The 57671-nt window shown below is 67.7% G+C and carries 52 protein-coding genes (2 of these 52 cut by a window edge); 30 read left to right on the forward strand and 22 right to left on the reverse strand.

Annotation, left to right across the window (positions count from 1 at the left end):
• The 3 genes in view from BST42_RS16470 to BST42_RS16480 are tightly spaced (at most 40 nt apart) and all read right to left on the reverse strand, a layout consistent with a single transcriptional unit that may run on beyond the window.
• On the reverse strand, positions 1-529 hold the 5' portion of the coding sequence (locus BST42_RS16470; RefSeq protein ID WP_083120387.1) for a glycosyltransferase. It extends 749 nt beyond the left edge of the window; only the first 529 of its 1278 coding nucleotides appear in the window; it begins with the start codon at positions 527-529; its stop codon lies off the left edge, out of view.
• Between the two features lie 39 nt (positions 530-568).
• Positions 569-1303, reverse strand: a complete 735-nt coding sequence (locus BST42_RS16475) for a hypothetical protein (protein ID WP_083120388.1) — start codon at positions 1301-1303, stop codon at positions 569-571.
• A 40-nt stretch (positions 1304-1343) separates the two neighbouring features.
• Positions 1344-1700 carry a transcriptional regulator gene (locus BST42_RS16480; protein WP_083120389.1) on the reverse strand — a complete coding sequence of 119 codons (357 nt, stop codon included), beginning with the start codon at positions 1698-1700 and terminating at the stop codon, positions 1344-1346.
• A gap of 224 nt (positions 1701-1924) precedes the next feature.
• On the opposite strand from BST42_RS16480, the gene BST42_RS16485 reads away from it, so the two are divergent.
• The 3 genes from BST42_RS16485 to BST42_RS16495 all read left to right on the forward strand — a co-directional run bounded on the left by BST42_RS16485 (position 1925) and on the right by BST42_RS16495 (position 7220).
• Positions 1925-2428 (forward strand): hypothetical protein, encoded by a 504-nt coding sequence (locus BST42_RS16485; RefSeq protein ID WP_133057471.1) that lies wholly within the window; start codon positions 1925-1927, stop codon positions 2426-2428.
• A 234-nt stretch (positions 2429-2662) separates the two neighbouring features.
• Positions 2663-5806, forward strand: coding sequence for an isoleucine--tRNA ligase (gene ileS / locus BST42_RS16490; RefSeq protein ID WP_083120522.1), 3144 nt, complete (start codon positions 2663-2665; stop codon positions 5804-5806).
• 52 nt (positions 5807-5858) lie between these two features.
• Positions 5859-7220, forward strand: coding sequence for a DNA polymerase IV (locus BST42_RS16495; RefSeq protein WP_237159476.1), 1362 nt, complete (start codon positions 5859-5861; stop codon positions 7218-7220).
• On the opposite strand, the gene BST42_RS16500 is transcribed toward BST42_RS16495, so the two are convergent.
• On the reverse strand, positions 7185-8102 hold the full coding sequence (locus BST42_RS16500; protein ID WP_083120392.1) for an asparaginase: 918 nt from the start codon (positions 8100-8102) through the stop codon (positions 7185-7187). The genes BST42_RS16495 and BST42_RS16500 overlap by 36 nt on opposite strands.
• On the opposite strand from BST42_RS16500, the gene lspA reads away from it, so the two are divergent.
• Genes lspA through rarD form a run of 3 tightly spaced genes read left to right on the forward strand, consistent with a single transcriptional unit; the run spans position 8101 to position 10513 of the window.
• Complete coding sequence (gene lspA / locus BST42_RS16505) at positions 8101-8688, forward strand: signal peptidase II (RefSeq protein ID WP_083120393.1); 588 nt, start codon at positions 8101-8103, stop codon at positions 8686-8688. The two genes, BST42_RS16500 and lspA, sit on opposite strands and share 2 nt — an antisense overlap.
• On the forward strand, positions 8688-9614 hold the full coding sequence (locus BST42_RS16510) for an RluA family pseudouridine synthase (RefSeq protein WP_083120394.1): 927 nt from the start codon (positions 8688-8690) through the stop codon (positions 9612-9614). The genes lspA and BST42_RS16510 overlap by 1 nt, the downstream gene beginning before the upstream one ends.
• Positions 9611-10513 (forward strand): EamA family transporter RarD, encoded by a 903-nt coding sequence (gene rarD / locus BST42_RS16515; RefSeq protein WP_083120395.1) that lies wholly within the window; start codon positions 9611-9613, stop codon positions 10511-10513. The genes BST42_RS16510 and rarD overlap by 4 nt, the downstream gene beginning before the upstream one ends.
• Here rarD and BST42_RS16520 read toward each other — a convergent pair.
• Positions 10489-11523, reverse strand: a complete 1035-nt coding sequence (locus BST42_RS16520) for a polysaccharide pyruvyl transferase family protein (protein ID WP_110918643.1) — start codon at positions 11521-11523, stop codon at positions 10489-10491. The genes rarD and BST42_RS16520 overlap by 25 nt on opposite strands.
• Before the next feature lie 24 nt (positions 11524-11547).
• Between BST42_RS16520 and BST42_RS16525 the strand changes: the two genes are divergently transcribed.
• Together BST42_RS16525 and BST42_RS16530 are read left to right on the forward strand one after the other, a co-directional pair.
• A complete protein-coding gene (locus tag BST42_RS16525; RefSeq protein ID WP_083120397.1) occupies positions 11548-12783 on the forward strand; it encodes an Rv1490 family membrane protein in 1236 nt (411 codons plus the stop codon).
• Between the two features lie 27 nt (positions 12784-12810).
• On the forward strand, positions 12811-13407 hold the full coding sequence (locus tag BST42_RS16530; RefSeq protein WP_083120398.1) for a SecDF P1 head subdomain-containing protein: 597 nt from the start codon (positions 12811-12813) through the stop codon (positions 13405-13407).
• On the opposite strand, the gene BST42_RS16535 is transcribed toward BST42_RS16530, so the two are convergent.
• Together BST42_RS16535 and BST42_RS16540 are read right to left on the reverse strand one after the other, a co-directional pair.
• On the reverse strand, positions 13404-13733 hold the full coding sequence (locus BST42_RS16535; protein WP_083120399.1) for a DUF202 domain-containing protein: 330 nt from the start codon (positions 13731-13733) through the stop codon (positions 13404-13406). The two genes, BST42_RS16530 and BST42_RS16535, sit on opposite strands and share 4 nt — an antisense overlap.
• Positions 13730-14101, reverse strand: a complete 372-nt coding sequence (locus BST42_RS16540; RefSeq protein ID WP_083120400.1) for a YidH family protein — start codon at positions 14099-14101, stop codon at positions 13730-13732. The genes BST42_RS16535 and BST42_RS16540 overlap by 4 nt, the downstream gene beginning before the upstream one ends.
• Positions 14102-14215: 114 nt before the next feature.
• On the opposite strand from BST42_RS16540, the gene dnaE reads away from it, so the two are divergent.
• Entirely contained in the window at positions 14216-17773 is a 3558-nt protein-coding gene (gene dnaE, locus BST42_RS16545; protein ID WP_083120401.1) for a DNA polymerase III subunit alpha, read from the forward strand.
• 6 nt (positions 17774-17779) lie between these two features.
• Here the strand turns inward: dnaE and BST42_RS16550 are convergent, their stop codons facing one another.
• Together BST42_RS16550 and BST42_RS16555 are read right to left on the reverse strand one after the other, a co-directional pair.
• Positions 17780-18586 carry a transglutaminase-like domain-containing protein gene (locus tag BST42_RS16550; RefSeq protein WP_083120402.1) on the reverse strand — a complete coding sequence of 269 codons (807 nt, stop codon included), beginning with the start codon at positions 18584-18586 and terminating at the stop codon, positions 17780-17782.
• A 73-nt stretch (positions 18587-18659) separates the two neighbouring features.
• Entirely contained in the window at positions 18660-19103 is a 444-nt protein-coding gene (locus tag BST42_RS16555) for a PPOX class F420-dependent oxidoreductase (RefSeq protein ID WP_435406042.1), read from the reverse strand.
• A 61-nt stretch (positions 19104-19164) separates the two neighbouring features.
• On the opposite strand from BST42_RS16555, the gene BST42_RS16560 reads away from it, so the two are divergent.
• Together BST42_RS16560 and BST42_RS16565 are read left to right on the forward strand one after the other, a co-directional pair.
• Positions 19165-19557: a MerR family transcriptional regulator gene (locus BST42_RS16560; protein WP_083120404.1), complete on the forward strand. Its 393-nt coding sequence runs from the start codon at positions 19165-19167 to the stop codon at positions 19555-19557.
• A complete protein-coding gene (locus BST42_RS16565; RefSeq protein WP_083120405.1) occupies positions 19554-19967 on the forward strand; it encodes an SRPBCC family protein in 414 nt (137 codons plus the stop codon). Before BST42_RS16560 ends, BST42_RS16565 begins: the two co-directional genes overlap by 4 nt.
• Here the strand turns inward: BST42_RS16565 and BST42_RS16570 are convergent.
• From BST42_RS16570 to BST42_RS16580, 3 genes are all read right to left on the reverse strand, one after another.
• Entirely contained in the window at positions 19964-20155 is a 192-nt protein-coding gene (locus BST42_RS16570) for a hypothetical protein (RefSeq protein ID WP_083120406.1), read from the reverse strand. The genes BST42_RS16565 and BST42_RS16570 overlap by 4 nt on opposite strands.
• 35 nt (positions 20156-20190) lie before the next feature.
• Entirely contained in the window at positions 20191-21753 is a 1563-nt protein-coding gene (locus BST42_RS16575; protein WP_083120407.1) for an MFS transporter, read from the reverse strand.
• A gap of 85 nt (positions 21754-21838) precedes the next feature.
• Positions 21839-22450 carry a TetR/AcrR family transcriptional regulator gene (locus BST42_RS16580; protein ID WP_083120408.1) on the reverse strand — a complete coding sequence of 204 codons (612 nt, stop codon included), beginning with the start codon at positions 22448-22450 and terminating at the stop codon, positions 21839-21841.
• 100 nt (positions 22451-22550) lie between these two features.
• Between BST42_RS16580 and BST42_RS16585 the strand changes: the two genes are divergently transcribed.
• From BST42_RS16585 to ilvA, 7 genes are all read left to right on the forward strand, one after another.
• Positions 22551-26351 carry a bifunctional nitrate reductase/sulfite reductase flavoprotein subunit alpha gene (locus BST42_RS16585; protein WP_083120409.1) on the forward strand — a complete coding sequence of 1267 codons (3801 nt, stop codon included), beginning with the start codon at positions 22551-22553 and terminating at the stop codon, positions 26349-26351.
• Positions 26352-26446: 95 nt separating this feature from the next.
• Complete coding sequence (locus tag BST42_RS16590; protein ID WP_083120410.1) at positions 26447-27901, forward strand: MFS transporter; 1455 nt, start codon at positions 26447-26449, stop codon at positions 27899-27901.
• Positions 27898-30420: a nitrite reductase large subunit NirB gene (nirB, locus tag BST42_RS16595; protein ID WP_083120411.1), complete on the forward strand. Its 2523-nt coding sequence runs from the start codon at positions 27898-27900 to the stop codon at positions 30418-30420. The genes BST42_RS16590 and nirB overlap by 4 nt, the downstream gene beginning before the upstream one ends.
• Positions 30421-30469: 49 nt before the next feature.
• Positions 30470-30835: a nitrite reductase small subunit NirD gene (nirD, locus tag BST42_RS16600; RefSeq protein ID WP_083120412.1), complete on the forward strand. Its 366-nt coding sequence runs from the start codon at positions 30470-30472 to the stop codon at positions 30833-30835.
• The gene (locus BST42_RS16605; RefSeq protein ID WP_083120413.1) at positions 30807-31952 is read left to right on the forward strand and encodes a uroporphyrinogen-III synthase; all 1146 of its coding nucleotides are present in this window, start codon (positions 30807-30809) and stop codon (positions 31950-31952) included. The genes nirD and BST42_RS16605 overlap by 29 nt, the downstream gene beginning before the upstream one ends.
• On the forward strand, positions 31949-32662 hold the full coding sequence (locus BST42_RS16610; RefSeq protein WP_083120414.1) for a sirohydrochlorin chelatase: 714 nt from the start codon (positions 31949-31951) through the stop codon (positions 32660-32662). Before BST42_RS16605 ends, BST42_RS16610 begins: the two co-directional genes overlap by 4 nt.
• On the forward strand, positions 32647-33927 hold the full coding sequence (ilvA, locus tag BST42_RS16615; RefSeq protein WP_083120415.1) for a threonine ammonia-lyase IlvA: 1281 nt from the start codon (positions 32647-32649) through the stop codon (positions 33925-33927). The genes BST42_RS16610 and ilvA overlap by 16 nt, the downstream gene beginning before the upstream one ends.
• Here the strand turns inward: ilvA and treZ are convergent.
• The 4 genes from treZ to sucT are packed head-to-tail and all read right to left on the reverse strand — an operon-like array spanning position 33924 to position 42322.
• Positions 33924-35648, reverse strand: coding sequence for a malto-oligosyltrehalose trehalohydrolase (gene treZ, locus BST42_RS16620; RefSeq protein WP_083120416.1), 1725 nt, complete (start codon positions 35646-35648; stop codon positions 33924-33926). The genes ilvA and treZ overlap by 4 nt on opposite strands.
• Positions 35641-37944, reverse strand: coding sequence for a malto-oligosyltrehalose synthase (gene treY / locus BST42_RS16625; protein WP_083120417.1), 2304 nt, complete (start codon positions 37942-37944; stop codon positions 35641-35643). The genes treZ and treY overlap by 8 nt, the downstream gene beginning before the upstream one ends.
• A 17-nt stretch (positions 37945-37961) precedes the next feature.
• On the reverse strand, positions 37962-40106 hold the full coding sequence (glgX, locus tag BST42_RS16630; protein ID WP_083120418.1) for a glycogen debranching protein GlgX: 2145 nt from the start codon (positions 40104-40106) through the stop codon (positions 37962-37964).
• A gap of 41 nt (positions 40107-40147) precedes the next feature.
• Positions 40148-42322 carry an acetyltransferase SucT gene (gene sucT, locus BST42_RS16635; RefSeq protein WP_083120419.1) on the reverse strand — a complete coding sequence of 725 codons (2175 nt, stop codon included), beginning with the start codon at positions 42320-42322 and terminating at the stop codon, positions 40148-40150.
• Positions 42323-42449: 127 nt separating this feature from the next.
• On the opposite strand from sucT, the gene BST42_RS16640 reads away from it, so the two are divergent.
• Genes BST42_RS16640 through BST42_RS16655 form a run of 4 tightly spaced genes read left to right on the forward strand, consistent with a single transcriptional unit; the run spans position 42450 to position 46122 of the window.
• Positions 42450-43742 (forward strand): adenosylmethionine--8-amino-7-oxononanoate transaminase, encoded by a 1293-nt coding sequence (locus BST42_RS16640; protein ID WP_083120420.1) that lies wholly within the window; start codon positions 42450-42452, stop codon positions 43740-43742.
• A 31-nt stretch (positions 43743-43773) separates the two neighbouring features.
• Entirely contained in the window at positions 43774-44922 is a 1149-nt protein-coding gene (locus BST42_RS16645; protein ID WP_083120523.1) for an 8-amino-7-oxononanoate synthase, read from the forward strand.
• Positions 44919-45596, forward strand: coding sequence for a dethiobiotin synthase (bioD, locus tag BST42_RS16650; RefSeq protein ID WP_083120421.1), 678 nt, complete (start codon positions 44919-44921; stop codon positions 45594-45596). The genes BST42_RS16645 and bioD overlap by 4 nt, the downstream gene beginning before the upstream one ends.
• A gap of 1 nt (position 45597) precedes the next feature.
• On the forward strand, positions 45598-46122 hold the full coding sequence (locus BST42_RS16655) for a 2'-5' RNA ligase family protein (protein ID WP_083120422.1): 525 nt from the start codon (positions 45598-45600) through the stop codon (positions 46120-46122).
• Here BST42_RS16655 and BST42_RS16660 read toward each other — a convergent pair.
• Both BST42_RS16660 and BST42_RS16665 read right to left on the reverse strand, forming a co-directional pair.
• Entirely contained in the window at positions 46115-46450 is a 336-nt protein-coding gene (locus BST42_RS16660) for an MmcQ/YjbR family DNA-binding protein (RefSeq protein ID WP_083120423.1), read from the reverse strand. The two genes, BST42_RS16655 and BST42_RS16660, sit on opposite strands and share 8 nt — an antisense overlap.
• Positions 46447-47025, reverse strand: coding sequence for a TetR family transcriptional regulator (locus tag BST42_RS16665; protein ID WP_083120424.1), 579 nt, complete (start codon positions 47023-47025; stop codon positions 46447-46449). The genes BST42_RS16660 and BST42_RS16665 overlap by 4 nt, the downstream gene beginning before the upstream one ends.
• 44 nt (positions 47026-47069) lie before the next feature.
• Between BST42_RS16665 and bioB the strand changes: the two genes are divergently transcribed.
• From bioB to BST42_RS16680, 3 genes are read left to right on the forward strand one after another with little or no spacing between them, the layout of a single operon-like run.
• A complete protein-coding gene (gene bioB, locus BST42_RS16670; protein ID WP_083120425.1) occupies positions 47070-48089 on the forward strand; it encodes a biotin synthase BioB in 1020 nt (339 codons plus the stop codon).
• 5 nt (positions 48090-48094) lie between these two features.
• Complete coding sequence (gene bsaP / locus BST42_RS16675) at positions 48095-48322, forward strand: biotin synthase auxiliary protein BsaP (protein WP_083120524.1); 228 nt, start codon at positions 48095-48097, stop codon at positions 48320-48322.
• Entirely contained in the window at positions 48319-48909 is a 591-nt protein-coding gene (locus BST42_RS16680; RefSeq protein ID WP_237159471.1) for a DUF2567 domain-containing protein, read from the forward strand. Before bsaP ends, BST42_RS16680 begins: the two co-directional genes overlap by 4 nt.
• Before the next feature lie 10 nt (positions 48910-48919).
• Here BST42_RS16680 and BST42_RS16685 read toward each other — a convergent pair whose 3' ends face one another.
• Together BST42_RS16685 and BST42_RS16690 are read right to left on the reverse strand one after the other, a co-directional pair.
• Positions 48920-50254, reverse strand: coding sequence for a lipase family protein (locus tag BST42_RS16685; RefSeq protein ID WP_083120427.1), 1335 nt, complete (start codon positions 50252-50254; stop codon positions 48920-48922).
• A 43-nt stretch (positions 50255-50297) separates the two neighbouring features.
• A complete protein-coding gene (locus tag BST42_RS16690) occupies positions 50298-50990 on the reverse strand; it encodes an NUDIX hydrolase (protein WP_083120428.1) in 693 nt (230 codons plus the stop codon).
• A gap of 48 nt (positions 50991-51038) precedes the next feature.
• On the opposite strand from BST42_RS16690, the gene nadA reads away from it, so the two are divergent.
• From nadA to nadC, 3 genes are read left to right on the forward strand one after another with little or no spacing between them, the layout of a single operon-like run.
• Entirely contained in the window at positions 51039-52088 is a 1050-nt protein-coding gene (gene nadA, locus BST42_RS16695) for a quinolinate synthase NadA (RefSeq protein WP_083120429.1), read from the forward strand.
• Positions 52085-53647 (forward strand): L-aspartate oxidase, encoded by a 1563-nt coding sequence (locus tag BST42_RS16700; RefSeq protein ID WP_083120430.1) that lies wholly within the window; start codon positions 52085-52087, stop codon positions 53645-53647. Before nadA ends, BST42_RS16700 begins: the two co-directional genes overlap by 4 nt.
• Positions 53644-54501 (forward strand): carboxylating nicotinate-nucleotide diphosphorylase, encoded by an 858-nt coding sequence (gene nadC, locus BST42_RS16705; protein ID WP_083120431.1) that lies wholly within the window; start codon positions 53644-53646, stop codon positions 54499-54501. The genes BST42_RS16700 and nadC overlap by 4 nt, the downstream gene beginning before the upstream one ends.
• Positions 54502-54513: 12 nt before the next feature.
• Here nadC and BST42_RS16710 read toward each other — a convergent pair whose 3' ends face one another.
• Entirely contained in the window at positions 54514-54927 is a 414-nt protein-coding gene (locus BST42_RS16710; protein WP_083120525.1) for a nitroreductase family deazaflavin-dependent oxidoreductase, read from the reverse strand.
• A gap of 10 nt (positions 54928-54937) precedes the next feature.
• Positions 54938-55573, reverse strand: coding sequence for a homoserine/homoserine lactone efflux protein (rhtB, locus tag BST42_RS16715; RefSeq protein ID WP_083120432.1), 636 nt, complete (start codon positions 55571-55573; stop codon positions 54938-54940).
• A 78-nt stretch (positions 55574-55651) separates the two neighbouring features.
• On the opposite strand from rhtB, the gene hisD reads away from it, so the two are divergent.
• Together hisD and BST42_RS16725 are read left to right on the forward strand one after the other, a co-directional pair.
• Positions 55652-56986, forward strand: coding sequence for a histidinol dehydrogenase (hisD, locus tag BST42_RS16720; protein ID WP_083120433.1), 1335 nt, complete (start codon positions 55652-55654; stop codon positions 56984-56986).
• A gap of 5 nt (positions 56987-56991) precedes the next feature.
• Positions 56992-57671 carry the 5' portion of a histidinol-phosphate transaminase gene (locus tag BST42_RS16725; protein WP_083120526.1) on the forward strand. Its footprint extends 448 nt past the window's final position, so 680 of the gene's 1128 nt are visible here — the first part of the coding sequence; the start codon lies at positions 56992-56994; its stop codon lies beyond the right edge, outside the window.

Raw genomic sequence — 57671 nt, forward strand, 5'->3', positions numbered from 1 at the left:
GCTGCCAGTGCATCCATTCGCCGGCCGCGTACGCGGTCCGGGTCATCGGCGCAGGCAGCCGCACCGGCAGGACCTGGGTGTTGGCCCGGACCGGGAAGTAGTGCACCTCGGCCAGCGGAAGGCCGCGGAACTCGGCGACGTTGGCGGCGATCTCCTGATAGGCCGTCCCGCTGACGATCAGATCGGCGCCCGCGGTCATGCCGAGCAGCGTGTCGTTCATCTCGTCCCAGCCGCGGGTGGCCGCGGCTCTGGCCTTGCGCAGCGCGTTCAGCGGATTGCCCAGCCGCACCCAGTCCGCCGGCGCCGCCGCGGTCAGGGCATCGGGTCGCTCGAAGACGTCGCCCTGCAGCTGTTGTTGCGAGTCGGGTCCGTAGGCGGTGGCCGGCAGGCCCGCAGAACGGGTGAACGCGACGAGGTTGGGTGGGACAGCCAGATGTACGTCGTGGCCGCGGCGCTGTAACTCGAGTCCTACCGCCGCACAGGGTTCGACATCACCACGGGTTCCGTGGATAGTCACCGCGATTTTCATCGATCACCATTATCGGGCCCGCGCAGGGCGGGCGTGCCATCAGCTGGGCGTGTGGGTGAACCATCGGGTCTTGATGCGCCACGAATGCGCCGATGTCAGCGCGAAGCCGGCGCCGCAGAAGCAGGCGAAGAACCACACCAGTCTGCCGCCTTCGATCTCTTGGAGCGGGGGGACGTAGGCGGTGACGATGCGGATCGTGCAGGCCAGGATGCCGCTGGCCGACGACACCAGATAGATGTTGGCGATGCGCCGCGACCGCGGATCCTGGCGCAGGACGAACAGGGCCCGCGCGCCGTAGCCGAGCAGGTAGATCAGCGTCCCGCACAGCACCAGCCAGTAGGCCGACAGCCAGAAGTCGGTGGGCACGGTGAAGAAGTCGGAGCGATATATTTTCGCGCCGTTGCCCATCGAAAAGGTTGCCAAAAGCAAGGGAATGCACAACGTCGCCGGACGCTCGACATATTGCTTGAATGCCGCCTGCGTCGCATTGTCGTCCTGCAGTCGGCCGAGCGCGTTGTAGACGATCGCGGAGGCCGCCACGACGTAGCAGTCGTGGCCGATGTAGTCCTCGAGGTTCCACACCCCGGTCAGCGAGTGCAGCAGCCGGCCGATGGTGTCGGAGGCGAACGGCGACATCAGGAACACGGCCGCACCCTGCAGCGCAATGTTCAATGTGGCCGCCACTTCCCAGCGGCAGGACCAGGTGAGTCGCCTGATCCACAGGCTCCACGCCACGCAGGCAAGCGTGATCGTGATTAGTGCCCCAAGACCCATGCCTTCGTCGCCTTACGCCCCCGAATAACTTCAGCAAATACTACAGCGGAGGAGCGTCGAGTCGAGGCTTCAATTCTGAGAATTTGACGGGATTACGAGTCGCAGTTGCCGTTCTAATTGTCGCCAACGTAAATGGAGATGATTCGAAATATTGCTGAAGTTCTTCGCGACTCATAAGTCCAAATCGCACTTGTAAATCGGGATAGCTGAGTCCGAATCGGGAGGCCACCAGACGCAACTCCTCGGCGTTCGGGTAGTCATGCTCCTTCACCCGCCGGTAATAAGTGCTGCTGGAGGTGCCTAGTGCGTCGTAGATGTCTCGGGCTTCGATGTCCCCGTCGAGAAGGTAGTCGAGCAGGGTTTTGAGCTGGCGTCCGTTCTCATCGGTCCTGGGCACGCCTCACAATAACCCGAACTCCCGGTATTGGGTACCGCTGACTACATACGACAAATGGATAACTTAATTGACACCGTCGTCACACTTCTGGGATAAGTCTCCCATTTATGGGACACGCCCGCTACGGTGAGCTCATGGTTGCTCCTGTGACCTACCCGTCTAGCAATGTGCGGGTAGTCGATGATGAGATTCCCGGCCGGCCTCGACCAGAAGATTTGGTTCGATTGTCGGCGCCCCTGTCCCACGAACTGACCGCCGAACTGTACGGAGCCGTCGAGGCTGCGCGGGTCGGTATCGAGGAAGTGCTGCTGGCCGCTCTGGGCCGGGCGATCGCACGAACCATCGGGGTCGGTTTCGTGACGGTCAGTGGCTTGACCGCAGTGCAGCCGATTCGGCTGTGCTGTGCCGATGAACGCAGCATGGACGCCAACGACCTGTTGGCCGAGGTACGCGAAGCGCTGACGCCGGCCCGGCTCAGCACATCGCCTGCCGACGTCGCGTTCTCGTTCCTCGGGCTGCCGCCGGAGCCGTCGCTCGGGCCGCTGCAACTGGCCGACGGTCCTGCGCTGGGCGTGCTCGCCTACCGCTGCGACGGCGAGGTGCAGATGGACTGGTGGTACGACTCGCGCCGGCTGGATCACTGCACGGTCGAGGAACTGGCCAACCAGTTCCGTCTCGGCCTGATCAGTGTGACGTCCGAGGCCACCCCGATTTTGGACCGCGTTTAGCGGCTAGAATCTCTCCCAACGGCACCGATCCGGCCATCACCGGGGAGCCTTCGGAAGAAAGGCCCGCGCCGCGGCGCGGAAACGACCGAGTAGAACCGAACGGGTGGGCCCGTCACAGCCTCTCAAGAGCGACGCACGTCGATGTGCGTAAGCGGGGTGGTACCGCGGCGCTCGCGCACTCCGCGCGTCGTCGTCCCCGTGTCCAGAAACCTGGCACAGGAGACGAACGCGCCCGTGACCGAGAATGGCTATCCGAAGCCGGCTGGTGGTTCACCCAGCTTCCCGGCCCTCGAACTCGATGTCCTCGACTATTGGGCGTCCGACGACACCTTCCGGGCCAGCATCGCCCAGCGTGACGGCGCCGAGGAATACGTTTTCTATGACGGTCCGCCGTTCGCCAACGGACTGCCGCACTACGGTCACCTCCTGACCGGGTACGTCAAAGACATCGTGCCGCGCTACCGCACGATGCGCGGCTACAAGGTCGAGCGCCGGTTCGGCTGGGACACCCACGGGCTGCCCGCCGAACTCGAGGTCCAGCGTCAGCTCGGGATCACCGACAAAGCCCAGATCGAAGAGATGGGCATCGAGAAATTCAACGACGCCTGCCGGGCCTCGGTGCTGAAGTACACCAGTGAGTGGCGCGACTACGTGACCCGTCAGGCCCGCTGGGTCGACTTCGACAACGACTACAAGACCCTGGACCTGTCGTTCATGGAGTCGGTCATCTGGGCTTTCAAGCAGCTGTGGGACAAGGGCCTGGCCTACGAGGGCGTGCGGGTGCTGCCGTACTGCTGGAACGACGAGACCCCGCTGTCATCGCACGAGCTGCGCATGGACGACGACGTCTACCAGAGCAGGCAGGACCCGGCGATCACCGTCGGGTTCCGGATCAACCAGGCCGGCTCCGATCTCGATGGCGCCTACCTGCTGATCTGGACCACCACGCCCTGGACGCTGCCGTCCAACCAGGCGGTCGCGGTCAACCCCGACGTCACCTACGTCGTGGTGCAGGGGGACGGCAGGCGCCTGGTGCTCGCGCACGCCCGGCTGGCCGCCTACGCGCGGGAGCTGGGGGAGGAGCCCGAGGTGCTCGCCACGGTCACCGGTGAGCAGCTGCTCGGGCTGCACTACTTGCCGCCGTTCCCGTACTTCCTGAACTCCGCCAATGCTTTTCAGGTGCTGCGCGGTGACTTCGTCACCACCGAGGACGGCACCGGGATCGTGCACATGGCGCCGGCCTACGGCGAGGACGACAAAGCGACCACCGACACCGTCGGCATCGTGCCCGTCACCCCGGTTGACTCCAAGGGCCGCTTCGACGCCAGCGTGCCCGACTATCAGGGCCAGCACGTGTTCGATGCCAACCCGCAGATCATCCGGGATCTCAAGAACGGGACGGCCGCCGCGGCCGTGAACACCCCGGTGCTGATCCGCCAGGAAACCTACGACCACTCATATCCACACTGCTGGCGCTGCCGCAATCCGCTGATCTACCGCGCGGTGTCGTCGTGGTTCGTCAAGGTCACCGAGTTCCGCGACCGGATGGTCGAACTCAACCAGCAGATCACCTGGTATCCCGACCACGTCAAGGACGGTCAGTTCGGCAAGTGGCTGTCCGGTGCGAGGGACTGGTCGATCTCGCGAAACCGATACTGGGGCACCCCGATTCCGGTGTGGGTATCCGATGACCCGGCGTACCCCCGGATCGATGTATACGGCAGCCTCGACGAGCTCGAGCGTGACTTCGGGGTGCGCCCTGACAATCTGCACCGGCCCTACATCGACGAGTTGACGCGGCCCAATCCCGACGACCCGTCCGGCAACTCGACGATGCGCCGAATCGAGGACGTCTTCGATGTGTGGTTCGACTCCGGGTCGATGCCGTACGCGCAGGTGCACTACCCGTTCGAGAACGAGGACTGGTTCCTGGGTGGGGCGGCGGGAGGGGAAGAAGCTCATTTCCCCGGTGACTTCATCGTGGAGTACATCGGGCAGACCCGCGGCTGGTTCTACACCCTGCACGTGCTGGCCACCGCACTGTTCGACCGGCCGGCCTTCAAAACCTGTGTGTCACATGGGATCGTGCTCGGCAACGACGGCGCCAAGATGAGCAAGTCGCTGCGTAACTATCCCGACGTCAACGAGGTGTTCGACCGCGACGGCTCGGACGCGATGCGCTGGTTCCTGATGGCCTCGCCGATCCTGCGGGGCGGCAACCTGATCGTCACCGAGCAGGGTATCCGCGAAGGTGTCCGCCAGGTACTGCTCCCGCTGTGGAACGCCTACAGCTTCCTCACCTTGTACGCGCCGAAAGTCGGGACCTGGCGCACGAATTCGACCCACGTGCTGGACCGCTACATCCTGGCCAAGCTCGCGGAGTTGCGCGACCAGCTGACCGAGTCGATGGACGTCTGCGACATCTCCGGTGCGTGCGAGCAACTGCGCCAGTTCACCGAAGCTTTGACGAACTGGTATGTGCGCCGGTCACGTTCGCGCTTCTGGGAAGAGGACCCCGACGCCATCGACACCCTGCACACCGTGCTGGAGGTGACCACCCGACTGGCGGCCCCGCTGCTGCCGATGGCCACCGAGGTGATCTGGCGCGGTTTGACCGGTGAGCGCTCCGTGCATCTGACCGACTGGCCGCAGGCGGACGTGGTCCCGGCCGACCCGGCGTTGGTGGCCGCCATGGACCAGGTGCGCGACGTATGCTCGACGGCGTCCTCGCTGCGCAAGGCCAAGAAGCTCCGGGTTCGCCTGCCACTGCCGAAACTCACTGTCGCAGTGGATAATCCGAAGAGTCTTGAACCCTTCGCGGATCTGATCGCCGACGAGCTGAACGTCAAGGCCGTCGAGCTCACCGATGACGTGCCCGCCTACGGCCGATTCGAGCTCGCGGTCAACGCCCGCGCCGCCGGACCGCGCATCGGCAAGGACGTGCAGGCCGCGATCAAGGCCGTCAAGGCCGGTGATTACATCCTCAACGCCGACGGCACGCTGACCGCGGGGCCGGCCGTGCTGCTACCCGAGGAGTTCACCGCCAAGCTGGTGGCCGCCGATCCGGAGTGGACGGCTGCGTTGCCCGACGGTGCCGGCCTGGTGGTGCTGGACGGCGCTGTCACCCCGGAGCTGGAGGCCGAGGGCTGGGCCAAGGACCGGATTCGCGAGCTGCAGGATCTGCGCAAATCCAGCGGCTTGGACGTCAGTGACCGCATCCGGGTGGTCATGTCGGTGCCGGCCGAACGGGCGGATTGGGCTGCGGCGCACACCGATCTGATCGCCGGCGAGATCCTGGCGACGAGTTTCGACTTCGGCGAGCCGGTCGACGGCGTGGAGATCGGCGACGGGGTGCGGGTCGCGATCGCCAAGGCCTGACGCACTCAGCCAATAGCATCGACGCGTGGAGCGCTGGGTCTTGCATTTCGACATGGATGCGTTCTTCGCGTCCGTCGAACAGCTGACCCGCCCCACCCTGCGTGGCCGCCCTGTTCTGGTCGGCGGTCTCGGCGGCCGCGGTGTGGTGGCCGGCGCCAGCTACGAGGCGCGGGTGTTCGGCGCCCGCTCGGCGATGCCGATGCACCAGGCGCGGCGCATGGTCGGCGCGGCCGCGGTGGTGCTGCCACCCCGCGGCGTCGTCTACGGGGTGGCCAGCCGGCGGGTGCTCGACACGGTGCGCGCGATGGTGCCCGTCCTCGAGCAGCTGTCATTCGATGAGGCCTTCGGTGAGCCGATCGAACTGGCCGGGGCCAGCGCCGAGCAGGTCGAGGAGTTCGCCGTACTGCTGCGCCGCCGAGTCCGCGAAGAGACCGGCCTGGTGGCCTCCGTCGGCGCCGGATCGGGCAAACAGATCGCGAAGATCGCCTCGGACCTCGCGAAGCCCGACGGGTTTCGGGTGGTCCGGCGCGACGAGGAGCGCACCCTGCTCGACGGCTTGCCGGTGCGCCGGTTGTGGGGGATCGGCCCGGTCGCCGAGGACAAGCTGCACCGGCTCGGTATCGACACCATCGGCCAGCTGGCCGCGCTGACCGACGCCGAGGCGGCCAGCATCCTTGGGGCCACCGTGGGTCCTGCGCTGCACCGTCTGGCCCGCGGCATCGACGACCGCCCGGTGGCCGAACGCGCCGAGGCCAAGCAGATCAGCGCCGAGTCGACGTTCCCCGCCGACCTCACCACCATGGAGCAGTTGCGTGACGCCATCGGCCCGATCGCCGAGCACGCCCACCAACGGCTGCAGCGCGACGGTCGCGCCGCCCGCACGGTCACCGTCAAGCTCAAGCGGTCCGACATGAGCACCCTCACCCGCTCGGCAACACTGCCGTACGCCACCGGCAACCTTGGCACCCTGACCGCCACCGCGTACCGGCTTCTTCTCAACCCCCGGGAGGTCGGGCCCATTCGCCTTCTGGGCGTTGGCTTTTCCGGGCTGTCCGATGTCCGCCAGGAGTCGCTGTTCCCCGATCTCGAGCAGGTGGAGGCCGAGGTCGCCGAGGCGCCGGACACCCAGGCGGCGATGCCGGTGCCGGTGCCCGAAGCCGGCGGCTGGCGCATCGGAGACGACGTCAGCCATCCCGACCTCGGCCACGGCTGGGTGCAGGGCGCCGGTCACGGCGTGGTCAGCGTGCGCTTCGAAACGCGCGGCAGCGGGCCGGGGGTGATGCGGACGTTCGCCATCGACCAGCCAGACCTGGTGAAAGCCAACCCGGTCGACAGCCTGGACTGGGCCGAGTACGTCGGGGGTCTGGAAAGCCGGGCGTCAGCCCAGGCGGGCGACGATGTCGGCCACGGGTAGCCCCGCGCTCAACGCCGCCATCACCAGCACCCGGGCCTGGCTGCTGCGCAACCGCGGCACCAGCACCGCCCCGGCGCGTACCAGGTCGTGGCCCGGCCCGTAGGCCGCCGCCGTCTGGCCGCCGGGGACCCGGGTGGTCACCGCCACGGCCACCCCGCGGGCGCAGGCCCGGCGCACCGCCTCGATCACCGGGGCTCCGGCGTTGCCTGCGCCCATCGCCTCGATCACCAGGCCGACCGCACCGGCGTCGACGAACGCGTCGATCGCGGTGCCGTCGGCCCCGGGATAGGCAGCCACGATGTCGACCCGTGCCGCCCCGGCGACCGGGCCGAGGTACGCCCGCCGCGTATCGCCGGTCCACTCGACTGTCCCCTCGCGGACCCGGCCCACGGGCGAGGCGCCGCCGAACAGATCGGGGCCGCCGACCTTCGTCGTGCCCAGCGCCGGGCGCACCCACCCGGCGAAGCAGATCAGCACCCCCAGGCCGCGGGCCTGCGGGCTGGCCGCCACCGCGAGAGCGTCGCGCAGGTTGGCAGGCCCGTCGGCGTCCGGGGCGTCGGCCGACCGGGCGGCGCCGGTGACGACCACCGGCGCGTCACCGCCGTACGTCAGCTCCAGCCACAGGGCGGTCTCTTCCATCGAATCGGTGCCGTGCGTGACGACGACGCCGTCGGCCCCGGTGGCGGCCGCGGTGACAGCGTCTGCGATCCGCACCCACTCGGCCGGCGTCAGCTGGGAGCTGTCCAGGGTGAACAGGTCGATCACGTGCGCGTCGTGCCCGGCCACCAGCTCGGCGCCGCCGTGCACCGGCCGCAGCACGCCCTCGTCGTCGGCGCTGGTGGCGATCGTCCCGCCGGTGGTAACGACGACGAGTCGGGGCATGCCCAACAGACTAGGGAATGATGGGGGTGTGACCGACGAATCTCCGGACAGCACCAAGCCACCACGCCGGCTGCGGCTGCTGCTGTCGGTGGCGGGCGTGGTGCTGGCCCTGGATGTGATCACCAAGGTGCTGGCCGTGCGGTGGCTGACGCCCGGCCAACCGGTGTCGATCATCGGCGACACCGTGACCTGGACGCTGGTACGCAACTCCGGTGCCGCCTTCTCGATGGCCACCGGTTACACCTGGGTGTTGACGCTGGTCGCCACCGGTGTGGTGATCGGCATCTTCTGGATGGGCCGACGGCTGGTGTCGCCGTGGTGGGCGCTGGGGCTCGGAATGATCCTGGGCGGCGCACTGGGCAACCTGGTGGACAGGTTCTTCCGCTCGCCCGGCCCGCTGCGCGGGCACGTCGTCGACTTCCTCTCCATCGGCTGGTGGCCGGTGTTCAACGTGGCCGATCCCGCCGTAGTCGGCGGCGCCATCCTGCTGGTCGGGCTGTCGCTGTTCGGCTACGACTTCGACACGGCGGGCCGTCGCACGGCCGAGCCGGCCGCCGCCAGCGACGACAAGGCCGAGACGGCCTGATGACCGAACGGTCCATGCCGGTCCCCGAGGGTCTGGCCGGCATGCGCGTTGACGCGGGCCTGGCCCGGCTGCTGGGGTTGTCCCGGACCGCCGCCGCCGCGATCGCCGAGGACGGCGGCGTCGAGCTCGACGGCGCGCGGGCGGGCAAGTCCGACCGGCTCGAAGCCGGCGCGTGGCTGCACGTGCAGATCCCCGAGGAAGCGCCTCCGCCGGAGAACACGCCCGAAGAGATCGAGGGCATGACGATCCTGTACTCCGACGCCGACATCGTCGTCGTCGACAAACCGCCGGGGGTGGCCGCGCACGCCACCGTCGGCTGGCACGGACCGACCGTGCTGGGCGGCCTGGCCGCGGCCGGATTCCGGATCAGCACCTCGGGAATCCACGAGCGGCAGGGCATCGTGCACCGACTCGACGTCGGCACATCGGGTGTCATGGTCGTCGCGCTTTCCGAGCGGGCCTACACGCTACTCAAGCGGGCGTTCAAGCAGCGCACCGTCGACAAGCGGTATCACGCTGTGGTGCAGGGACATCCGGACCCGTCCAGCGGAACCATCGACGCGCCGATCGGCAGGCACCGCGGCCACGACTGGAAGTTCGCCGTCACCGAGACCGGGCGGCACAGCATCACCCACTACGACACCGTCGAAATGTTCCGGGCCGCAAGTCTTCTCGACATCCACCTGGAAACCGGTCGCACGCACCAGATCCGGGTGCACTTCGCCGCGCTGCACCACCCGTGCGCCGGTGATCTGACCTACGGCGCCGACCCGGTCCTGGCCAAGCGCCTCGGCCTGGAACGGCAGTGGCTGCACGCGCGTTCCCTGGCGTTCGCCCATCCTGCCGACGGTAGGCACTTCGAGGTCACCGCTCCGTACCCAGCGGATCTGCAGCACGCATTGGATGTGCTGCGCGGCGAATCGTGACGACCCCCAAACAGGACACCAAGACCAGCGGTCTGCTCTACGGCATCGGTGCCTACGGGTCCTGGGGTCTGTTCCCGGCGTTCTTCCCGCTGCTGAAACCGGCTGGGGCCCTGGAGGTTCTGGCTCACCGCATCATCTGGACGACGGTGTTGATGGCCGGTGTGGTCGTCGCGATGCGGAAACTGTCCGACCTGCGGTCGATCACCGGACGCACCTGGCTTCTGCTGCTCTGTGCCTCGGCGCTGGTGTCGGCCAACTGGGTCATCTTCATCTTCGCGGTCAGCAACGGCCATGTCGTCGACGCCGCGCTCGGCTACTTCATCAATCCGCTGATCAGTGTGCTGCTCGGGGTGCTGATCTTCCGGGAGCGGCTCAACCGGGCCCAGGTGGTGGCCGTGCTGATCGCGTTGGCCGCGGTGATCCTGCTCGGCATCGAGGTCGGCGGCCCGCCGATCATCGCGCTCGGGCTGGCCTCGACGTTCGGTCTCTACGGGGTGGTCAAAAAGGTGGTCCCCACCGACCCGCGGGTCAGCGTGGGGGTGGAGGCCGCGATCGCCGCCCCCTTCGCCATCGCCTACATCGTCGTGCTGCAACTTGGTGGGCACGGCCAGTTCGCCAGTAACGGGCCGGGTCACATGGCGTTGATGATGCTGTCCGGGCCGATCACCGCGATCCCGCTGCTGTTCTTCGCCGCCGCCGCCCAGCGCCTGCCCCTGGTCACCCTCGGGCTGTTGATGTACTTGAATCCGGCCATGCAGATGACCTGGGGTGTGCTGGTGGCGCACGAGCCGATGCCGCCGGCCCGCTGGGCCGGTTTCGCGCTGATCTGGCTGGCGCTGCTGGTGTTCAGCGGTGACGCGCTGCGGCGGGCCCGTCAGGCGCCCGCGACGCCGAGCTGACGGCGCAGCGCGCTGTACTCGGAGTCCAACTGGGTGCGCAGCCGGTCGACTGCGGCGTGCTTGTTGGCCCGGATGGCGCGTGAGTCGGCCAGCGATTCCAGAACCCGGTCGACGACGGCGGTGCCGGTGACCTGATCGGTGCGGATCAGCGAGCGCTCGTCGTCGATCGACATCGCGAAGTCGCGGCACTTCGGTTGATACTCAAGGGACACCACCGGGGTGTCCGACAGCGCGGCGAGGATTCCGGCGTGCAGGCGGCAGACGATCGCCGCCGAGCAGCGGGCGAATTCCCGGGCGGCCGCGGCGGCGTCGGGCGGCCGCACGATGTCGGCCTGCACACCCTCGAAGGCCACCTCCAGCCACTTGCGGTCGCTCGGGTTCATCAGGATGCCGACGAACCGATGACCGCGGCCCGCGAGTTCCCGCACGGCGGCCGCGACGTGGTTGGCGACACCGGCCGGGTCATGCCCCCACAGGTCGTCGCCGTAGCCGAGGTTGACCCCGATCAGGCCGTCCTCGACCGGCACCGCGGGCCGCGGCAGGATCAGAGCCGGATCGCCGGTCACCTCGGCGGTCAGCCCGATGTCGGCGAGCAGTTCGACGCTGCGGGGTCCGCGTACCGACACCGAGTCGAACCCGGCCAGGATCGGCTTCCATTTGGTGAGCTCGTCATTGCCGGATCCGCTGCCACGCCCGGCATAACCCGGGTCCTGAACCCCGACGCCGATCGCGTACTTCCCGGTGTTCTTGGTCACCGCAAGGCCCGCCCTGGCGAGCAGCCGGAAGTAGCGGACCCCGACCAGCGTCCCGCCGCCCATCACCAGCGTGCTGGGCGTGCGCGCCCGGTGCAGCGCCGCGCCGAGGGGAAAGACGAATTCGTGCGCCAACCGCGGGATGTCGGCGAACGTGACGCCGGGCAGCTGGGATTTCACCGCGTCGTAAATCGCGTCGTCGCCGAGATTGTCCTTGTCGTGGAAGCCCAGATAGGCGACCGTCGCATCTTGGCTCACGTGGACCGACCCTATACTCATCCGATGCCGAGCACCGCGGTCGACACCGGGAGCAGGCGCGGCTTCTTCATCACGTTCACGGCGCTGCTGATGCTGTGGGCCGCGGTCCTTTTGACGTTGGCGATCACGGTGGTCCCCGACGGCTATTGGTATTCCTACTTCGCCATCGACTACTCGGTGGGTTTCATCCGGCGCGGACTTGCCGGCGAGCTGCTGGGTCTGTTCGGCGCCGCGCACTACTTCGGTGGTCTGGCTGTGCTGCGCTGGATTCCGACGGTCGCCTTCGTTCTCGGCCTTGCCGTGGTGGCCTGGGCTGTCGCCGTCAGGTCCGGTCGATCGCAGCGACGGCGGTTGATCGCCCTGCTGATCCCCGTGCTGCCGTTCGGGTTCGCGTTCGCGCTGTTCTCGGCGCGCACTGATCTGCTGGGTGGCGCCGCGATGGCCTTCTTCGCCGTCGTGCTGACCAGGGTCGCCACCGCCCGTGCGACCGTAATCGCCAGTGCTGTCTATGGTTTGACGCTTGCCGTGTTGACGCTGATCCACGAGGCGACGCCGTTCCTGTTCGGGCTCGGCGTGCTGTCGGCGCTGACGGTGCTGGCGCGGCATCTGGACGCCAAGGCGTTCTGGGCCAGTGTGGTGGCGGCGCTCGGACCGTCTGTACTGGTGGCGCTGGCGCTGGCCGCATTCGGCAAGCAGAAGGTATCCCCGCAGCTGTGTCAGCTGGTGCAGCACGGACCGATGAACCACCCGCTGGCAGGCAAACCGACCATCGGCCAGCTGCTGAGCGGATTCCACTACTACGTCGACTACCACGACTGGTTCTGCCGGGCCTTCCTGCCACTGTTCGACATGACCTTCAGCGAAGGCCTGCGGTTCGTCGGCAGCATCGGCGTCGTCGCGCTGGCGGGTTCGACCGTCTACGGAGTGGCCACGCTGATCATCGGCATGCTGGCGATCAGTCATGTTGCGGGCGTTCCGGTCCGGCGGTACACCGCAATCCTGCGGGGCCGGCCGCTGGCCATGCTGGTCGGGATCGTGATGATCCTGCCGGTGTTCGCGACCGGGGTCGATTGGGTCCGGTGGTGGGTGATCATCGCCTTCGACCTCGGGGTCGTCTTTTTGCTGTACACCCGCGACCAGCCCGAAATCGATGAGCCACCGACCCGCCGCACGCTGATCGTGTTCGCTGTCGGCGTGATCCTGCTGGCGGTGATCCCGATCGGGATCATCCCCGGCTTCGGTGCGCCGGTTCCGATGTGAACCAGAGAAACTCAGATCGAGGAGCGCATGACCGACAAGTCCCCCCGTAACCGGCGGATCATGATCGCGGTGGTGGCGGCGCTGGCCGCGGCGGCGATCGTGGTGCCCGTCCTCGGGGTGTTGCTCACCCCCGGCGTCCTGACCAAGCGGCAGGACGCCGCCTCGATGACGACCACGACCACCACTGCTCCTCCGCTGACCATCAAGCCGCTGTCACTGCGGCCGGTAACCGGGGGGCCGTTCGTGATCCGGCCCGGGGACTGCGACCCGCCGCCTCCGACGCCGCCCGAGGCGCCGCTGCGCATCTGCGACATCGTCAAGTCCGCGGTGTACGAGCTTGGGCCGCAGGCGTTGACGGTTCAGCTCACCGACGTCGACTCCTTCCTGAACCCGCTGACCGCCAAGCAGATGGTGCAGGTCACGATGACTCCGGAGTCGGCGCGGGCGTTCGCCGATTTCACCGCATCCCACATCGATCAGCAGGTCGCGTTCGTGCGGTCCAACCTGGTGGTGTGGGCGCCGAAGATCACCGAGCGGATCGACGGCGAGGTGCTGCAGCTCTCCGGTGACGTGACCGAGGAACAGGCTCGCGAGATCGCCCGAATGCTCAAAGACGAGGCCTAGAGGCGGGCGTACTCCACGAGCATCGCCGCGCCCACGACGGCGACGAGCACCAGCATGACCGCGGTGGCCCCGGGGACGAGGTAGCGCGAAAGCGGCGTCTGCGCGGCCAGCAGCGCCGCGCGGACCCGTTGGTAGCGGCGCCGGACCAGAATCAGGCTGGCCAGTGCGGCTGCCGTGACGAGCACGATGCCCGGCCACAGCGGAAACCGTTCGACCACGCTCCACCGCACGAGCAGGGCCCCGATCGCCAGCACCCCGATGGTCGTGCGCTGCCACGCCAGCGCCGTGCGCTCGGCCGCCGCCGTGACGTCCGGGTTCTCGGTCACCGGCCGAACTCGGCAAGGTAGACCAGCACCGCCGCGGCCACGATGATGATCGCCGCGCCGGAGACGATGATCCGGGGCAGCGGATCGGTCGGTAGCGGCCGCTTCTCCCGCATCGCCCGCTCGGCGCGATCCCACCGGACGTACGCGCCCGCGGTGACCACCAGCGACAGCACCAGGAGCAGCACCGTGATCACGATCCGGAACGGACGCGGCCCGAAATCGTGGACCAGGCTGGCCAGTGCCACCGCCCCGGCCAGCAGCGCCAAACCGGTCCGCAACCAGGCCAGGAAGGTCCGCTCGTTGGCCAGGGTGAACCGGTAGTCGGGGTCACTGCCCACACTGCGCAGCGGGGGCTTGGGCGCGAACATAGGCTTCTGCCTATCAGGACTGGCGGGCCGGCGCGAAGAGAATCGACACGAGCCGCCAGACACGGACGCGACACGCCGAAGGCTGTCGGTCGGCGGCCCTAGACTGACGGGCCTATGGGTACTGGAACTTCTGCCGGCTCTTTTGTGCACCTGCACAACCACACCGAGTACTCGATGCTCGACGGTGCAGCGAAGATCACGCCCATGCTCGCCGAGGCGCAGCGCCTCGAGATGCCCGCCATCGGCATGACCGACCACGGAAACATGTTCGGGGCCAGCGAGTTCTACAACGCCGCCACCAAGGTCGGCATCAAACCGATCATCGGCGTCGAGGCCTACATCGCGCCCGGATCCCGCTTTGACACCCGGCGCATCCTGTGGGGTGATCCCGGCCAGAAGAGTGACGACGTGTCGGGCAGCGGCTCCTACACGCACATGACGATGGTCGCCGAGAATGCCACCGGCCTGCGCAACCTGTTCAAGCTGTCGACGCTCGCCTCGTTCGAGGGCCAGCTCGGCAAGTGGTCCCGGATGGATGCCGAGATCATCGCCGAGCACGCCGCCGGCATCATCGCCACCACGGGCTGCCCGTCGGGTGAGGTCCAGACCCGGCTGCGGCTGGGCCACGAGAAGGAGGCGCTGGAGGCGGCCGCCAAGTGGCGGGAGATCTTCGGGCCGGATAATTACTTCCTCGAGCTGATGGACCACGGGCTCTCGATCGAGCGCCGGGTCCGCGAAGGTCTGCTGGACGTCGGCCGCAAGCTCGGTATCCCGGCCCTGGCGACCAACGACTGCCACTATGTGACCCGCGACGCGTCGCACAACCACGAAGCGCTGCTGTGCATCCAGACCGGCAAGACGCTGTCGGACCCCAACCGGTTCAAGTTCGACGGCGACGGCTACTTCCTGAAGTCGGCGGCGGAGATGCGCGCGCTGTGGGACGCGGAGGTCCCCGAGGCCTGCGATTCGACGCTGCTGATCGCCGAGCGGGTGCAGTCCTACGCCGACGTGTGGGCCCCCACCGACCGGATGCCGATCTTCCCGGTGCCGGACGGCCACGACCAGGGCAGCTGGCTGCGCCACGAGGTCGCGGCCGGTCTTCGTCGGCGTTTCCCGGACGCGGTGCCGCCGGAGTACACCGAGCGGGCCAGCTACGAGATCGACGTCATCTGCGGCAAGGGTTTTCCGTCGTACTTCCTGATCGTGGCCGACCTGATCAACTACGCGAAGTCGATCGACATCCGGGTCGGCCCAGGCCGTGGTTCGGCCGCCGGGTCGCTGGTGGCCTACGCGCTGGGCATCACCAATATCGACCCGATCCCGCACGGGCTGCTGTTCGAGCGGTTCCTCAACCCGGAACGCCCGTCCGCACCCGATATCGATATCGACTTCGACGATCGTCGCCGCGGTGAGATGGTGCGCTACGCCGCCGAGAAGTGGGGAAGTGACCGGGTCGCCCAGGTCATCACCTTCGGCACCATCAAAACCAAGGCGGCGCTGAAGGATTCGGCCCGTGTCCACTACGGCCAGCCGGGCTTCGCGATAGCCGACCGGATCACCAAGGCACTGCCGCCGCCGATCATGGCCAAGGACATCTCGGTGGCGGGGATCACCGACCCGAACCACGAGCGGTACAAGGAGGCCGCCGAGGTTCGCGCCTTGATCGACACCGATCCCGACGTGCGCACCATCTACGAGACCGCGCGTGGCCTGGAGGGACTGGTCCGCAACGCCGGTGTGCACGCGTGCGCGGTGATCATGAGCTCCCAGCCGCTGATCGAGGCGATCCCGCTGTGGAAGCGGCCGCAGGACGGCGCGATCATCACCGGCTGGGATTACCCGTCGTGTGAGGCCATCGGCCTGCTGAAGATGGACTTCCTCGGCCTGCGGAACCTCACGATCATCGGCGACTGCATCGAGAACATCAAAGCCAACCGCGGCATCGACGTGGATTTGGATTCGCTTCCGCTGGACGATCCCAAGGCCTACGAACTGTTGGGGCGCGGAGACACCCTCGGGGTGTTCCAACTCGACGGCGGGCCGATGCGGGACCTGTTGCGGCGCATGCAGCCCACGGAGTTCAACGACATCGTCGCCGTGCTGGCGCTGTACCGGCCCGGTCCGATGGGCATGAACGCCCACAACGACTACGCCGATCGCAAGAACAACCGACAGGCGATCAAGCCGATCCATCCTGAGCTCGAGGAACCGCTCAAGGAGATTCTGTCCGAGACATACGGTCTGATCGTCTACCAAGAGCAGATCATGTTCATCGCCCAGAAGGTCGCCTCCTACTCGATGGGCAAGGCCGATGCGCTGCGAAAAGCCATGGGCAAGAAGAAGCTCGAGGTGCTCGAGGCGGAGTACCAGGGCTTCAAGGAGGGGATGACCGCCAACGGGTTCTCCGAGAAGGCGGTGAAAGCGCTGTGGGACACCATTCTTCCGTTCGCCGGGTACGCGTTCAATAAATCGCACGCCGCCGGCTATGGATTGGTGTCCTACTGGACCGCCTACCTCAAAGCCAATTTCCCGGCCGAGTACATGGCCGGGCTGCTCACCTCGGTCGGTGACGACAAGGACAAGGCTGCGGTCTACCTCGCCGACTGCCGCCGGCTGGGTATCACGGTCCTGCCGCCCGATGTCAACGAGTCGGTGCAGAACTTCGCCTCGGTGGACGACGACATCCGGTTCGGGCTCGGCGCGATCCGCAACGTCGGCGCCAACGTGGTCAGTTCGTTGATCGCCACCAGGACCGACAAGGGCAAGTTCACCGACTTCTCCGACTACCTGAACAAGATCGACATCGCGGCCTGCAACAAGAAGGTCACCGAATCCCTGATCAAAGCAGGGGCTTTCGATTCGCTGAAGCATCCGCGCAAGGGCCTGTTCCTGGTGCACACCGATGCCGTCGATTCGGTGCTTGGCACCAAGAAAGCGGAAGCGATCGGACAGTTCGATCTGTTCGGCGGGGGAGACGGCGACGGCGCCGACAGCGGCGACTCGGCGTTCACCATCCGCGTGCCCGACGAGGAATGGGACGACAAGCACAAACTGGCCCTCGAGCGGGAGATGCTGGGACTGTACGTATCCGGGCATCCGCTCAACGGCGTTGCCCACCTGCTGAACGCCCAGGTGGATACTCAGATCCCGGCGATCCTCGGCGGGGACGTCGCCAATGACACCCAGGTTCGGGTCGGCGGTATTCTGGCCGGTGTCAACCGGCGGGTCAACAAGAACGGAATGCCCTGGGCCTCAGCGCAGTTGGAGGATCTCACCGGCGGCATCGAGGTGATGTTCTTCCCGCAGACGTATTCGTTGTTCGGCGCCGAGATCGCCGACGACGCGGTGGTGCTCGTGGGCGGCAAGGTTCGCATCCAGGACGACCGGATCTCGTTGATCGCCAATGAGCTTGTGGTGCCGGACTTTTCAGGTGCACAGGCGAACCGGCCCCTTGCGGTGAGTCTGCCCACCCGGCAGTGCACGATGGACAAGGTGAGCGCACTCAAGCAGGTGCTGGCTCGCCATCCGGGTACAGCTCAGGTGCATCTACGGTTGATCAGTGGTGACCGGATCACCACTTTGGAACTCGATCAGTCGCTGCGGGTGACGCCGTCCTCTGCGCTGATGGGCGATCTCAAGGCGTTACTGGGGCCGGGCTGCCTCGGAGGCTAGACCCGGTCAGCTCAGGGCGACCAGATCGTGCACAGAGTCGAGTGGCAGCGTGCCGTCGACGACCGCGGTGACCTCCATGTTGTTCAGGGTGATCGCGCCGTTGTGGTTGTCCAGGAACGCCGTGTCCGCGGCGTCGCGGCCGGTGGAGATCCGCACCATGGTTTGGCGGGGCGCCAGGCATGTCGCGTCGACGACCTGCCAGGCGCCGTCGACGAACGCCTCGGCGACGGCGTGAAAGTCCATCGGGTCGCAGCCCGGCGCATAGACCGCGACCAGTCGCGCCGGCACGTTCACCGCGCGCAGCACCGCAATCACCAGATGCGCGTAGTCGCGGCAGACACCGGCACCCGCGAGGAGGGTGTCCGCTGCGCCGTCGATCGGATCACTCGAGCCCGGTACGTAACTCAGCCGCGCGCCCACCCATGACGACACCTTCTCCAGCAGCGCGGCGGAGTTCGCGTATTGCCCGAATTCCGTGGCGGCGTAGCCGTAGAACTTGTCGGCCTCGGCGTAGCGGCTGGGCCGCAGATAGGTCGAGAGGTCGATGTCGTGTACGGGCGGCGGTTCGGCGCGGCCCTCGACGGTGGCCCGATACGAGGCGGTGACCGTCCCCTCGCCGGCATCGAAGCGATGAATGCGGGTGCCGTGATCGCCGATGATCTCGTCAGGGCTGACCAGTTTTCCGTTGAGCCGGTATTCCAGCGTCTCGGTGAGCTGTATTCCGGGAAGCGGGACAACTGCGATCTGGAATTCCAAAGTTGTTGGCGCAGTTACGGTTACGTCGAGCTCGGCACCCACGTCGCGTTTGAGCACTTCCGCGCACCACCTTCGCTTGCAACCGTGTGCCGCTGACTTTCCCACCCTAACGGCCCGCAGTGGTTGCCGCTCAGCGAAACTGCTCGGTCAACTCCACCCGCACGATAGCGCTGCCCGGCCAGACGGTTCGGGTGCGGACCCGCTGCCACTTCTCCCGCCACGGCAGGCCGGCGTCGACGTTGGTGATGCCAGGCAGCGGCAACAGTGGCACGAGGTTGTACTGCCAGCCGTACCGTGCGTGCAGCTGCTGGTTGGCCCGTTCGGCCTCAGCGCCCGACAGCAACTCCGCGTGCCCGTCGAATGCAACAGCGGAGGCGGGCACGCGGCCTTTGTAGTCGCACACCCGCAGCTGCACCCGCGGGTCGTTGACGATCCGCGCGGTCTTCGGCCCGAGCTTGGTGCGGAACACCAGGGTCTGGCCGTCGAGGTGGAACCAGATGGGGGTGTCGACGGGTCTGCCGTCCCGGCGGAAGGTCCGCAGCTGGGCGTAGCGGCTGGTGCGCAAAGTGTCCATGGTGGCCATTGAAGGACTTAGAGTTGGCTCCAAGTCAAGCAAGCAGTCCGGGAAGGTGCCCATGACCACTGCGCTCACCATCGGCGACGTCGCACGCCGCACCGACGTGGCGGCGACCACGTTGCGCTACTACGAGAAGATCGGGCTGCTACCCATGCCGTCGCGGGCCGGCGGTCAGCGTCGCTACGACGGCGCAGTGCTGACCAGGCTCGAGGTCATCGGGTTGTGTAAGGCCGCCGGCTTCAGCCTCGACGAGATCGCCGTGTTGTTGCGCGACGATGCCCCGGGGCGGCCGGCCAGTCGCGCGCTGGCCGAGGCGAAGCTGGCCGATATCGATGCGCAACTGGCGACGCTGGCCCGGGCTCGCGGCATCATCGAGTGGGCGATGGCCTGCACGTGTCCGTCGATCGACACCTGCACGTGTGGCATTCACTGCACCGAGGAGAAACCATGACCGATGCCACCCCGAACGAGTCCCGGCACATCAGCGCCTGGATCAACAGGTCGGCGCTCGACGTGTACCGCTACGCATCCGATCCGGCTCACCTACCGCAGTGGGCGGCCGGCCTGGCCACCAGTGAGCTGACGCGGGTCGGCGACACCTGGGTCGCACAGTCACCGATGGGGGAGATCACGATCGAGTTCACCCCGGCCAACGATCTCGGCGTGCTCGACCACGTGGTGAATCTGCCGTCGGGTGAGCCGGTGTTCAATCCGTTGCGGGTGGTGCCTGCCGGCGACCAGTGGTGCGAGGTGGTGTTCACGTTGCGGCGCAGGCCCGAGATGTCGGACGAGGAGTACGCGGCCGATGCGGCTGCGGTGGCCGCCGATCTGGCGACGCTGAAACGCGTTCTGGAGCGTTAGCGCCTGCGGCGCAGCCCGAACGCGAGCCACACCGCGGTCGAGGTGCCGGCGGCCAGCAGCACGGCGGGCGCGGCATCCATCGTGACCACGCCGACGACGGCGAAGACGATCAGGCCGAGCACCAGCGCGACAAGCTTGTAGCGCGGCCACGGAACACCCGCGATCTGCACCTGGTCCATGCTCGTCATGGTTCGACTATACCGCGTTTTCGGTCACCCGAAACCTAGGATTCGGACACCGAAGTTCTTGGGCGCGACGGCAGCACTGCCAGCACGAACACCGCTCCGGCCAGGCAGACCCCGGCGGCGGTCAGACACCCGGCCTGCAGCCCGGCGAGGAACGCGTTGTCGACGGCGCCCCGCACCGCGCCGCCGAACGGAGGCGGCACCTGGCCCGCCACCGCCAACCCTTGGGCCAGCCCCTCGCGCGCGGTCGACTGCGCGGCCGGGGGCAACGCGCTCACGGTCGGGTTCTCGGCCAGATGCCGGATGTAGAGGGTGGAGAAGATGCTGCCGATGACCGCGACCCCGAGGGTGCCGCCGACCTGCCGGGTCGCGTCGTTGACCGCCGACCCGGCACCGGCTTGTTCGGGACGCACGACGCCCATGATCGAGTCGGTGGCCGGTGCGGTCGTCAACCCCAGGCCGCCGCCGAGGAGCACCATCTGCATGGCCATCGTCGGGTAGGTGATCGCCAGCTCGCTGGCCGCGATCCAGCCGAACGATGCGGCCAACAGCAGAAGGCCAACGAAGACAACGACTTTCGTGCCGATGCGGGTCACCGCCAACCGTGTGCCCAGGATCGAGCCGACGGCGATGGACAGCGCCACCGGCAGAATACGCACGCCGGTCTCCAGCGCACTGTTGCCCTGCACCAGCTGCATGAACTGGGTGATCAGGAAGATGAACCCGAACAGGGCGAAGAAGGCGACGGTCACCGCACCGCTGGCGGCGCTGAATCGCAGGTTGGTGAACAGGCTGACGTCGATCAGCGGGTCGGATTGGCGGCGTTCCCACCAGGCGAAGCTCACCGCGGCGATCAGCGCGACGGCGAATCCTGCCAGCGTGGGCACGCTGGTCCAGCCACGGTCGGGTGCCTCGATGATGGTGTAGACCAGCGCGCCGAGCATCACGACCGACAGCGCAAGCCCACCGCGATCCAGCCGATGCTGCCGGCCGGGCGTCGAGGCCGGGATGACGAGCGGGGAGGCCAGCGCGGCGGCCATCGCTATCGGCGCCAGCGCGAGAAACAGGCTGCCCCACCAGAACACCTCGAGCAGGGCGCCGCCCAGGATGGGTCCGATAGCCACGCCCAGCCCGGTGACCGCACCCCAGACTCCGATGGCCGCCGCCCGCTGCCGCGGATCGCGGAAGGTGTCGGTGATGATGGCCAGTGTTGTCGGGTAGATCAGTGCCGAGGCCACGCCCATCACCAGTCGCATGCCGATCAGCGGTCCGGTCGAGGTGCACAGGGCGGCGCCGACGCTGCTTGCCGCGAACAGGATCAGGCCCGCGATCAGGGTGCCCCGCCTGCCGAACCGGTCACCGATGGTGCCGCCGGCCAAGACCAGCGCCGCGAACGCCAGGTTGTAGGCGTCGACGATCCACTGCAGCGCGCGCGTGGAGGCGCCGAGGGTCGAATTCAGGGTCGGCAGAGCAACATTGACGATGGTTGTCTCGACATTGATCGCGAGAGCGGCGACCAGCACGACCGCGAGGATCGCCACCGGCCGGGTTCGTCGCGCGGCGCCGAGTGGAGTGGGGAAGGCCGATGTGTCGACGGACATGGGCAACGCCCCTTTATGTTGACGGCGATAACATATCGGAGCATGCCAGTCGAAGTTGACACTGTCAACATTGGCCCGAGCAGGCCTACCGCAGGCTGTCGCCGAACGCGTCGAGCAGGCGTTGGGTGATCAGCTGCTGGCGGTCGGTTCCCGCCATGCCGAGCGGGCCGTCCAGGAACAACGTCGCAGCGCCGTGCACCGCCGCCCACGCTGCTTCGTCGAAGCCGTCCCGTCGGGTCGCGGCGAGCATGCCCGCGGCCACCAGGTCGTCGATGCAGCCGCGGAGGATCTGAAAGGGATGGCGCTCGGGCGGGACCGTCTCTTCGCTGGGTTCGGTGCCGTCCGGGGCGAACGCGGTGCGGAAGAGCCCGGGCTCGGCCACGGCGAAGTCGATGTAGGCCTGACCGGTGGCGCGGAAGCGGGCGAGCGCCCGGTCGGTCGGTCGCCCCTCGTCGGGGACGTGCTCGATCGCCTCGGCCATCGCCGTCCCGATCTGGGCCATGACGTTGGCTTTCACCGCCGCCAGCAGCGCCCGCCGGTCCGCGTAGTGCCGGTAGGCGGCCGAGTTGCTCACCCCGGCCAGCCGCTGGACGTCGCGCAGCACCACCGCGTCCGGCCCACCCGCCCTGGCCAGCGCGACGCCGTGGTCGAGCAGGGCCTGCCGCAGGTTTCCGTGGTGGTAGGAGGCGGTCGCCATGGCGACAAGTCTTACATCGCCGGGTGAGTTCTCACACCAGCGTCACCGCCGAAGTGAGCGCGGTTTATCGTCGCGATAACGCGCCCCGGCGCCTCCCGTAATGTCCGCCGGGCACTGTTGCGCCGTGGCTGCCGGGACAGAGTGCGCCGACCACATCCGTACCGCCTGCTCGTATTGCGGCGTCGGGTGTGGCATCGAGGTGCGCACCGCACCCGGCCCTGGAGGTCCGGTCATCGCCAGTGTTGTCGGTGACCGGCTTCACCCCACCAACTCGGGTCGCCTGTGCACGAAGGGTGCCACCCACGCCGAATTGATGGGCAGTGCCGACGGTCGCGCGATGAGTGCCCTGATCCGGCCCGCCCGGGGCGAGCGATTCGACGCTGCCTCCGTCGACGATGCCGCTGCGATCGTCGGCAGCCGCCTCGCGGACATACTGGCGCGGCACGGCCCGGACTCGATCGCCCTCTACGTCTCCGGGCAGATGTCGCTCGAGGCGCAGTACCTCGCCACCAAACTGGCCAAGGGTTTCATCCGCACGGTCAACATCGAGTCCAACTCCCGGTTGTGCATGGCCAGTGCGGCCACCGGGTACAAGCAATCACTCGGAGCCGACGGGCTGCCCGGCTCCTACGCCGACATCGATTGTGCCGATCTGTTTTTCGTCATCGGCGCCAATATGGCCGACTGCCATCCCATTCTGTTCCTGCGAATGGCCGATCGCCTGCGGACCGGGGCCAAGCTGATCGTCGTCGACCCGCGGCGCACCGCGACCGCGGAAAAGGCCGATCTCTTCCTGCAGATCCGGCCCGGCACCGACCTGTCGCTGCTCAACGGACTGCTACACCTACTGGTGGAATCCGGCGACATCGACCGCGAATTCATCGCCGCACACACCGAGGGCTGGGCGGGCATGCCCGAATTCCTCGCCGGCTACCCACCGGCCCGGGTCGCCGAGATCACCGGCCTGTCCGAGTCCCACATCCGCCGTGCGGCAACGATGATCGCTCAAGCCGGCGAGTGGATGTCACTGTGGACGATGGGGCTCAACCAGAGCACCCACGGAACTGCGAACACCAACGCGATCTGCAACCTGCACCTGGCCACCGGCGCGATCTGCAGGCCCGGCAGCGGTCCGCTGTCACTGACCGGTCAGCCCAACGCCATGGGCGGCCGCGAAATGGGTTACATGGGGCCGGGATTGCCCGGTCAACGCTCGGTGGACGCCCCCGGGGACCGCTCGTTCGTCGAGGCGATGTGGGGCCTTGAACCCGCGACGATCCGCACGGACGTGAACCGCGGCACCATCGACATGTTCGAGCGGATGGCTGCCGGCGACATCAAGGCCTGCTGGATCATCTGCACCAACCCGGTGGCCAGCGTCCCCAACCGTGCCGGGGTGATCGCCGGGCTGCGGGCCGCCGAACTCGTCGTCACCCAGGATGCCTACGCCGACACCGCGACCAACCGCTACGCCGACGTGGTTCTGCCCGCAACGCTGTGGGCCGAGTCCGACGCGGTGATGGTCAATTCCGAACGCAACCTCACCCTTGTCCGGCAATGCGTCTCGCCGGTGGGCGAGGCCAGGCCCGACTGGCAGCTGATCTGCCAGGTCGCCGCTGCGATGGGATTCGGTGCGCACTTCGCCTACCAGTCCAGTGAACAGGTCTTCGACGAGATCCGCGGCTTCGCCAATCCCAAGACCGGCTACGACATCCGGGGGATCAGCTATCAACGGCTGCGGGATACGCCGGTGCAATGGCCGTGTCCGCCCGGCGACACCGACGACCGGCACCCGATCCGCTACCTCGCCGACGGAGTGCTGAAGTTCGCCACCCCGTCCGGCCGCGCGGTCTTCCACGCCCGGCCGCACCTGGAACCGCACGAATGCCCCGACGACGCATTCCCGTTGCTGCTCAACACCGGTCGGCTGCCGCACCAGTGGCACACCATGACCAAGACCGGTCGGGTGGACAAGCTCAGCCGACTCGACAACGGCCCCTTCGTCGAGATCCATACCGCCGACGCCGCCGCTCTCGACATCCGCGACGGTCAACCAGTGGAGGTGGCGTCGCGACGCGGCCGTGCGGTGCTGCCCGCCGTCGTCACCGACCGGGTGCTGCCGGGTAACTGCTTCGCGCCGTTCCACTGGAACGACGAACACGGCGACGATGTCACGGTCAACGCGGTGACCAACGACGCGGTCGATCCGCACTCGCTGCAGCCGGAACTGAAAGTGTGCGCGGTGCGGCTGCAGCCAGTCGGTGCGCCCCCGGTGCAGCCGCGGCCGGTGCGAACCCAACTGGCGGGCGCCGGCCCGGTGGTGCTGTGGGCATCGCAGACCGGAAACACCGAAGACCTCGCCGCCCGGCTGGTGGATGAGTTTGCGGCACAGGACATCGAGGCCGAACTGGTGGCGATGGCCGACGTCGACGCCGCCCGGCTGGCCGGTGTCGGAAACGTGTTCGTCGTGACGAGCACCTTCGGTGACGGCGGCCCACCCGATAACGGCGCCGACTTCTGGCACCGGCTCAGCGCACCGGATGCCCCCGTCCTGGACGGGCTGGAATTCGCCGTCCTGGGCATCGGCGACCGTTCTTACGGCCAGTTCTGCGGGCACGCTCGCGCGCTGGACGCCCGGCTGGCCGAACTCGGCGGCCACCGGCTCCTGGAGCGCCGCGACACCGAGATCCACGACGATGCCGCCGTCGACGACTGGGTCCGGCGAATCATCGCGTTGGTCAATCCTGCTGCGGTGCTGTCCAACTCGGCGACCACGACACCGAGGCGGTTCACCCGGGCCGATCCGATCCATGCGAAGCTCAGCCGCAACCTGCGGCTCACGCCCCGGTCGGCGGCCAAGGAGGTACGGGAGTTCGGCTTCGACATCTCCGAGCACGACGTCAGCTATTCGGTCGGCGATTCGCTGGGAGTGCTGCCGATCAACGACGACGACGACGTGGCGGAATGGCTGTCCGTCACCGGCTTGTCCGGCGACGACATCGTCGAGGTCGACGGTGTGGAATGCGCACTGCGAGAAGCGCTGACCACCAGCTACGACATCTGCCGGTTGACCCCGAACCTGATCACCTTCCTCGCCGACACCGCGACCGACAAGGCGGTGGTCAAACACCTGCGATCGGCGCTCGGCGACCTGGAGTCATGGCGGTTGGGACGCAATGGAATCGACGCCATTCGCGCGTTCGGCGTGCGGGCGGACGCCCGGCAGTGGCAGGACGCGCTGGTGCGGTTGGCGCCGCGGTTCTACTCGATTTCGTCCAGCCCGCTCATCAGTCCGCACGAGGTGCAACTCACGGTGTCGGTGGTGCGCTACGACGGACCGGGTGGGGCTCGGCGCGGGGGAGTGTGTTCGACCTACCTGGCCGACCGCGCGGCCGACGCGGCCACTCCGATCTTCCTGCAGCACTCGCCGCATTTCCGTCCGCCGCAAGACCCGTGCGCTCCGGTCGTGATGATCGGTGCCGGCACCGGTATCGCGCCGTTTCGCGGGTTCCTGCACGAGCGGCGCGCGCTGGCTCATACCGGCCGCAATTGGTTGTTCTTCGGCGACCAGCACCGCGCCGAGAACTTCTACTTCGCCGACGAACTCACGGCCATGGTCGCAGACGGCTTCCTCAGCCGGCTCGACCTCGCGTTCTCTCGTGACCAGGCCAAGCGAATCTATGTGCAGAACAAGATGATTGACAACGCTGCTCTGCTGTGGGGCTGGCTGCAGGACGGTGCGCACCTGTATGTGTGCGGTGACGCCACCGGCATGGCCGCCGGCGTGGACGCCGCGCTGAGCACGATCATCGCCGGCCAGGGACGCATGGATGCCGAAGCCGCCCACGATTACAGGCGTGAACTCGTCGCCACCAAGCGTTATCTGCGCGACGTGTACTGACCTCACCGCGGCGGGATAGGGAAAGTGAGCGAGTTGTGACACCAGGATCACCGCGCAGGTGCGAAGGCGCAACAAAGAATTCCTACCGTCGACGCATGCAGACTTCACCAGCCCGTAGCGGCTACGACATCGACGACTGGGACGCCGAAGACGTCGACGCCTGGAATGACGGCGGCTCGAAAATCGCACGCCGCAACCTGATTTGGTCGATCTTCGCCGAACACGTCGGATTCTCCGTGTGGTCCATCTGGTCGGTGATGGTGCTGTTCATGCCGCAGAACGTCTACCACATCGATGCCGCAGGCAAGTTTTTCCTGGTGGCCGTACCCACCCTGGTGGGTGCGGTCCTGCGCATCCCGTACACCTTCGCCACCGCACACTTCGGCGGCCGCAACTGGACGATCTTCTCGGCACTGGCACTACTGGTCCCGACCGCGCTGACGCTGTACTTCATGGCGCACCCGGGCACGTCCTACACGACGTTCCTGATCGTGGCCGCATTCGCCGGACTGGGCGGCGGAAACTTCGCCTCGTCGATGACCAACATCAACGCCTTCTACCCGCAGCGATACAAGGGCTGGGCGTTGGGCCTCAACGCCGGTGGCGGCAACATCGGTGTCGCCGTCATCCAACTCGTCGGGCTGCTGGTCATCGCAACGGTCGGAAACCGGTCGCCGCACCTGGTTTGTGCCACCTACCTGGTGCTGATCGCCTTGGCGGCCGTCGGTGCATCTTTCTTCATGAACAACCTGACCAACCAGCGCAGCGACGCGCGTTCGCTCATCGAGGTTCTGGCGCATCGTGATTCGTGGCTGATCTCACTGCTCTACATCGGCACGTTCGGATCGTTCATCGGATTCGGCTTCGCCTTCGGCCAGGTGCTGCAGATCAACTTCCTTGCCGGACTGTCGCACGGCGGCCCGGTAACTCCGGCGATGACCGCGCAGGCGTCCCTGCACGCGGCCCAGATCGCGTTCATCGGACCGGTGCTCGGCTCCCTGTCGCGCCCGCTGGGCGGCTGGCTGTCGGATCGCCTCGGCGGCGGCAGGGTCACGCTCTACACCTTCGTCGCCATGATCGCCGCCGCCGCTTGGCTCGTCGCCGCCGGTCAGATCGACGACGCGACCCCGGGGCCCGCGACGGGTGCCACCATGGGCGCGTTCATCGCCGGATTCATCGCACTGTTCATCCTCTCCGGGATCGGAAACGGGTCGGTCTACAAGATGATCCCGTCGATCTTCGAGGCCAAGTCCCGCGGCCTGGATCAGCTCAGCGCACCGGAACGCAGCGCCTGGTCGCTGCGGATGTCGGGAGCGCTGATCGGGATCGCCGGTGCGATCGGCGGTCTCGGCGGGGTCGGCGTCAACATCGCACTGCGAGCGTCCTACCTGTCGCCGGCGAAATCCGCCACCATGGCCTTCTGGGTGTTCCTCGGCTTCTACGTGCTGTGCGCGGCGATCACCTGGACCGCTTACGTACGCAGGCCGAAGACCGCAGGAGTCATCGGAACCGACACCCTCGCGGTCGGCAGCGCCGCAGCCGCCGCATGACCGCCCAACGCCGGACCGTCGTGGTCATCGGTCACGGTATGGTCGGCCACCGGTTCGTCGAGGCATTGCGGGATCGCGACCGCGACGGAAACTGGCGGGTGGTGGTGCTGTGCGAGGAACCCACCGCCGCCTACGACCGGGTCGGGTTGTCGTCCTATATCGACGGATGGGACCGCGCCGGCCTGGCACTGTCCGGAAACGACTACGCCGGAGACCAATTGGTCGATCTGCGGGTCGGGGAAGCGGCCGCCGCGATCGACCGGGACGCCCGCGAGGTCGTCACCTCAACGGGGGAGCGGATCGGCTACGACGCGGTGGTGTTGGCCACCGGCTCGTACCCGTTCGTGCCGCCCATCCCGGGCAGCGATCTCGACCGGTGCTTCGTCTACCGGACGCTCGAAGACCTCGATGCGATCCGCACGGCCGCAACGGCGACCTGCCCAGGGGCGACCGGGATCGTCGTCGGCGGCGGCCTGCTGGGGCTGGAGGCGGCCAACGCGCTGCGCATGCTGGGGCTGACTCCGCATGTGCTGGAACGGTCCCCGCGGCTGATGCCCATTCAGGTCGACGACGGTGGCGGCGCACTGCTGAACCGGCTGATCACCGAGCTCGGTATCGTCGTGCACACCGACGTGGCGTCCACCGACATCGTCGACAACGGCGACGGCATCACGGTGTGGCTGTCCAACGGTGAACAGCTCGACGCCGCGGTGCTGGTGTTCTCCGCCGGGGTGCGCCCCCGTGACGAGCTGGCCCGCGACTGTGGTCTGCCGATCGCCGAGCGCGGCGGAGTGCTGACCGACATCAGTTGCGCCACCGGCGATCCCCGGGTGTATGCGATCGGTGAGGTGGCCGCGGTCGAAGGCCGCTGTTACGGCCTGGTCGCACCCGGTTACACGATGGCCGAGGTGGTGGCCGACCGCCTGGTCGGCGGTACCGCCGAGTTTCCGGGTGCCGACCTGTCCACCAAGCTCAAGCTGCTCGGTGTCGACGTGGCGAGCTTCGGCGACGCACACGCCAGCACACCCGGCGCGCTGGAAGTGGTGCTCAACGACGCGGTCAACCAGACCTACGCCAAACTCGTGGTCTCCGACGATGTTTCGACCCTGCTGGGTGGAATCCTGGTCGGCGATGCGAGCGCCTACTCCAGTTTGCGGCCGCTGGTCGGCCGCCCGCTGCCCGCCGACCCGGCGACGCTGATCGCGCCGGCCGGCGCAGAGGTCGGGGTGGGTGCGCTGCCCGACGACGCGCAGATCTGCTCGTGCAATGCGGTGTCCAAACGCAGCATCTGCGGCGCGATCGCGGACGGTGCTCACGACGTGCCGGCGCTCAAATGTGCGACCGCGGCCGGAACATCCTGCGGCAGTTGCATTCCGATGCTCAAGCGGCTCCTCGAGTCGCAGGGTGTGGCGATGTCGAAGGCGCTGTGCGAACACTTCCAGCACTCCCGTGCGGAATTGTTCCAGATCGTCGCATCGACCGGTATCCGGACCTTCTCGAAGCTGATCACCGACTACGGGACCGGCACCGGTTGTGACATATGCAAGCCGGTGGTCGCATCGATCCTGGCATCCACGTCGTCGGACCACATTCTCGACGACGAGACCGCCGCACTCCAGGACACCAACGACCACTTCCTGGCCAACATTCAGCGCAACGGCACGTATTCGGTGGTGCCGCGGTTGCCCGGCGGTGAGGTCACACCCGAGCAGCTGATGGTGATCGCCCAGGTGGCACAGGATTTCGGCCTGTATACCAAGATCACCGGCGGCCAGCGGATCGACCTGTTCGGTGCCCGCGTCGAGCAGCTGCCGCAGATCTGGAAGCGGCTGGTCGACGCGGGGATGGAATCCGGGCACGCGTACGGCAAATCGCTGCGGACCGTGAAGAGTTGCGTCGGGTCGTCGTGGTGCCGCTACGGCGTTCAGGACTCGGTGGCGATGGCCGTCGCGCTCGAATTGCGTTACCGGGGTTTGCGTTCGCCGCACAAGATCAAGATGGGAGTCTCGGGCTGCCAGCGCGAATGTGCTGAGGCGCGAGGCAAGGACGTCGGGGTGATCGCCACCGAGAAGGGCTGGAACCTCTACGTCGGCGGCAACGGCGGCGCCAACCCCAAGCATGCGCAGCTCTTGGCCGGAGACCTCGATTCCGATTCCCTGGTCCGCTACATCGACCGATACCTGATGTTCTACATCCGCACCGCAGACCGCTTGCAGCGCACCGCCGTCTGGCAGGAGACGATCGACGGTGGGCTTGATCACATCCGGGACGTGGTGTGCGCGGACTCGTTGGGAATCGCCGCGGATCTCGACGACGCGATGGCTCGACATGTTGATGGCTACGCCGACGAGTGGGCGGGCGTGTTGAACGACCAGGAGAAACTGGCTCGCTTCGTGTCGTTCGTCAATGCCCCCGACGAGTCGGACCCGACGGTCGCGTTCGACGAGACCGGCCCGCGCAAGGTGCCGTTGTTGCTCGGTATGCCCGGCAGCGTCAACGCGGCGGAAAGCCGCGCGTAACAGCGGCGAAACACGACCCCTCTATCAAGGTCTTTGGAGGCTTGAAACGATGACAGTTCTTGCAGACACCCGGGCGGGGCTCGACCTCGATGTGTGGACGCCTGCCTGCCCGCGCAGCGCGCTGCTGGCCGGGCGCGGCGTCGCGGTGTTACTGCCGGGCGGCGAGCAGGCGGCGCTGTTCTTGTTGGCCGACGGCTCGCTGGCCGCGGTCGGCAACATCGACCCGTTCGGCCGTGCCGCCGTCATGTCGCGCGGCCTGGTCGGGGACCGGCGCGGCGAGCCCACGGTGGCCTCACCGCTGCTCAAGCAGGTTTTCTCCCTGGTCGACGGTCGCTGCCTCGACGACGAGTCACACGCACTGCCGGTCTACGACGTCAGGGTGGTCGATGGATTCGTCGAGATCAGAAGTCGCTGACCCGCTGGCCGGTTTCACCGTCGGGGTGACCGCCGCGCGTCGCGCCGAAGAGTTCATCACGCTGCTGGAGCGGCGCGGTGCCGCGGTCGTGCACGCCCCGACGATCCGGATCGTGCCGCTGGTCGACGACGTCGAACTGCACCGGGTGACCGGGCAACTCATCGCCGAGCCACCCGATCTGGTCGTCGTGACCACCGGGATCGGCTTCCGTGGCTGGGTCGAGGCGGCGCACGGTTGGGACGTGCACGACGGTCTGCTCGCCGCTTTGGAATCGACACGCATCCTGGCTCGCGGGCCCAAGGCGCGGGGCGCAGTGCGGCAGGCCGGGCTGTGTGAAGAGTGGAGCCCGGAGTCGGAATCGTCGGTCGAAGTGCTGGAGCGGCTGCTCTCCGAAGGGGTCGACCAGCTGCGGATCGCGGTGCAATTGCACGGCGCGGCAAGCGAATGGGAGCCCGACACCGACATCTGTGATGCGCTGACCCGGGCCGGCGCTCACGTGGTGAAGGTGCCGGTCTATCGCTGGGAACAGCCCGAGGACACCCGGCGCATCGACCAGCTGATCGGCATGATCGTCAACTCCGACGTCGACGCGGTGAGCTTCACCAGCGCGCCGGCCGTCGCATCGCTACTGGAACGCGCGAAAGCCATTGGTGCACTGGATTGTTTGATCACCGCGTTGCGCAACAACGTCGCGGTGTTCTGTGTCGGTCCGGTGACGGCCACCCCGCTGGCCCGGCTGGGTATCGAGCCGCGCTCTCCGCAGCGTTATCGCCTCGGCGCGCTGGCCCGTCTCATCACAGACGAATTGCCATGCCTGGCAAAGCAATACAGTGCCGGCGGGCACCGCATCAGCGTACGCAGCGCCAGCGTCGAGGTGGACGGTCAGCTCAAGGTGCTACCGCCGGCCGGGATGGCGTTGTTGCGGCGGCTGCTGGTGGCACCCGGTTTGGTGGTATCCCGCGAGGAGCTGCTCGCGGAACTGCCCGGCGGCGGCGATGACACCCACGCGGTCGAGACCGCGATGGCGAGGCTTCGCTCAGCACTGTCCGCACCGCGGGTGGTCCAGACCGTCGTCAAACGCGGCTACCGACTCGCCGTCGACGTGGAGGCGACATGACACCCGAGCTGATCCTGGTGGCCCACGGCACCCGAAGCCCGCAGGGCCTGGCCACCGTCACCGAGATCGCGTCGGCCGTTGCGGATCTTGTCGGCCCGGTGCGCACCGCGTTCGTCGACGTCCTCGGTCCCAATCCCCGCGAGCTGCTGGCCGGGTCGACCAGACCTGCGATCGTGGTGCCTGCCTTCCTGGCGTCGGGCTACCACGTCAACACCGACCTGCCGGCGCGGGTCGCGGAGAGCGGACACGCAGACGTCACCATCACCACCGCGCTGGGCCCCGACCCGGTGCTGGCCGAAATCATGCGCTCCAGGCTGCTCGAGGTGGGCTGGACGCCCGGTGACGCGGTCGTGATGGCGGCGGCCGGGTCCTCCGACCCGGCGGCCCGGCGCGAACTGGTGCGGGCCGCCGCCCTGCTCGGCGATCTGGTGGGCGAGGTGCACCTCGGCTTCGTCGCCACCGGCGTCCCGGCGGTCGCCGACCTGGTGGCCCGGATCCGAGCGGCCGGACGCCGGGTGTTCATCGCCTCCTACCTGCTGGCGCCGGGTGTGTTCCACACCAGGCTGGCCGGTTGCGGTGCGCACGGCGTGACCGATCCGCTGGGCGCGCACCCGGAACTCGTGGAGTTATTGGCCCGCCGGTTCGCGCTCACCCCGATTCCCGCATTCGGCCCTGGTGGTGGCACCATTGATCGGTGTCCGCTGAACTGACCCAGAGCCATCGAACGTCGCCGCTGTGCGCGGCGGACATCGATGAGGCCGGCCAGCGAATTGCGGACATGGTCAGCCAGAGCCCGCTGCAGTACAGCGACCGGCTTTCGCAGGCGACCGGCGCCGAGGTCTACCTCAAGCGTGAGGACCTGCAGAGCGTGCGGTCCTATAAGGTGCGCGGCGCCTACAACCTGCTCAAACAGCTTTCCGACGCGGAGATCGCGGCGGGGGTGGTGTGCTCGTCGGCCGGCAATCACGCGCAGGGCTTCGCGCTTGCGTGCCGGTCGATGGGCGTGCACGGCCGGGTTTACGTGCCTGCCAAGACCCCGAAGCAGAAGCGCGATCGCATCCGCTATCACGGTGGGGAGTTCATCGACCTGATCGTCGGCGGGGCGACCTACGACCTGGCGGCGCAGGCGGCTCTCGACGATGTCGCCCGCACCGGCGCCACGCTGGTTCCGCCGTTCGACGATCTGCGCACGATGGCCGGCCAGGGCACGATTGCCGTGGAGATCCTCGCCCAGCTCGACACCGAACCGGATCTGGTGATCGTCCCGGTCGGCGGCGGCGGATGTATCGCGGGGATCACCACCTATCTGGCCGAGCGGACAGCCAACACCGCGGTGCTGGGCGTGGAGCCCGCAGGCGCGGCCTCGATGATCGCGGCGCTGGCCGCCGGCGGCCCGGTCGAACTGGACCACGTCGACCAGTTCGTCGACGGTGCGGCGGTCAAGCAGATCGGTGCACTGCCGTATCAGGCGCTGGCCGCGGCGGGCGACATGGTGTCGGTGACGACGGTCGACGAAGGCGCGGTCTGCACTGCGATGCTGGACCTGTACCAGAACGAGGGCATCATTGCCGAGCCCGCCGGGGCGCTGTCCGTGGCGGGGCTGCTGGAGGCCGGCGTGGAACCGGGGTCGACGGTGGTGTGCCTGATCTCCGGCGGCAACAACGACGTGTCCCGCTACGGCGAGGTGCTCGAGCGCTCGCTGGTGCACCTGGGCCTCAAGCACTACTTCCTGGTCGACTTCCCGCAGGAGCCGGGCGCACTGCGCCGGTTCCTCGACGAGATCCTCGGACCGAACGACGACATCACCCTGTTCGAGTACGTCAAGCGCAACAACCGGGAAACCGGTGAGGCGCTGGTCGGCATCGAACTCGGCTCGGCGGCCGGGCTCGACGGGCTGCGGGCCCGGATGGATGCGTCCGGTCTGCACGTCGAGCCGCTGGAGCCCGGCTCGCCGGCCTACCGGTATCTGACCTAGCCGGCGCGCGTCACCACCACCGAGTGCCCGGGCAACTGGGTGCCGTGCGCGCCCACCTCGGGTTCGCCCCACGCCAGGATCGCCTCGCCGGTGACCGGCACCCTGACCGGCTGCTCGCCGAGGTTGCAGGCGATCGCAATGTGCCCGCGGCGCATCACAATCCAGCGTTCGTCTTCGTCGAAATCGACCACCAGGTGCTGCAGCCACGCGTCGGCCATGTCAGGTTCGGTGCGGCGCAACGCGATCAGACCGCGGTAGAAGTCCAGCAGCTCGGCGTGCCTGCCCTGGTCGACCTCATCCCAGTTCAGCTTCGAGCGCAGGAAGGTCTGCGGGTCCTGCGGATCGGGGATGTCGTCCGCATCCCAGCCGTGGTCGGCGAACTCCGCCTTGCGGCCGTCGGCCGTCGCCTTGGCCAGCTCGGGTTCGGGGTGCGAACTGAAGAACTGGAACGGGGTCGACGCCGCCCATTCCTCACCCATGAAAAGCATTGCGGTGTAGGGCGATCCGAGCGCAAGCGCGGCCTTGATGGCGAGCTGGCCGTAATCCAGGTTCTGCGACGGCCGATCTCCGGTCGCGCGGTTGCCGACCTGATCGTGGGTGCAGGTGTAGGCCGTCAGCCGGGTGGCCGGGATCAGCGTCTTGTCCAGCGGCCTGCCGTGCCTGCGGTGCCGGAACGACGAGTAGGTGCCGGCGTGGAAATAGCCGTTCTGCAGCGTACTGGCCAGTGCTGACATCGAGCCGAAATCGGCGTAGTAGCCCTGCCGTTCGCCGGACACCGCGGTGTGGATGGCGTGATGGATGTCGTCGTCCCACTGCGCGGTCAGGCCATACCCGCCGCGATCGCGGGGGGTGATCAGCCGCGGATCGTTGAGGTCACTTTCGGCGATCAGCGACAGCGGCCGGCCAACGGCAGCGGACAACGCATCGGTTTCGGCGGTCATCTCTTCGAGGATGTGGATCGCGGTGTTGTCGACGAGTGCGTGCACCGCGTCGAGCCGCAGACCGTCGGCATGGAAGTCGCGCATCCAGCGCAGTGCGCAGTCGAGGATGTAGCGGCGTACCTCGTCGGCCTCGGGTCCGGTCAGGTTGACGCCTTCACCCCACGGATTGCTGACCGACGACAGGTACGGCCCGTACTTCGGCAGGTAATTGCCCGACGGCCCCAGGTGGTTGAACACCGCATCGATCAGCACGCCGAGTCCGCGAGCATGCGCGGCGTCGATCAGGCGCACCAAACCGTCTGGGCCGCCGTACGGTTCGTGCACCGCGTACCACAGCACTCCGTCGTAACCCCACCCGTGATCGCCGCTGAAAGCGTTGACGGGCATCAACTGGACGAAGTCGACGCCGAGGTCCACCAGATAGTCCAGCTTCGCGATTGCGGCGTCGAACGTCCCTTCCGGAGTGAACGTTCCGGTGTGCAGTTCGTAGATCACTGCACCCTCGATCGAGCGGCCCTCCCACTGCGCATCCGACCACCGCGCGGAGGAGGGATCCCAGAGTTGGGATCGTTCGTGCACGCCATCGGGCTGGCGGGCCGAGCGCGGGTCCGGCAGCACCGTCGGGTCGTCGTCCAGGACGAAGCCGTATCGGGCGTCCGCCGCGGCGTCGACGTCGGCACGCCACCATCCGTCATCGTCGACGGTCATGTCATGGAGATGCCCGTCGACGTCGAGGCGCACCTGCTTGGGCAGCGGTGCCCACACGGCGAATTCAGGCATGAGATCTCTCCAAGAGGACGACGGGCAGCTCAGCGAACAATTCATCGGCACGGGTCGGGCCGGTCCACCGGTTGCCGGTCAGGCGGTCGGTCCACGTACCGTCCGGCAGTGGCAGGGTCGTGTCGCCCCAACCGTCGTGGTGCAGCCGGACGGTCCAGCGGCTGACGGCGACCAGCACGTCGACGCCGCGCTGGAATGCCACGATGTGAGGTGCGGCGGCACCGCTGGCAAGCACCGGACGGTAGTCACCGGACAGGAACGCCTCGGGATGGTCGCGCCGGGAGTGCAACGCCGCGCGCACCACGCGAATCTTGCTGTGCGACAGCTGTTCCAGCTCCGCGCTGCGCGCCGGGTAGTCGACCGGCCTGCGGTTGTCCGGGTCGACGAGGCTGTCCTCCCACAACTCGGTGCCCTGATAGACGTCCGGGATGCCGGGCACGGTGAGCGCCAGCAGCTTCTGGCCGAGTGCGTCGCTGTGGGCATGCGGTTCGAGTTGCACCACGACCCCGGTGAGTTCGGTGGCGACCGGGCCGTCCAGGATCGCGTCGACCCAGGCGTGCACCGCGTCCTCGAACTCGGTGTCCGGGTCGTTCCAGGAGGTGTGCCACATGGCTTCCCGGATCGCCTTCTCGGTGTAGGCGTGCAGGCGTGTCCGCAGCTCGTCGGTGACCTGTCCGTCGGCAGGCCACACGCCGAAGATGTTCTGCAACAGGAACAGTCCGGTCGCGGCGTCCGGCGCGGGTGTGGTGGTCTGCCAGCTGCCCACGAACTCGGCCCACAGCGACGGCACCTGCGACAGCACACCGATGCGCGCCCGCACATCCTCGCCGCGCTTGGTGTCATGGGTGGACAACGTGGTCATCGACTTCGGCCACAGGCGGCCTCGGACCGCCGAGCTGCGATGGAATTCCGCGGCGCTGACGCCGAATCGGTGCGGTTCGCCGCCGACCTCGTTCAGCGACACCAGCCGTGCGTCGCGGTAGAAGTAGCAATCCTCCACCGACTTCGCAGTCATCGCGCCGCACAGTTGCTGCAGCCGCGCGCCCGGCTCGCTGGAGTCACTGGCCAACGCGGCCGACACCAGCTGCAGCGGGGCGGCCAGCTCGGGCCGGGCGGCCACGGTGTGTGCGAAGGCCGTGGACAGGACCGCAGACAAGTTGAGGTAATCCGACCGGTAGACACCGACTTCGGTCAGCAGCGCCGCCACCGCATCGGGCAACTGCGGATGATCGGCGCCGACCGCCGCCACGATCGACCGGCACAGTCGGGCGAGCTCGCTGGACAGCGTCGTGGTGGCGGTGCTGATCTTCAACTGCCGCAACAATTCCGGAGCGCCGGCGTAGTCGAAACCTTCCGCATCGACCAGTTCGGTCAATGCTTCGGCACCGGTGGGGTCGACGAAGATACCGCCCACCTCGCGCAGCACGTCGTAGCCGGTGGTGCCGTCGATCGGCAGCGTCGGGTCCAGTGCCTCATCGACACCGAGAATCTTCTCGATCACGATCCAGGCCTGCGGGCCGGTCAGCTCGCGCAACCATCCCAGGTATCCCGTCGGGTCGGTCAGGCCGTCAGGATGGTCGATGCGCACCCCGTCGACCAGGCCCTCGCTGAACCAGCGAGCCACTTCGGCATGCGACGTGTCGAAGACCTCCCGGTCTTCCTGGCGCAGACCCGCCAGCGAGGTGATCGAGAAGAATCGGCGATAGCCGCACACCCCGTTGCGCCACCCGATCAGCTTGTAGTGCTGCTGATCGTGCACCTCGGGACCCGAGCCGTTGCCGGTTCCTGGCGCGATGGGGAACGCGAGGTCGCCGAGCCGCAACACGTCACCATCTACCGTGAGATCTGCGATATCACTGTCAGATCCCAAGACGGGCAACACGATTCGCCCCTCCGGGTCGAGTGACCAGTCGATGTCGAAGTACGTCGCGTACGGTGACTGCCTGCCGTGCTGCAGCACGTCCCACCACCAGGGGTTGCGCTGCGGCTGATCGACTCCGACGTGATTTGGGACGATGTCGACGATCAGACCGAGGCCGCGTGCCTTGGCTGCCTCGGAAAGTCGCGCCAGGCCTTCGGCACCACCCAGCTCTTCGGACACCGTGGTCGGATCGGTGACGTCATAGCCGTGGGTCGAGCCGGGCGCCGCGGTCAGGATGGGGGAGAGGTAGAGGTGCGAGACGCCGAGATCGTCGAGATAGGAGATGAGTTTCTCGGCGTCGGCGAAGGTGAACGCGTCGCCCGCGGAAGCGCCGCGCAGTTGCAGGCGGTAGGTGGACAGCACCGGGTAAGCCATAGCTGAGCCTGTTCCCGCTAGGCAGTCTTTTGAAGCACCAAAACCGAGCGAGATGGGACACTTATCGTTTCGCCGGCTTTCACGACCACGTCGGTGGTGCCGGTGGCCTCCGAGGTGTCCAGGACCGCGCTCCACTCTTGCGCGTATTCGCCGTCCGGAACGGTGAACTCGATCGCCTTTTTATGGGCGTTGAAACACAGCAGGAACGAATCGTCGACCACGCGCTCGCCGCGCGCGTTCGGCTCCGGGATGGCGTCGCCGTTGAGGAACACACCCACGAACTTGAAGCCGGAGTTCCAGTCGTCATGGGACATCTCCTGGCCGGCCGTGGTGAGCCAGGCGATGTCGCGCACCTGGTCGCCGGTGCGCAGCGGTTCACCGTCGAAGAACCGGCGCCGCCGAAAGACCGGGTGCGCCTTGCGCAGTGCGGTCACCCGCGTGGTGAACTCCAGAATGTCGGCGTGGGTTTCCTTGAACGTCCAGTCCATCCAGGACAGCGGTGAATCCTGGCAGTAGACATTGTTGTTGCCCTGTTGGGTGCGGCCGATCTCGTCGCCGTGGGCGATCATCGGGGTGCCTTGGGAGAGCATCAGGGTGGCCAGGATGTTACGCATCTGCTGATGGCGCAGTGCCGTGATCGCCGGGTCGTCGGTCGGACCCTCCACACCGCAGTTCCATGACCGGTTGTGACTTTCGCCGTCGCGGTTGTCCTCGCCGTTGGCCTCGTTGTGTTTCTCGTTGTAGGACACCAGGTCGGCGAGGGTGAAGCCGTCGTGACAGGTGACGAAGTTGATGCTGGCGCTGGGCCGCCGGCCGGTCGCCTCGTAGAGGTCCGACGAGCCGGTCAGCCGGGAGGCGAACTCGCCGAGGGTCGCGGGCTCGCCGCGCCAGTAGTCACGGACGGTGTCGCGGTACTTGCCGTTCCACTCGGTCCACAGACCGGGGAAGTTGCCGACCTGATAGCCGCCCTCGCCGACATCCCACGGCTCGGCGATGAGCTTGACCTGGCTGATCACCGGATCCTGTTGCACCAGGTCGAAGAACGCGCTCAGTCGGTCGACGTCGTAGAACTCGCGGGCCAGTGTCGAGGCCAGATCGAAGCGGAATCCGTCGACGTGCATCTCGAGCACCCAGTACCGCAGCGAGTCCATGATCAGCTGCAGGGTGTGCGGGTGGCGGGCGTTGAGACTGTTGCCGGTGCCGGTGAAATCCTTGTAGAACCGTTTGTCGTCGTCGAGCAGGCGGTAGTACGCGGCATTGTCGATACCGCGGAAATTGATCGTCGGACCCAGGTGATTGCCCTCTGCGGTGTGGTTGTAGACCACGTCGAGGATCACCTCGATGCCGGCGTCGTGGAACGAGCGAACCATGGTTTTGAACTCGGCCACGGCGCCGCCGGCGTGCTGCGTGGACGAGTACTGGTAGTGCGGTGCGAAGAATCCGAAAGTGTTGTAGCCCCAGTAGTTTCGCAGTCCGAGATCCAGCAGGCGGTGATCGTGCATGAACTGGTGTACCGGCATCAACTCGATGGCCGTGACGTTCAGGCTCTTGAGGTGGTCGATGACGGCCGGGTGGCCAAGCCCGGCATAGGTGCCGCGAAGCTCGTCGGGGATCCCGGGATGGGTTTGGGTCATCCCTTTGACGTGCGCTTCGTAGATGATCGTCTCGTGGTACGGCGTGCGCGGCGGATGGTCGGAGCCCCACTGGAAGAACGGGTTGATCACCACGCTGGTCATGGTGTGGCCCAACGAGTCGATCATCGGCGGGGTGCCGCCGGATGCCAGCTCCTGCGCGTCGAGGTCGTAGGAGTACAGCGCTTGGCCGAACTGGAAGTCGCCGTGGAATGACTTGCCGTACGGGTCGAGCAGGAGCTTGCTGGGATCGCAGCGGTGGCCGGCCGCCGGGTCCCACGGGCCGTGCACCCGGAAGCCGTAGCGTTGTCCCGGGGTGATTGTCGGCAGGTAGGTGTGCCAGACGAACCCGTCGACCTCGTCCAGATTGATGCGGGTTTCGGTGCCGTCTTTGGCGATCAGGCAGAGCTCGACGGCGTCGGCCACCTCGGAGAACACCGAAAAATTCGTGCCGGCCCCGTCATAGGTGGCCCCGAGCGGGTACGGGGTACCCGGCCACCTGGTGACCAGCGCGGGTTCGCTCGATGCCATCGTTAGACCTTATCGACGTGGCGCGCGTGATGCGCAAGTTGTCACCACCACCGGGTGGCGGCCCCCAGCTGCCTGCCCAGTTCCGGAATCAACGTGCGCATGTACGTCGCGGAGATGTGATGAGAATCGTGGTAGATCAGCACATTTCCCTCGACGGCGCGGCACACGTCCGGACGGCACACCGCGTCGCTGAGGTCGAGGACCCGCATCTGCGGGAACTGAGCCAGGAAATCCAACGTCTGATTGCGATCGGAGAGGACCTCGGAGCGCTTGATCCCGCACGATTCCGCGTCGCCGCCCTTCGCCAGGCAGTCGGTCGGGAAGAACGGTTCGCCGTTGCGCACCAGCCACGGGGTGTCACGCATCGCCAGGATGGGAATGTTGTTGTCCGACAAGGTTTGCCAGATCCCGATGTAGGTCGCGGGCATAACATCGCCCGGCTTGATGTTCCACGGTCGGGTCGACGTGGTGAACACGAAGCTCGGGCGGTCGCTGATCAGCTTGGACATCACCCGTTCGTTCCACTCGTGGCAGTTCGGGTACGGCCGGTTGTCGCCCATCACCAGCGGTTCCTGCTCGGTGGTCAGCGGACAGCCCATCTTCAGGTAGGTCACGATCTTGAAGTGGTGCATCTTGGCCAGCGCATCCAACGCGGTGATCCAGTGTTCGGCATGCGAACCGCCCGCCAAGGCGATCGTTCGGGTCGCCGACAGGTCGCCGTAGGTGCAGTTGATCACCCCGACATTGTCGAAATCGCTGATACAGCCGTCGTTGGTGGATTCGGGCAGGTCGTTCTTGGCCTCGAGCACGGTGGGTCGCATGGGCAGCTTCGGCACCCGGGCGTGTTCGGTCAACGCCCGCGCTCCCGGGTAACCCGCGGTCGAGAGCATCACCAGTTCCTTGCCGTGCGAGCGCTGGACGAAGACGTGCTCGCGCCACGTGAACGACGTCGCCGTCAGCGCCACCCCGAGTAGCCCCACTGTGGTGCCCAGCGCGATCGTGGGCCGGCGCAGGCGGGTGCGCCACGGGATTGTGGGCTGCGGCGTCACCTGTTCCGCGGCGCTGCGCCGGAACCGCAGCGGCTCCTCGACGAATCGCATGGTCAGGTAGGCCAGCACGCCGGAGATCGCCAGGATGACGGCGCCGTCGACGAAGCCGGCCCGGCTGCCGTCGGTGTAGGCGAGCCAGAAGATCAGCAGCGGCCAGTGCCACAGGTATAGCGAGTAGGCCATCGCGCCGAGGGTCATCAGCGGCGCGGCCGACAACAGCCGGTTGGGCAGCGGCAGGCGGTCGCTCGTCGACGGCCGCGCCTGGCGGTTCGCCGCCGCCAGAATCATCAGCACGGTCGCGCCGACCGGCACCAGCGCCCATGGGCCGGGGAACTCGCGGACACCGTCGATAAGTGCACCGCACGACACGATCGCGGCCAGGCCGACCGTCGCGGCCACCGTCCGCAACCACATCGGCCAGCGGATGTACGGCACCGCCGCGCCGATGAGGACACCCAGCAGCAGCTCCCAGGCGCGGGCGAAGCTGTTGTAGTACGCGGCTGTCTGGTCGTTGACGTGCAGCACGGTGGCAAAGCTGAATGACGCGATGGTGAGGGCAGCCAGCAAACCGACGAACGTTGGCCGCAACCGCCTGCCCAGCCGACGCCTCAGCAAATATGCAAACGCGAAAATAAGGACAAGGAACGAAAGGTAGAACTGGCCCTGAACAGACATCGACCAGATGTGCTGCAGCGGGCTGACCGCCTCACCGGCCCGCAGGTAGTTCGACTCGGTCGCTGACAGCTCCCAGTTCTGGTAGTAGCCCAGGCTCGCCAGGCTCTGGTCAGCAAAGGTCTCCCAGCGGGTCTGGGGCTGGATGAGGACGGTCAAAACGGCGCCCGCGGCAAGCACCACGACCAGGGCGGGCAGCAGCCTTCGGACAAGTCGGCGGATCTCCGGCCAGGGCGACAGCGAAGAGTCGGGATTCAGCGCGGTGCGTAACAGGGAACCGCCGAAGAAGAATCCGGAGAGCACCAGGAAGACGTCCACCCCACCCGAGACCCGCCCGAACCACACGTGGAACACCGCGACCAGCGCGATGGCCAACCCCCGCAGACCGTCCAGATCGTGACGGTAGAAGCCCGATTTCCGTGATCCCATCGCCACGCCGGGAGGGGAGGCCGCCGGCGTCACTGCTGACGGGCGGGGCGGGCTGAGGGTGAACATGATCGGAGCTCAATCTACCCAACCCCGCTATTCTTCTCATCCGCAGCGAACGGCGCGTCGAAGCTACGGAATCCGTTGAGCAAACGCGTTCGGGTGCCGGATCCCGTCTCGGCTAGGCTCACTCAGCGTGTCGGCCCTGACTCCGCAGCAGATCAGCGAGATCGACGCCGCGCACATCTGGCACCCGTACAGCACGATCGGCGCCGAGGCCATCGCGCCCGTGGTGGCCACCCGCGCCGAGGGGGCGTGGCTGACCCTGGTTCGCGACGACACCGAGATCCGGGTGCTCGATGCGATGGCGTCCTGGTGGACGGCAGTGCACGGGCACGGCCACCCGGTGCTCGACGCGGCACTGAGCCGCCAGTTGTCGACGATGAATCACGTCATGTTCGGCGGGTTGACCCACGAGCCCGCCGCGCGTCTGGCGCAGCTGCTGGTCGACATCACGCCGCCCGGGCTGGAGACCGTCTTCTTCTCCGACTCCGGCTCGGTGGCCGTGGAGGTCGCGGTCAAGATGGCGCTGCAGTACTGGCGCAGCGCGGGCCGCTTCGGCAAGTCCAGGCTGATGACGTGGCGTGGCGGATATCACGGCGACACCTTCACCCCGATGAGCGTCTGCGACCCCGATGGTGGCATGCATTCGCTGTGGAGCGACGTGCTGTCCCCGCAGGTGTTCGCGCCCCCGGTGCCGGGTGCCTACGACCCGGCCTACGTCGCGGCGTTCGGAGAACAGCTGCTCGCGCATGCCGATGAGGTGGCCGCCGTGATCATCGAGCCGGTGGTGCAGGGTGCCGGTGGCATGCGATTCCACGACCCGCGCTACCTGACGGACCTGCGCGCGCTGTGCGACCGCGCCGGAGTGCTGCTGATCTTCGACGAGATCGCCACCGGGTTCGGGCGCACCGGCGAGCTGTTCGCGGCCGACCATGCCGGGGTCAGTCCGGACATCATGTGCGTCGGCAAGGCGCTCACCGGCGGTTACGTCACGCTGGCGGCCACCCTGTGCACGCTGGACATCGCCCGCACGATCAGTGGCAGCGATGCCGGTGCGTTGATGCACGGCCCGACGTTCATGGCCAATGCCCTGGCCTGTGCGGTGTCGGTGGCGTCGGTCGAATTGTTGCTCGCCCAGGACTGGCGTGGCCGGGTCGCCGAGATCGGCGCCGGGCTCGCCACGGGGCTGGAGCCGGCGCGCGCGCTGCCCTCGGTGGCCGACGTCCGGGTGCTCGGTGCGATCGGTGTGATCGAGACGCGGCAGCCGGTCGACCTGACCGTCGCCACCCCGGTCGCCCTGGACAACGGCGTCTGGCTGCGGCCGTTCCGCAACCTGATCTACGCGATGCCGCCGTTCATCTGCACATCGGACGAGGTGGATCAGATCACCTCGGCGATGGTCGCCGTGGCCCGTGCTTTAACCTGAACGGTGTTCAAGTAGCGTTCAAGGAGTGCCTGTGACCCGCGTCGGTCTTTCCCCCCTGGCCTGGCTCGACACCGTCGAGCAGCAGCGCCGGGACGCCGGCCTGCGCCGAGCGCTGCGAACCCGGCCCGCGGTGGCCACCGAACTGGACCTGGCTTCCAACGACTATCTGGGGCTGTCCCAGCATCCCGCGGTCATCGACGGTGGGGTGGCCGCGTTGCGCACCTGGGGCGCGGGATCGACCGGCTCGCGGCTGGTCACCGGAAACACCGAACTGCACGAGGAATTCGAACGCGCTCTGGCTGATTTCGTCGGCGCCGAGGCCGCGCTGGTGTTCTCCTCGGGATACACCGCCAACATAGGTGCCACCGTGGCGTTGTCCGGCCCGGGCTCGCTGATCGTGTCCGACGCACTGTCGCATGCCTCGCTGGTCGACGCCTGCCGGCTGTCGCGGGCACGGGTCGTCGTCGCGCCGCACCTCGATGTCGACGCGGTCGAGGCAGCGCTGGCCGGGCGCGCCGAGGAGCGGGCGCTGGTCATCACCGAATCGGTGTTCAGCACTGACGGTGCGCTCGCGCCGCTGCGCAGGTTGCACGAGGTGTGCCGTAAACACGGGGCGCTGTTGCTGGTCGACGAGGCCCACGGCCTCGGTGTCCGCGGCGCCGGCGGACGTGGCCTGATCCACGAGGCCGGATTGGCCGGGGCGCCCGACGTGATCATGACGACGACCATGTCGAAGTCACTGGGCAGCCAGGGCGGGGCGGTGCTCGGCCCTGCCGCCGTGCGCGACCATCTGATCGACGCCGCGCGCACGATGATCTTCGACACCGGACTGGCCCCGGCGCCGGTCGGCGCCGCGCTGGCCGCACTGACCGTGCTGGCCGCCGAACCGCAGCGGGCTACGGCTGTGATCGACCGGGCCCGGGAGTTGGCCGAGATCTGCGATGTTCCCGAAAACCCCGAATCTGCGGTCGTGTCAGTCATTCTCGGAGACCCGGAGATCGCGGTGGCCGCGGCGAGCGCCTGTCTGCAGGCCGGGGTGCGGGTCGGGTGTTTCCGGCCGCCGACGGTTCCGGCGGGCACCTCGCGGCTGCGGCTGACGGCGCGGGCATCGTTGACCGGCGACGAGATGGGCACCGCGCGCGACGTCTTGACCTCGGTATTGGCGGCGCAGCCCCGATGAGCGTGCTGGTCGTCACCGGCACCGGGACCGGGGTGGGGAAAACCGTCGTGACCGCGGCGCTGGCCTGCCACGCCCGGGTCGCCGAGCATGACGTCGCGGTGTGTAAGCCGGTGCAGACCGGCACCGCCGACGGCGACGACGACCTCGCCGAAGTCGGCAGGCTCTCCGGCGTCACCGAACTGTTCGGCGCAGCCCGCTATCCGGATCCGCTGGCGCCGGCGGCCGCGGCCGAAATCGCGGGTCTGCCGCTGCCGACCGCCGGTGAGCTGCTGAGCGTCATCCGCGATGTCGACCGGCCCGGCCGGCTGACCCTGGTCGAGGGGGCCGGTGGCTTGCTCGTGGAACTGACCGCCGACGGCGCGACGCTGCGCGATCTCGCGGTCGAATTGGCCGCGCCGGTGCTGGTCGTGGTCGAACCAGGTCTGGGCACGCTGAACCACACCGCCTTGACGTTGGAAGGGCTTGGCGCAAAAGGGCTTCCGTGCGCCGGTCTGGTGATTGGAGCCTGGCCTGCCCAGCCCGGGCCTGCGGAGAAGTCCAATCGTGAGGCGCTGGCCAAGCTGGCTCCGGTCCGCGCCGCGCTGCCGGCGGGAGTGGCCGCGGTGTCGCCGAATGACTTCGCATTGTTCAGCGCTCGGGCGTTCGACCCGGACTGGGTCACCGGCCTGATCTGAGATGGCGCACTCGATTGAGCTGCTGCTCGACCAGCGTGCCGATGATGCCGTGCGGCACACCTGGCAGGCGCTGGCCGATGCCGGTCTGCCCAGTCAGCTGCGGGTCACCTCCGAGACCAATCGCCCGCACATCACGCTGATCGCCGCCGAGCGGATCTCGCCCGATGTGGACGAGCGGCTGGCGGAACTGGCGGACCGCTTTCCGCTTCGGGCTGTTCTGGGCGCACCGCTGGTCTTCGGCGTCGGGCGCATGACGCTGGCCCGGTTGGTGGTCCCCTCCGCTGGACTGTTGGCTCTGCACGAACACATCTACGACATGTGCTTGCCATGGGTGACCAACGTCTTCGCGCACAGCGCCCCGGGCCGCTGGACCCCGCACGTCACGCTGGGGCGCCGGTTCAGCCCGGCTCAAGCGGGCGACGCCTTCGGAGCGGTCGACGGGATCACGGCCGACATCCGAGCCGGCATCGTCGGACTCCGGCGTTGGGACAGCGATGCGCGAACAGACCATTTACTGATCAGTTGATCTGCGCTGCAACGCTTTTGGGAACGCACATCCTCCAGCCTTCGATCACCAGCTCGCGCACCTCGTCGAGGTCGACCGCATCGAGGCGCACGTGGATCCAGTTGTAGCGCATGTCCGAGGTGCGGGGCGGTGCGAACTTGTCCGGCTCGGCGGCGACCATCGCCGCACGCTCCTCCTTCGGGAACCCGACCCCCATCACGGTCTCGTCGCGGGAGAACGCGAGGAAGACCAGCCTGCCGGCCCGGAACGTGATCCGGTCGCGGACCACGGTCTCGTAGGCCCTCGGCAGCGCAAGTGCGATCGGACGCACCTGGTCGACGGTGATCACACCGGCAGGCCGCGCCGCGCCGCGATGCCGTCGACAAGCAGCTGAACCCCGAAACCGAACCTGCGGCTGGGGTCGGCACCGAGCACGGATTGATCCTCGGGGAGGTCGGCACCGGCGGCGTCCCACTGCAGACGCGATTGCTCGTCCGCCGTGAAGCCCAGTACGTAGTAGAGGACGGTGCGTCCTGCGGTCACGGAGTGCCCGGTATCGACACCCGCGGCGATCGCCGCATCGGCCAGCCAGTCAAGGATCTGCGTCATTGCTTCTGACTGGCCCGCGGCGAAACTGGCAGACACCAGCTCGGCTCCGTCGGTGTGGGACAGCAGGGCGTCCCGCAACTGATCGCAGATCGCCTCGACCCGGACGCGCCACTCCGCAGGTACGTCGTGGACGGTTCGCAGGATTCGGTCAGCCACCGCGCCGAGCAGTTGCTGCTTGTTGGCGAAATGCCAGTACAACGCGCCGGGGGACACCGCGAGCTCGCGGGCCAGCCGCCGCATGGACAGGTCGGCCATGCCGTAGTTGTCCAGCAGTGTCGTCGCCGCGTCGACCACGTCGCGTTTGTGGAGCTGCACACGCGTAGCCTAGCCTGAACACTGTTCAAGTTGGCGAACGCAGGATGGAGTGGCCGGTGACGCAGGCAGCGGTGGACGTATTGGCACTGGCGCGCGAGCAGGTGCTCGAGCGCGGCGAGGGTCTGTCCCGCGATCAGGTGCTCGAGGTCTTGCAGCTGTCCGACGATCACCTCGAAGAACTCCTGGCTCTGGCCCACGAGGTCCGGATGAAGTGGTGCGGGCCCGAGGTCGAGGTCGAGGGCATCATCAGCCTGAAAACCGGTGGCTGCCCCGAGGATTGCCACTTCTGCTCGCAGTCCGGCCTGTTCGCCTCACCGGTGCGCAGTGCCTGGCTGGACATTCCGAGCCTGGTCGAGGCCGCCAAGCAGACCGCCAAGTCCGGCGCCACCGAGTTCTGCATCGTGGCCGCCGTACGCGGACCCGACGAGCGGCTGCTGGCCCAGGTGGCCGCGGGCATCGAGGCGATTCGCAACGAGGTCGACATCCAGATCGCCTGCTCGCTGGGGATGCTCACCCAGGAGCAGGTGGATCGCCTCAAGGAGATGGGCGTCCACCGCTACAACCACAACCTGGAGACCGCGCAGTCCTACTTCCCGAACGTCGTGACCACCCACTCGTGGGAGGAGCGGTGGGGAACGCTGGAGATGGTGCGCGAGGCCGGCATGGAGGTGTGCTGCGGCGGCATCCTCGGCATGGGGGAGACGCTCGAGCAGCGCGCCGAGTTCGCCGCGAACCTCGCCGAACTCGATCCGCACGAGGTGCCGCTGAACTTCCTGAACCCGCGGCCCGGCACCCCGTTCGGCGACCTCGAGGTGTTGCCGGCGTCCGAGGCCCTCAAAGCTGTCGCCGCGTTCCGCCTGGCGCTGCCGCGCACGATGCTCCGGTTCGCCGGTGGCCGGGAGATCACGCTCGGCGACCTCGGCGCCAAGCAGGGCATCCTCGGCGGCATCAACGCCGTCATCGTCGGAAACTACCTGACCACGCTGGGTCGCCCGGCTGAGGCCGATCTCGAGTTGCTCGAAGATCTGCAGATGCCGATCAAGGCTCTGAACGCCAGCCTGTAGTGGCGATGGTCGGACAGCTGCCCGCACCGGTGAGTGCCGGGGTCTACAACGTCTACACCGGCCAGCCCGCAGGCAGCGTGGTGCCCACCGCTGCACAGCTCGGACTCGAACCGCCACGCTTCTGCGCGGAGTGTGGCCGCCGGATGGTGGTCCAGGTGCGCCCGGACGGCTGGTGGGCCAAATGCTCGCGGCATGGTCGGGTCGACTCACACGATCTGGAGGACCAGCGGTGAATCTCGAACCACAGCAACGCTTTTCCCGGCGCCGCGCCGCGGTCGTGGTGTTCATCGGGTTGACCGTGGCAGGCGCGGTGATCGGCGCGGTGTGGTCGGTGCTGGCGCCGTCTGCGCATGGCGTGGTGGCGTTGACCCGCTCGGGTCAGCGGGTGCAGACCTACCTTGGCAGCGAATCCGATCATCTGTTCGTGGCGGCGGCGTTGCTCATCGGGTTGCTGACGTCGATGGCGATCGTGGCGGCGGTACTGGTGTGGCAGTGGCGGGCCCACCGTGGCCCGCTGCTGGCGACGGCGCTGTGGGTGGGCTCGATTGCCGCCGCCGGTGCGGCCGCGGGCGTCGGCGCGCTGCTGGTGCGCTGGCATTACGGGCCGGTGCCGTTCGACACGGCTCCGGTCACCCCGGAAAACCGGATCTTCTACTACTCCGAGGCGCCGCCGGTGTTCTTCGCGCACGGCCCACTACAGATCGCGACGACGCTGCTGTTCCCGGCCGCGATCGCTGCGCTGACGTACGCCTTGATGGCGGTGGCCACCCCGCGTGACGACCTCGGTGCCGTGCCGCCGATGGAACGCGCGCCGGTTTAAAGCTGGGCCCTTAAAGCGGACGGAACGGAACCCGGCCGCCGGAGACCACGCGCGCGACGATCCCGCCCAGGCGCCACATGCCCGCGTAGGTCATCGGATTGAGCAGCGTCGGCCACTTCGTCCGCACGATGTGCTCGTCGATCGGGCGCTGCGCGAACCGGTCGGTCAACCAGCGCAGTGTCATCGGTGCCGACATCGGGTGCAGCAGCATGTGCTCGCTGAACATGTCGCGGTGGTAGGTCACCCGCGCCCCGCCCGCGGAGTAGGTGTGCACCAGATCGTCGATGTCGTCGACGTCGATCACCGAGTCGTGGACGGCCTGCACGATCAGCACCGGGAGGTCGGGCACAGCTTTGCCGAGCTTGATGTTGTCGAAGACGTACTGAACTTCCGGCGTCGCCAGGATCTCTTCCAGCGGCGGGTGCACCAGGTCGTCGAAGTCGGTGCGGAACAACCGGATGACGGCCTCGGCGGTCGTCATGTTCTCCAGGCGGCGCAGCAGGGCCAGCCCGTCCTCGGTGGCGTTCTGCTCGATCACCCGGTTCAGATCGGGATAGGTCTTGGCCAGCGCGGCCACCACGAGCGCGGGCAGCGCGGCAAGGTAGGAGCCGTTGAGCCGGCGGAACGTGTGGCCCAGATCGCCGACGGGCGAACCCAGGACGGCGCCGACGATGTTCAGTTCGGGGGCGTAGTCCTGGTGCACCTCGGCAGCCCACGCGGTGGCAAGGCCGCCCCCGGAGTAGCCCCACAACCCGACCTGACTGTCCGCGGCGAGGCCGAACGCCTCGAACCCGAGCGCTGCCCGCAGTCCGTCCAGGACGGCATAGCCGGGTTCGTAGGGGGCGCCCCAGATGCCGGCCGGACCTTCGTGGTCGGGGACCGAGACCACCCAGCCCTCGGCGAGTGCGGCCGCGACGAGCAGGTATTCCAGCTGCGGCAGTGAGCCGACGGCTTTGGCGTGCCTGCGCATGGCATAGGAGGGGAAGCAGCGCGACGCCACCGCGTCGATGGCGCACTGATACGAGACGATGTTGCGGACCTGGTCGGGGGTATGGCCGGTCGGGATGAGCACCGTGGTGACGGTGGCCTGCGGTAGCCCGTTGTGGTCAGTGCTGCGGTACAGCAGCTGGGTGGAGCGCACCCGCTGCGGGATCAGTCCGAGAAAACCGAGCTGGACGTCGCGGGAGCGCAGCACGGTGCCCGGCTCGGCATGTTCGAAACCGGCGGGCGGCTCGTAGAACGGATCGGTGTCCGGAAGCAGCGGATGCGCGCCACGCTCGAGTTCCTCGTGCGGGGCGCGGCCGATCCATTCGGGGCTCGGCGCCCCGGTGCTCACCGGATGCATCCCACCCTTTCTACCTTAAGAAGGGTCTAAGAAGCCAGCCGACTCACCCGGGTGGCCGTAATGCGGCAAACTCGTCGGTCACCCTCAAATGCGAGTCGGTGAAGCGGTAGAGCGCCGCGGGGCGGCCGCCGCTGCGGCCCGGATGGGCCGTCGTCCCGGTCGGTGTGATGACGCCGCGGCGCGCGAGCACTCGCTGCAGATTGGTGGCGTCGACCTGGTAGCCGAGGGCGGCGCCGTAGATGTCACGCAACGTCGAGAGCGCGAATTCCCTTGGTGTCAAGGCGAATCCGATATTGGTGTAGGACAGCTTCGCGACCAGCCTGGTTCGGGCGTACTCCACCATGGGGGCGTGGTCGAAGGCCATCTCCGGCAGGGAGCTGACCGGATGCCATCGGGTGTCCGGCGGCAGTTCGGGGGTGGCGACGGAGGGCACCAGCCCGAGGAATGTAGAGGCGATCGTGCGAACACCGGGCACGCGGCCCGGGTCGGAGAAGACCGCGAGCTGTTCGAGGTGGGCGATCTCGCGGACGTCGACCTTCTCGGCCAGTTGGCGGCGCACCGAACTGGTCAGGTCTTCGTCGGCGCGCAGCCTGCCGCCGGGCAGGGACCACTTACCCCGCTCAGGGTCCAGGCCGCGCTGCCATAACAGCACGTTAAGGGCGGGTGTACGCGACTGGACGTCGCCAACCTGGAATACGACGGCGAGTACTTCGTGTTCGGTGCTAGTATGAGGCACGTTTTCGATTATAAGTCGAAAACCTCGGAAGCAAGACAGGAGGCGGAAATGACCGTCTTGGATCGTGCAGATGCTGTGGATAACGGGCTGGTCGCTCGCATCACCGATGGACCTGGTGGTTACACCGGGGTGAACGGTGACGAGGAATGGGCCGCCGAGATTCGCCGGCTGGCCACCTTGCGCAACGCGACCATCCTGGCGCACAACTACCAGCTGCCGGCCATCCAGGACGTCGCCGATCATGTCGGTGACTCGCTGGCGCTGTCCCGGATCGCCGCCGAGGCTGCCGAAGAGACGATCGTGTTCTGCGGCGTGCATTTCATGGCCGAGACCGCGAAGATCCTCAGCCCCGAGAAGACGGTGCTGATCCCGGATCAGCGCGCCGGCTGCTCGCTGGCCGACTCGATCACCGCCGAGGAACTGCAGGCCTGGAAGGACGAGCACCCCGGTGCGGTCGTCGTCTCCTACGTCAACACCACCGCGGCGGTGAAGGCGCTCACCGACATCTGCTGCACCTCGTCCAACGCCGTCGAGGTGGTGGCCTCCATCCCGGCTGACCGCGAGGTGCTGTTCTGCCCGGATCAGTTCCTGGGTGCGCACGTCCGCCGGATGACCGGCCGGACCAATCTGCATGTCTGGGCCGGCGAGTGCCACGTGCACGCGGGCATCAACGGCGACGAACTGGCCGACCAGGCTCGCAGCCACCCCGACGCCGAATTGTTCGTCCATCCCGAATGTGGTTGCGCCACATCGGCGTTGTATCTGGCCGGCGAGGGCGCCTACCCGGCCGACCGGGTCAAGATCCTGTCCACCGGCGGCATGCTGGACGCCGCCAAGGCATCTCACGCCAAGCAGGTGCTGGTCGCCACCGAGGTCGGCATGCTGCACCAATTGCGCCGCGCCGCACCGGGAATCGACTTCCAGGCCGTCAATGACCGGGCGTCGTGCAAGTACATGAAGATGATCACCCCGGCCGCTCTGCTGCGTTGCCTGGTCGACGGCGCCGACGAGGTCGACGTCGATCCCGAGACCGCCCGACTGGCCCGCGCCAGCGTGCAGCGGATGATCGAGATCGGCCAGCCCGGCGGCGGCGAATGACGCGCTCATTCGCCTGTGGGGCTGGCGCCGCAGGCGTGGACTGGCAGCAGCGCGCCGATGTCGTGGTGATCGGCACCGGGGTGGCCGGCCTGGCCGCCGCCCTGGCCGCGCATCGAAAAGGCAGTCGCACAGTCATTCTGAGCAAGGCGCCCGATACGGCGACGTTCTACGCCCAGGGCGGGATCGCGGTGGTGCTGCCGCACACCGACGACTCGGTGGAAGCGCACGTCCGCGACACCGTGGCTGCGGGTGCCGGCTTGTGCGACCCCGAGGCGGTGCGGTCGATCGTCGGTGACGGTTATCGCGCGGTGGCCGACCTGGTCGACGACGGCGCCCGGTTCGACGAGAGTGCGCCCGGGCAGTGGGCGCTGACCCGTGAGGGCGGCCACTCCCGCAGGCGCATCATCCACGCCGGGGGTGACGCCACCGGCGCCGAAGTGCAGCGGGCGCTCGACCATGCCGCCGCCACGCTGGACATCCGGCGCAATCATGTTGCGCTGCAAGTCCTCAGCGATGGCACGGCAGTCACCGGAGTGCTGGTCCGCAACGCCGACGGTCTCGGCATCGTGCACACCGCGTCGGTCATCCTGGCCACCGGCGGACTGGGTCACCTGTATCGGGCCACCACCAACCCGGAAGGCTCTACCGGCGACGGCATCGCCCTTGCGCTGTGGGCCGGTGTCGGGGTCACCGACATCGAATTCGTCCAGTTCCACCCGACCATGCTGTTCGACCGGAACGCCACCGGACGCCGTCCGCTGATCACCGAGGCGCTGCGCGGCGAGGGTGCGGTGCTGCGTGACGCCCGCGGCGAGTCGATGACCACGCATCATCCGCTGGGCGACCTGGCCCCCCGCGACGTCGTGGCGGCGGCTATCGAGGCCCGGTTACGTGAAACGGGCGACGAGTGCGTGTTTCTCGACGCCCGCTCGATCGACCGGTTCGCGCAACGCTTTCCGACGGTCACGGCGGCCTGTCGCGGCTCGGGCATCGACCCGACCCGCCAGCTGATCCCGGTCGTCCCGGGCGCGCATTACAGCTGCGGCGGGGTGACCACCGACGTGTTCGGCCGGACCGAGCTGCCCGGCCTGTTCGCTGCCGGCGAGGTGGCCCGAACCGGCATGCACGGCGCCAACCGGCTGGCCTCCAACAGCCTGCTCGAAGGCCTGGTGGTCGGGGGTCGCGCCGGGCGGGCCGCCGTCGAGCACGCCCGTGACGCCGGTGCGCCGGTCGCGAAAGCTGATGAGCGGCAACACAATGCGCTCGGCCGTACACAATTGCAAGCCGCCATGACTCAATGGGCTTCCGTAGTGCGGGATGCTACCGGCCTGCATCAACTCACCGACATCCTGTCCGAGGCAACACCGACGCGCATGACCACCCGCACAGCGGCCGAGGACGTCGCACTCACGGCAACCGCCCGCGCGGTGACCGCCGCGGCGTTGGCGCGCACCGAATCCCGCGGCTGTCACCACCGGGGCGATCACCCGGAAACCGATGCGGCACAGGCCTTCAGCCGTACCCTGCACGGTGACCATGTGGCGGTCTGCCTGCAATGACACTCACCGACGACGAGCTGACCGAGGCTCGCATCACGATCCGTCGCGGTCTCGATGAGGACCTGCGCTACGGCCCCGACGTCACGACGCTGGCCACGGTGCCCGAGGACGCCGGCACGGTGGCGTCGCTGGTGTCCCGGGAGCCCGGCGTCGCCGCCGGGATCGACGTCGCAATGCTGGTCCTCGACGAAGTGCTCGGTCAGGACGGCTACCAGGTCGTCGACCGGGTGGACGACGGCACTCGGCTGGAAGCCGGCGCGGCCCTGCTTCGGGTGCAGGCGCCGACGCGGGGGCTGCTGACCGCGGAACGGACCCTGCTGAACCTGGTATGCCATCTGTCGGGGATTGCCACCGCCACCGCGGCGTGGGTCGACGCCGTCGACGGCACGAAGGCCAAGATCCGCGACACCCGCAAGACCCTGCCGGGATTGCGGGCGCTGCAGAAGTACGCGGTGCGGGTGGGCGGCGGCGTCAACCACCGGATGGGCTTGGGCGACGCCGCGCTGATCAAGGACAACCACGTCGCGGCCGCCGGCTCGGTGGTCGCCGCGCTGCGGGCCGTGCGCGCCGCCGCGCCGGATCTCCCGTGCGAGGTCGAGGTGGACACCCTCGAGCAACTCGACGAGGTGCTCGCCGAGGATGTGCAGCTGATCCTGCTGGACAACTTCCCGGTATGGCAGACCCAGATCGCCGTACAGCGGCGCGACGCCAATTCGCCCGGCGTGCTGCTGGAATCCTCGGGCGGCCTCAGCCTGGAAAGCGCCGCCGACTATGCCGGGACGGGGGTCGACTTCCTGGCCGTGGGGGCCTTGACCCACTCGGTACGGGTCCTCGACATTGGTCTTGACCTCTAGGGGCCTGGACCTCTAGGCGATATCGGCGACGAACGCGCCGACGCCGCGCTTGACGCCTCGTCGGGCAACCCCGGGAAGGGACGGGTCGTCGGTGCCCGCGGGCACCACCCGCGGATTCACCAGATGCAGGGTTTTGCGGCCGTGCCGGATGTCGGCCTCGCCGGCGGCCAGGATGTTCTTGACCCAGTTGGTCTTGCCGTGGCCGAGCATGACGGCCAGGGTGTCGCCCTTGCGGAAGGCCGAGACCACCGTCTCGTACTGCTTGCCCGAGGTGCGGCCCCGGTGCGAGATGACCGACATGCCCGGCATGAATTTGGCCAGCGGCTTGACTGCCGGATTGAAGTACTTGATCTGGAAGTTCTCGAACCAGACCGGGAACTTCATCGGCACGCCGGGCGCGTTGTTCGGGTGATCCTTGGTCGACATGGCGCTCACGTTATGCGGCCGCGCCCCGGCGCACCAGGGACAGCACCACCGCCGCAGCGGCGAACAGGCCGGAGAACGTCCGGTTCATGGCTCTCTGCTGGCGTGGTGTGCGTAGCCACCCCACCAACCGGGATGCCAGCCCGGTGTAGGCGCCCATCACGACCAGATCGACGACCACCATCGTCGCCCCGATCGCGAGGTATTGCGGCAGCAGCGGTGCGGTCGGGACGACGAATTGGGGCAGCACTGCCAGCAGGAACACCAGCCCCTTCGGATTGGTGACATTGACCAGGCAGCCACGCACCAGCAGGGTCCACCGACCGCCACCGGCGGTGGTGTCAAGCTGTTCACCCAGGTCAAAGGGCTTGCTGCGCCATTGGCGCACGGCCAGATAGATCAGGTAGACAACGCCGATCCACTTGATCACCGTGAACGCGACGATCGACTGCGCGACCGCCGCGCCGAGGCCCACCGCCACCGCCACGAGTTGCAGCATCAAGCCGACCTCGAGCCCCGTGATGCTCCAGTAGCCGCGGCGCAGACCATGCGTCAGACCGGTCGCCATGGACTGGATCGCACCGGCCCCGGGGGACACGCTGATGGCGATCGCGGCGCCGATGAACGCCAGCCACAGCTCGAATTGCATACCCGCAGTATCCGGGCGGTTGGCGGCCGCGTTCAATCGATTTTTATTCGGGTGCACCGATCGGGGACAATTGAACCGATGACCAGCTTCGCCATGAATCGGATCGACCTGCGCGGCCGCGCGCTGACCGCCGCCTCGCTGCGTGCGGCGCTTCCGCGCGGCGGCGTGGACGTCGACGCGGTGGTCCCGAAGGTCCGGCCGATCGTCGACGACGTCGCCGAGCGCGGTGCCGTTGCGGCCCTGGAGTACGGCGAGAAGTTCGACGGGGTGCGCCCCGCGACCGTGCGCGTGCCGGTCGCCGCACTGGGTGACGCGCTGGCCGCGCTGCAGGCCGATGTGCGTGCCGCGCTCGAGGTGGCGATCGATCGCACCCGCGCCGTACATGCCGATCAGCGGCGCACTGACACGACCACGCTTTTCGACTCCGGGGCGTCGGTCACCGAACGCTGGGTACCGGTGGAGCGGGTCGGTCTGTACGTGCCCGGCGGCAATGCCGTCTACCCGTCCAGTGTGGTGATGAACGTCGTGCCCGCGCAGACCGCCGGGGTCGACTCGTTGGTGATCGCCAGCCCGCCGCAGGCCGGCCACGCCGGTCTGCCGCACCCGACGATCCTGGCCGCGGCCGCCCTGCTCGGCGTCGAGGAGGTGTGGGCGGTCGGCGGCGCCCAGGCGGTGGCGCTGATGGCCTACGGTGGCACCGACACCGACACCGACGGCGCCGAGCTGGCACCGGTCGACATGGTCACCGGACCGGGCAACATCTACGTGACCGCCGCCAAGCGAATCTGCCGCTCTCAGATCGGCATCGACGCCGAGGCCGGGCCCACCGAGATCGCGATCCTCGCCGACCACACCGCCGACCCGGTGCACGTCGCCGCCGACCTGATCAGCCAGGCCGAGCACGACGTGATGGCGGCCAGTGTGCTGGTGACCGACAGCGCCGATTTGGCGCAGGCGACCGAAGCTGAATTGGCCGTGCAACTCGAGACCACCAAGCACCGCGAGCGGGTGACCGAGGCGCTGCGCGGTCGCCAATCGGGCATCGTGCTGGTCGACGACGTCGACACCGGAGTGCGGGTCGTCAATGCTTATGCCGCAGAGCATTTGGAGATCCAGACCGTGAACGCCAACGAGGTGGCAAGCCGTATCCGCGCGGCCGGTGCGATCTTCGTGGGGCCGTGGTCGCCGGTCAGTCTCGGCGACTACTGCGCCGGGTCGAACCACGTGCTGCCCACGGCGGGCTGCGCCAGGCACTCCAGCGGTCTGTCGGTGCAGACCTTCCTGCGCGGCATCCACGTCGTCGACTACACCGAGGCGGCGCTCAAAGACGTGTCGGGGCATGTGATCACACTCGCGAAGGCCGAGGATCTGCCGGCTCACGGTGAGGCGGTCCGCCGGAGGTTCGAGCGGTGACCAACATCCCCGGCGCCGGCGTGACGCTGGCCGATCTGCCGCTGCGCGATGACCTGCGAGGGAAATCTCCCTATGGCGCACCGCAACTCGACGTGCCGGTGCGGCTCAACACCAACGAGAACCCGCACCCGCCGAGTCAGGCGCTTGTCGAGGACGTCACGCGTTCGGTGCAGGCGGCGGCAGCGGAGCTGCACCGATATCCCGACCGCGACGCCGTCGCGCTGCGCGCAGACCTGGCCGCCTACCTTCGCGAACAGACCGGAATCGACGTCGGAGAGGAAAACGTCTGGGCGGCAAACGGTTCCAACGAGATCCTGCAGCAACTGCTGCAGGCGTTCGGCGGGCCGGGCCGCAGCGCGATCGGTTTCGTGCCGTCGTACTCGATGCACCCGATCATCTCGAACGGCACCCAGACCGAGTGGGTCGAGTCGGTGCGCGCGGCCGATTTCAGCCTCGACGTCGACACGGCGGCGACCGTGATCGCCGCCCGGGACCCCGACGTGGTGTTCGTCGCGAGCCCCAACAACCCGTCGGGACAGAGCGTTCCGCTCGACGATCTGCGGCGTCTGCTGGACGCCATGCACCGCGGCATCCTGATCGTCGACGAAGCCTACGGTGAGTTCTCCAGCCAGCCCAGCGCGATCGCGCTGATCGAGGAGTACCCGTCCCGGTTGATCGTCAGCCG

This window comes from Mycolicibacterium rhodesiae, assembly GCF_002086695.1.
Taxonomy (GTDB): Bacteria; Actinomycetota; Actinomycetes; order Mycobacteriales; family Mycobacteriaceae; genus Mycobacterium; species Mycobacterium rhodesiae.

Coding starts and splice junctions, on each gene's coding strand:
- BST42_RS16475 (WP_083120388.1), bottom strand. CDS start 1,303: ATGGGTCTTGGGGCACTAATCACGATCACGCTTGCCTGCGTGGCGTGG.
- BST42_RS16495 (WP_237159476.1), top strand. CDS start 5,859: ATGGATGCGTTCTTCGCGTCCGTCGAACAGCTGACCCGCCCCACCCTG.
- lspA (WP_083120393.1), top strand. CDS start 8,101: ATGCCCAACAGACTAGGGAATGATGGGGGTGTGACCGACGAATCTCCG.
- BST42_RS16500 (WP_083120392.1), bottom strand. CDS start 8,102: ATGCCCCGACTCGTCGTCGTTACCACCGGCGGGACGATCGCCACCAGC.
- BST42_RS16510 (WP_083120394.1), top strand. CDS start 8,688: ATGACCGAACGGTCCATGCCGGTCCCCGAGGGTCTGGCCGGCATGCGC.
- BST42_RS16525 (WP_083120397.1), top strand. CDS start 11,548: ATGCCGAGCACCGCGGTCGACACCGGGAGCAGGCGCGGCTTCTTCATC.
- BST42_RS16530 (WP_083120398.1), top strand. CDS start 12,811: ATGACCGACAAGTCCCCCCGTAACCGGCGGATCATGATCGCGGTGGTG.
- BST42_RS16540 (WP_083120400.1), bottom strand. CDS start 14,101: ATGTTCGCGCCCAAGCCCCCGCTGCGCAGTGTGGGCAGTGACCCCGAC.
- dnaE (WP_083120401.1), top strand. CDS start 14,216: ATGGGTACTGGAACTTCTGCCGGCTCTTTTGTGCACCTGCACAACCAC.
- BST42_RS16555 (WP_435406042.1), bottom strand. CDS start 19,103: ATGGACACTTTGCGCACCAGCCGCTACGCCCAGCTGCGGACCTTCCGC.
- BST42_RS16560 (WP_083120404.1), top strand. CDS start 19,165: ATGACCACTGCGCTCACCATCGGCGACGTCGCACGCCGCACCGACGTG.
- BST42_RS16565 (WP_083120405.1), top strand. CDS start 19,554: ATGACCGATGCCACCCCGAACGAGTCCCGGCACATCAGCGCCTGGATC.
- BST42_RS16570 (WP_083120406.1), bottom strand. CDS start 20,155: ATGACGAGCATGGACCAGGTGCAGATCGCGGGTGTTCCGTGGCCGCGC.
- BST42_RS16575 (WP_083120407.1), bottom strand. CDS start 21,753: ATGTCCGTCGACACATCGGCCTTCCCCACTCCACTCGGCGCCGCGCGA.
- BST42_RS16580 (WP_083120408.1), bottom strand. CDS start 22,450: ATGGCGACCGCCTCCTACCACCACGGAAACCTGCGGCAGGCCCTGCTC.
- BST42_RS16585 (WP_083120409.1), top strand. CDS start 22,551: ATGTCCGCCGGGCACTGTTGCGCCGTGGCTGCCGGGACAGAGTGCGCC.
- BST42_RS16590 (WP_083120410.1), top strand. CDS start 26,447: ATGCAGACTTCACCAGCCCGTAGCGGCTACGACATCGACGACTGGGAC.
- nirB (WP_083120411.1), top strand. CDS start 27,898: ATGACCGCCCAACGCCGGACCGTCGTGGTCATCGGTCACGGTATGGTC.
- nirD (WP_083120412.1), top strand. CDS start 30,470: ATGACAGTTCTTGCAGACACCCGGGCGGGGCTCGACCTCGATGTGTGG.
- BST42_RS16605 (WP_083120413.1), top strand. CDS start 30,807: ATGGATTCGTCGAGATCAGAAGTCGCTGACCCGCTGGCCGGTTTCACC.
- BST42_RS16610 (WP_083120414.1), top strand. CDS start 31,949: ATGACACCCGAGCTGATCCTGGTGGCCCACGGCACCCGAAGCCCGCAG.
- treZ (WP_083120416.1), bottom strand. CDS start 35,648: ATGCCTGAATTCGCCGTGTGGGCACCGCTGCCCAAGCAGGTGCGCCTC.
- treY (WP_083120417.1), bottom strand. CDS start 37,944: ATGGCTTACCCGGTGCTGTCCACCTACCGCCTGCAACTGCGCGGCGCT.
- glgX (WP_083120418.1), bottom strand. CDS start 40,106: ATGGCATCGAGCGAACCCGCGCTGGTCACCAGGTGGCCGGGTACCCCG.
- sucT (WP_083120419.1), bottom strand. CDS start 42,322: ATGTTCACCCTCAGCCCGCCCCGCCCGTCAGCAGTGACGCCGGCGGCC.
- bioD (WP_083120421.1), top strand. CDS start 44,919: ATGAGCGTGCTGGTCGTCACCGGCACCGGGACCGGGGTGGGGAAAACC.
- BST42_RS16655 (WP_083120422.1), top strand. CDS start 45,598: ATGGCGCACTCGATTGAGCTGCTGCTCGACCAGCGTGCCGATGATGCC.
- bioB (WP_083120425.1), top strand. CDS start 47,070: ATGGAGTGGCCGGTGACGCAGGCAGCGGTGGACGTATTGGCACTGGCG.
- bsaP (WP_083120524.1), top strand. CDS start 48,095: ATGGTCGGACAGCTGCCCGCACCGGTGAGTGCCGGGGTCTACAACGTC.
- BST42_RS16685 (WP_083120427.1), bottom strand. CDS start 50,254: ATGCATCCGGTGAGCACCGGGGCGCCGAGCCCCGAATGGATCGGCCGC.
- nadA (WP_083120429.1), top strand. CDS start 51,039: ATGACCGTCTTGGATCGTGCAGATGCTGTGGATAACGGGCTGGTCGCT.
- BST42_RS16700 (WP_083120430.1), top strand. CDS start 52,085: ATGACGCGCTCATTCGCCTGTGGGGCTGGCGCCGCAGGCGTGGACTGG.
- nadC (WP_083120431.1), top strand. CDS start 53,644: ATGACACTCACCGACGACGAGCTGACCGAGGCTCGCATCACGATCCGT.
- BST42_RS16710 (WP_083120525.1), bottom strand. CDS start 54,927: ATGTCGACCAAGGATCACCCGAACAACGCGCCCGGCGTGCCGATGAAG.
- rhtB (WP_083120432.1), bottom strand. CDS start 55,573: ATGCAATTCGAGCTGTGGCTGGCGTTCATCGGCGCCGCGATCGCCATC.
- hisD (WP_083120433.1), top strand. CDS start 55,652: ATGACCAGCTTCGCCATGAATCGGATCGACCTGCGCGGCCGCGCGCTG.